The sequence below is a fragment of the Roseibium sp. RP-7 genome (assembly GCF_053005225.1).
The window spans coordinates 1-55832 of record NZ_JBRKQA010000002.1; the positions used below are offsets into that span (position 1 = coordinate 1).

At 58.3% G+C, this 55832-nt stretch carries 56 protein-coding genes (1 of these 56 running past the window's edge); 29 read left to right on the forward strand and 27 right to left on the reverse strand.

Features of this window, described 5'->3' with window-relative positions:
* Positions 1-716, forward strand: a 716-nt coding sequence (locus ACVDG9_RS14585; RefSeq protein WP_447238319.1) for a peptidoglycan-binding domain-containing protein, incomplete at its 5' end; no start/stop codon positions are given.
* Positions 717-878: 162 nt separating this feature from the next.
* Complete coding sequence (locus ACVDG9_RS14590) at positions 879-2633, forward strand: caspase family protein (RefSeq protein ID WP_447238320.1); 1755 nt, start codon at positions 879-881, stop codon at positions 2631-2633.
* A gap of 23 nt (positions 2634-2656) precedes the next feature.
* Here the strand turns inward: ACVDG9_RS14590 and ACVDG9_RS14595 are convergent, their stop codons facing one another.
* The 4 genes from ACVDG9_RS14595 to ACVDG9_RS14610 form a co-directional block, all read right to left on the reverse strand.
* Positions 2657-3811 carry a DUF2336 domain-containing protein gene (locus ACVDG9_RS14595; protein WP_447238321.1) on the reverse strand — a complete coding sequence of 385 codons (1155 nt, stop codon included), beginning with the start codon at positions 3809-3811 and terminating at the stop codon, positions 2657-2659.
* A gap of 164 nt (positions 3812-3975) precedes the next feature.
* The gene (locus ACVDG9_RS14600) at positions 3976-5283 is read right to left on the reverse strand and encodes a transglycosylase SLT domain-containing protein (RefSeq protein ID WP_447238322.1); all 1308 of its coding nucleotides are present in this window, start codon (positions 5281-5283) and stop codon (positions 3976-3978) included.
* 338 nt (positions 5284-5621) lie between these two features.
* A complete protein-coding gene (locus ACVDG9_RS14605) occupies positions 5622-6224 on the reverse strand; it encodes a flavin reductase family protein (protein WP_447238323.1) in 603 nt (200 codons plus the stop codon).
* A gap of 3 nt (positions 6225-6227) precedes the next feature.
* Positions 6228-6824 (reverse strand): nitroreductase family protein, encoded by a 597-nt coding sequence (locus ACVDG9_RS14610; RefSeq protein ID WP_077293589.1) that lies wholly within the window; start codon positions 6822-6824, stop codon positions 6228-6230.
* 413 nt (positions 6825-7237) lie between these two features.
* Between ACVDG9_RS14610 and ACVDG9_RS14615 the strand changes: the two genes are divergently transcribed.
* Entirely contained in the window at positions 7238-8266 is a 1029-nt protein-coding gene (locus tag ACVDG9_RS14615) for an RgsD C-terminal domain-containing protein (RefSeq protein ID WP_447238324.1), read from the forward strand.
* Positions 8267-8314: 48 nt separating this feature from the next.
* On the opposite strand, the gene ACVDG9_RS14620 is transcribed toward ACVDG9_RS14615, so the two are convergent.
* The 5 genes from ACVDG9_RS14620 to ACVDG9_RS14640 all read right to left on the reverse strand — a co-directional run bounded on the left by ACVDG9_RS14620 (position 8315) and on the right by ACVDG9_RS14640 (position 14671).
* Entirely contained in the window at positions 8315-9163 is an 849-nt protein-coding gene (locus tag ACVDG9_RS14620) for a lysophospholipid acyltransferase family protein (protein WP_023001098.1), read from the reverse strand.
* Between the two features lie 143 nt (positions 9164-9306).
* Entirely contained in the window at positions 9307-11277 is a 1971-nt protein-coding gene (thrS, locus tag ACVDG9_RS14625; protein ID WP_447238325.1) for a threonine--tRNA ligase, read from the reverse strand.
* A gap of 138 nt (positions 11278-11415) precedes the next feature.
* A complete protein-coding gene (locus tag ACVDG9_RS14630; protein WP_023001096.1) occupies positions 11416-12882 on the reverse strand; it encodes a RimK family ATP-grasp domain-containing protein in 1467 nt (488 codons plus the stop codon).
* Positions 12883-12886: 4 nt separating this feature from the next.
* Positions 12887-14071, reverse strand: a complete 1185-nt coding sequence (locus ACVDG9_RS14635; protein ID WP_023001095.1) for a GNAT family N-acetyltransferase/peptidase C39 family protein — start codon at positions 14069-14071, stop codon at positions 12887-12889.
* A 147-nt stretch (positions 14072-14218) separates the two neighbouring features.
* The gene (locus tag ACVDG9_RS14640; RefSeq protein ID WP_031269318.1) at positions 14219-14671 is read right to left on the reverse strand and encodes an Lrp/AsnC family transcriptional regulator; all 453 of its coding nucleotides are present in this window, start codon (positions 14669-14671) and stop codon (positions 14219-14221) included.
* A gap of 135 nt (positions 14672-14806) precedes the next feature.
* Between ACVDG9_RS14640 and ACVDG9_RS14645 the strand changes: the two genes are divergently transcribed.
* Positions 14807-15703, forward strand: coding sequence for a DMT family transporter (locus ACVDG9_RS14645; protein ID WP_447238328.1), 897 nt, complete (start codon positions 14807-14809; stop codon positions 15701-15703).
* Here ACVDG9_RS14645 and ACVDG9_RS14650 read toward each other — a convergent pair.
* The 3 genes from ACVDG9_RS14650 to ACVDG9_RS14660 form a co-directional block, all read right to left on the reverse strand.
* Entirely contained in the window at positions 15698-17488 is a 1791-nt protein-coding gene (locus ACVDG9_RS14650) for a B12-binding domain-containing radical SAM protein (RefSeq protein ID WP_447238330.1), read from the reverse strand. The two genes, ACVDG9_RS14645 and ACVDG9_RS14650, sit on opposite strands and share 6 nt — an antisense overlap.
* A 78-nt stretch (positions 17489-17566) precedes the next feature.
* Positions 17567-17917, reverse strand: coding sequence for a membrane protein insertion efficiency factor YidD (gene yidD, locus ACVDG9_RS14655; RefSeq protein ID WP_447239032.1), 351 nt, complete (start codon positions 17915-17917; stop codon positions 17567-17569).
* 17 nt (positions 17918-17934) lie between these two features.
* A complete protein-coding gene (locus ACVDG9_RS14660) occupies positions 17935-18387 on the reverse strand; it encodes an iron-sulfur cluster assembly scaffold protein (protein ID WP_023001091.1) in 453 nt (150 codons plus the stop codon).
* A gap of 288 nt (positions 18388-18675) precedes the next feature.
* Between ACVDG9_RS14660 and folE the strand changes: the two genes are divergently transcribed.
* From folE to ACVDG9_RS14700, 8 genes are all read left to right on the forward strand, one after another.
* Positions 18676-19311: a GTP cyclohydrolase I FolE gene (folE, locus tag ACVDG9_RS14665; RefSeq protein WP_023001090.1), complete on the forward strand. Its 636-nt coding sequence runs from the start codon at positions 18676-18678 to the stop codon at positions 19309-19311.
* Positions 19312-19356: 45 nt separating this feature from the next.
* Positions 19357-19812, forward strand: a complete 456-nt coding sequence (gene hisI / locus ACVDG9_RS14670; protein ID WP_031269315.1) for a phosphoribosyl-AMP cyclohydrolase — start codon at positions 19357-19359, stop codon at positions 19810-19812.
* A 206-nt stretch (positions 19813-20018) separates the two neighbouring features.
* Positions 20019-20174: a periplasmic nitrate reductase, NapE protein gene (napE, locus tag ACVDG9_RS14675; RefSeq protein ID WP_023001088.1), complete on the forward strand. Its 156-nt coding sequence runs from the start codon at positions 20019-20021 to the stop codon at positions 20172-20174.
* Between the two features lie 4 nt (positions 20175-20178).
* Complete coding sequence (gene napF / locus ACVDG9_RS14680) at positions 20179-20694, forward strand: ferredoxin-type protein NapF (RefSeq protein ID WP_447238331.1); 516 nt, start codon at positions 20179-20181, stop codon at positions 20692-20694.
* Positions 20691-20975, forward strand: a complete 285-nt coding sequence (locus ACVDG9_RS14685; RefSeq protein ID WP_228930151.1) for a chaperone NapD — start codon at positions 20691-20693, stop codon at positions 20973-20975. The genes napF and ACVDG9_RS14685 overlap by 4 nt, the downstream gene beginning before the upstream one ends.
* Positions 20972-23467: a periplasmic nitrate reductase subunit alpha gene (napA, locus tag ACVDG9_RS14690; RefSeq protein WP_228867788.1), complete on the forward strand. Its 2496-nt coding sequence runs from the start codon at positions 20972-20974 to the stop codon at positions 23465-23467. The genes ACVDG9_RS14685 and napA overlap by 4 nt, the downstream gene beginning before the upstream one ends.
* A gap of 8 nt (positions 23468-23475) precedes the next feature.
* A complete protein-coding gene (locus ACVDG9_RS14695) occupies positions 23476-23946 on the forward strand; it encodes a nitrate reductase cytochrome c-type subunit (RefSeq protein WP_023001084.1) in 471 nt (156 codons plus the stop codon).
* Positions 23946-24593: a cytochrome c3 family protein gene (locus ACVDG9_RS14700; protein WP_031269311.1), complete on the forward strand. Its 648-nt coding sequence runs from the start codon at positions 23946-23948 to the stop codon at positions 24591-24593. The genes ACVDG9_RS14695 and ACVDG9_RS14700 overlap by 1 nt, the downstream gene beginning before the upstream one ends.
* 54 nt (positions 24594-24647) lie before the next feature.
* On the opposite strand, the gene ACVDG9_RS14705 is transcribed toward ACVDG9_RS14700, so the two are convergent.
* Positions 24648-25079, reverse strand: a complete 432-nt coding sequence (locus tag ACVDG9_RS14705) for a CBS domain-containing protein (RefSeq protein WP_023001082.1) — start codon at positions 25077-25079, stop codon at positions 24648-24650.
* Between the two features lie 280 nt (positions 25080-25359).
* Positions 25360-26148, reverse strand: a complete 789-nt coding sequence (locus tag ACVDG9_RS14710) for a rhomboid family intramembrane serine protease (RefSeq protein ID WP_055654831.1) — start codon at positions 26146-26148, stop codon at positions 25360-25362.
* Between the two features lie 555 nt (positions 26149-26703).
* On the opposite strand from ACVDG9_RS14710, the gene ACVDG9_RS14715 reads away from it, so the two are divergent.
* From ACVDG9_RS14715 to ACVDG9_RS14725, 3 genes are all read left to right on the forward strand, one after another.
* On the forward strand, positions 26704-27351 hold the full coding sequence (locus tag ACVDG9_RS14715; protein ID WP_031269307.1) for a PAS domain-containing protein: 648 nt from the start codon (positions 26704-26706) through the stop codon (positions 27349-27351).
* 368 nt (positions 27352-27719) lie between these two features.
* Entirely contained in the window at positions 27720-28355 is a 636-nt protein-coding gene (locus tag ACVDG9_RS14720; protein WP_055654833.1) for a PilZ domain-containing protein, read from the forward strand.
* 545 nt (positions 28356-28900) lie between these two features.
* Entirely contained in the window at positions 28901-29410 is a 510-nt protein-coding gene (locus ACVDG9_RS14725) for a transglutaminase-like cysteine peptidase (protein WP_208993515.1), read from the forward strand.
* Positions 29411-29585: 175 nt separating this feature from the next.
* Here ACVDG9_RS14725 and ACVDG9_RS14730 read toward each other — a convergent pair whose 3' ends face one another.
* Both ACVDG9_RS14730 and ACVDG9_RS14735 read right to left on the reverse strand, forming a co-directional pair.
* Complete coding sequence (locus tag ACVDG9_RS14730; RefSeq protein WP_023001077.1) at positions 29586-30113, reverse strand: gamma carbonic anhydrase family protein; 528 nt, start codon at positions 30111-30113, stop codon at positions 29586-29588.
* Positions 30114-30119: 6 nt separating this feature from the next.
* Positions 30120-30446 carry a DUF6949 family protein gene (locus ACVDG9_RS14735; RefSeq protein WP_023001076.1) on the reverse strand — a complete coding sequence of 109 codons (327 nt, stop codon included), beginning with the start codon at positions 30444-30446 and terminating at the stop codon, positions 30120-30122.
* Positions 30447-30728: 282 nt separating this feature from the next.
* Here ACVDG9_RS14735 and ACVDG9_RS14740 point away from each other — a divergent pair, with 282 nt between their 5' ends.
* Positions 30729-31358, forward strand: a complete 630-nt coding sequence (locus ACVDG9_RS14740) for a hypothetical protein (RefSeq protein ID WP_139314111.1) — start codon at positions 30729-30731, stop codon at positions 31356-31358.
* Positions 31359-31444: 86 nt separating this feature from the next.
* Here the strand turns inward: ACVDG9_RS14740 and ACVDG9_RS14745 are convergent, their stop codons facing one another.
* Complete coding sequence (locus ACVDG9_RS14745) at positions 31445-31660, reverse strand: DUF3126 family protein (protein ID WP_006940479.1); 216 nt, start codon at positions 31658-31660, stop codon at positions 31445-31447.
* Between the two features lie 112 nt (positions 31661-31772).
* Complete coding sequence (gene cysE / locus ACVDG9_RS14750) at positions 31773-32609, reverse strand: serine O-acetyltransferase (RefSeq protein ID WP_023001074.1); 837 nt, start codon at positions 32607-32609, stop codon at positions 31773-31775.
* 166 nt (positions 32610-32775) lie between these two features.
* Between cysE and ACVDG9_RS14755 the strand changes: the two genes are divergently transcribed.
* The gene (locus tag ACVDG9_RS14755) at positions 32776-33588 is read left to right on the forward strand and encodes an enoyl-CoA hydratase (protein WP_447238332.1); all 813 of its coding nucleotides are present in this window, start codon (positions 32776-32778) and stop codon (positions 33586-33588) included.
* A 131-nt stretch (positions 33589-33719) separates the two neighbouring features.
* On the opposite strand, the gene ACVDG9_RS14760 is transcribed toward ACVDG9_RS14755, so the two are convergent.
* Together ACVDG9_RS14760 and ACVDG9_RS14765 are read right to left on the reverse strand one after the other, a co-directional pair.
* A complete protein-coding gene (locus ACVDG9_RS14760; RefSeq protein WP_055654838.1) occupies positions 33720-34604 on the reverse strand; it encodes an alpha/beta fold hydrolase in 885 nt (294 codons plus the stop codon).
* Positions 34605-34669: 65 nt separating this feature from the next.
* Positions 34670-35425: an alpha/beta fold hydrolase gene (locus ACVDG9_RS14765; RefSeq protein WP_055654839.1), complete on the reverse strand. Its 756-nt coding sequence runs from the start codon at positions 35423-35425 to the stop codon at positions 34670-34672.
* 214 nt (positions 35426-35639) lie between these two features.
* Between ACVDG9_RS14765 and ACVDG9_RS14770 the strand changes: the two genes are divergently transcribed.
* The 5 genes from ACVDG9_RS14770 to ACVDG9_RS14790 all read left to right on the forward strand — a co-directional run bounded on the left by ACVDG9_RS14770 (position 35640) and on the right by ACVDG9_RS14790 (position 39373).
* Entirely contained in the window at positions 35640-35885 is a 246-nt protein-coding gene (locus tag ACVDG9_RS14770) for a zinc-finger domain-containing protein (RefSeq protein WP_023001070.1), read from the forward strand.
* Between the two features lie 15 nt (positions 35886-35900).
* Complete coding sequence (locus ACVDG9_RS14775) at positions 35901-37103, forward strand: FAD-dependent monooxygenase (protein ID WP_447238333.1); 1203 nt, start codon at positions 35901-35903, stop codon at positions 37101-37103.
* A gap of 73 nt (positions 37104-37176) precedes the next feature.
* Positions 37177-37920: a competence/damage-inducible protein A gene (locus ACVDG9_RS14780; protein WP_447238334.1), complete on the forward strand. Its 744-nt coding sequence runs from the start codon at positions 37177-37179 to the stop codon at positions 37918-37920.
* A 15-nt stretch (positions 37921-37935) separates the two neighbouring features.
* A complete protein-coding gene (gene gpt / locus ACVDG9_RS14785) occupies positions 37936-38445 on the forward strand; it encodes a xanthine phosphoribosyltransferase (RefSeq protein WP_023001067.1) in 510 nt (169 codons plus the stop codon).
* Positions 38446-38692: 247 nt separating this feature from the next.
* Positions 38693-39373 (forward strand): L,D-transpeptidase, encoded by a 681-nt coding sequence (locus tag ACVDG9_RS14790; protein ID WP_075282450.1) that lies wholly within the window; start codon positions 38693-38695, stop codon positions 39371-39373.
* Positions 39374-39428: 55 nt separating this feature from the next.
* Here ACVDG9_RS14790 and sfsA read toward each other — a convergent pair whose 3' ends face one another.
* Both sfsA and ACVDG9_RS14800 read right to left on the reverse strand, forming a co-directional pair.
* Positions 39429-40133 (reverse strand): DNA/RNA nuclease SfsA, encoded by a 705-nt coding sequence (gene sfsA / locus ACVDG9_RS14795; protein ID WP_447238336.1) that lies wholly within the window; start codon positions 40131-40133, stop codon positions 39429-39431.
* 62 nt (positions 40134-40195) lie between these two features.
* On the reverse strand, positions 40196-41620 hold the full coding sequence (locus ACVDG9_RS14800) for a TrkH family potassium uptake protein (protein ID WP_023001064.1): 1425 nt from the start codon (positions 41618-41620) through the stop codon (positions 40196-40198).
* 452 nt (positions 41621-42072) lie between these two features.
* Here ACVDG9_RS14800 and ACVDG9_RS14805 point away from each other — a divergent pair, with 452 nt between their 5' ends.
* Positions 42073-44214, forward strand: coding sequence for a bifunctional diguanylate cyclase/phosphodiesterase (locus ACVDG9_RS14805; protein ID WP_447239033.1), 2142 nt, complete (start codon positions 42073-42075; stop codon positions 44212-44214).
* A gap of 15 nt (positions 44215-44229) precedes the next feature.
* On the opposite strand, the gene ACVDG9_RS14810 is transcribed toward ACVDG9_RS14805, so the two are convergent.
* Positions 44230-44706, reverse strand: a complete 477-nt coding sequence (locus tag ACVDG9_RS14810; protein WP_023001062.1) for a MarR family winged helix-turn-helix transcriptional regulator — start codon at positions 44704-44706, stop codon at positions 44230-44232.
* A gap of 84 nt (positions 44707-44790) precedes the next feature.
* Here ACVDG9_RS14810 and ACVDG9_RS14815 point away from each other — a divergent pair, with 84 nt between their 5' ends.
* The 3 genes from ACVDG9_RS14815 to ACVDG9_RS14825 are packed head-to-tail and all read left to right on the forward strand — an operon-like array spanning position 44791 to position 49519.
* On the forward strand, positions 44791-46566 hold the full coding sequence (locus ACVDG9_RS14815; RefSeq protein ID WP_062488487.1) for an N-acetylglutaminylglutamine amidotransferase: 1776 nt from the start codon (positions 44791-44793) through the stop codon (positions 46564-46566).
* 2 nt (positions 46567-46568) lie between these two features.
* A complete protein-coding gene (gene ngg / locus ACVDG9_RS14820) occupies positions 46569-48350 on the forward strand; it encodes an N-acetylglutaminylglutamine synthetase (RefSeq protein WP_075282446.1) in 1782 nt (593 codons plus the stop codon).
* Positions 48347-49519: an osmoprotectant NAGGN system M42 family peptidase gene (locus ACVDG9_RS14825; protein ID WP_447238338.1), complete on the forward strand. Its 1173-nt coding sequence runs from the start codon at positions 48347-48349 to the stop codon at positions 49517-49519. Before ngg ends, ACVDG9_RS14825 begins: the two co-directional genes overlap by 4 nt.
* Positions 49520-49543: 24 nt before the next feature.
* Here ACVDG9_RS14825 and ACVDG9_RS14830 read toward each other — a convergent pair whose 3' ends face one another.
* The 4 genes from ACVDG9_RS14830 to ACVDG9_RS14845 form a co-directional block, all read right to left on the reverse strand.
* The gene (locus ACVDG9_RS14830; protein WP_447238339.1) at positions 49544-50218 is read right to left on the reverse strand and encodes a class I SAM-dependent methyltransferase; all 675 of its coding nucleotides are present in this window, start codon (positions 50216-50218) and stop codon (positions 49544-49546) included.
* Positions 50215-51048: a phosphonate ABC transporter, permease protein PhnE gene (gene phnE / locus ACVDG9_RS14835; RefSeq protein ID WP_289808751.1), complete on the reverse strand. Its 834-nt coding sequence runs from the start codon at positions 51046-51048 to the stop codon at positions 50215-50217. The genes ACVDG9_RS14830 and phnE (ACVDG9_RS14835) overlap by 4 nt, the downstream gene beginning before the upstream one ends.
* Positions 51041-51793 carry a phosphonate ABC transporter ATP-binding protein gene (phnC, locus tag ACVDG9_RS14840; protein ID WP_447238340.1) on the reverse strand — a complete coding sequence of 251 codons (753 nt, stop codon included), beginning with the start codon at positions 51791-51793 and terminating at the stop codon, positions 51041-51043. Before phnC (ACVDG9_RS14840) ends, phnE (ACVDG9_RS14835) begins: the two co-directional genes overlap by 8 nt.
* Positions 51794-51855: 62 nt before the next feature.
* Positions 51856-52728, reverse strand: a complete 873-nt coding sequence (locus ACVDG9_RS14845; protein WP_447238341.1) for a phosphate/phosphite/phosphonate ABC transporter substrate-binding protein — start codon at positions 52726-52728, stop codon at positions 51856-51858.
* A 298-nt stretch (positions 52729-53026) separates the two neighbouring features.
* Between ACVDG9_RS14845 and phnC (ACVDG9_RS14850) the strand changes: the two genes are divergently transcribed.
* From phnC (ACVDG9_RS14850) to phnE (ACVDG9_RS14860), 3 genes are all read left to right on the forward strand, one after another.
* Positions 53027-53848 carry a phosphonate ABC transporter ATP-binding protein gene (gene phnC, locus ACVDG9_RS14850; protein WP_023001054.1) on the forward strand — a complete coding sequence of 274 codons (822 nt, stop codon included), beginning with the start codon at positions 53027-53029 and terminating at the stop codon, positions 53846-53848.
* Between the two features lie 89 nt (positions 53849-53937).
* Positions 53938-54849, forward strand: a complete 912-nt coding sequence (gene phnD / locus ACVDG9_RS14855; RefSeq protein WP_447238342.1) for a phosphonate ABC transporter substrate-binding protein — start codon at positions 53938-53940, stop codon at positions 54847-54849.
* A 168-nt stretch (positions 54850-55017) separates the two neighbouring features.
* Positions 55018-55832, forward strand: the 5' portion of a protein-coding gene (gene phnE, locus ACVDG9_RS14860; protein ID WP_168684005.1) for a phosphonate ABC transporter, permease protein PhnE. The gene runs 100 nt beyond the window's last position; 815 of the gene's 915 nt are visible here — the first part of the coding sequence; it begins with the start codon at positions 55018-55020; the stop codon falls past the right edge of the window.

The following is a 55832-nucleotide window of genomic DNA, read 5'->3' on the forward strand; positions in this document are numbered from 1 at the left end:
ATCTCGGCAGATACCCGAACGGGATCTATGCCGACCTTGCCCAGCTGAAAATCCAGTCGATCAAGAGCCAGGCGGAAGCGGATGCGCGCCGCAAGGCTCAGGCAGAGGCTGAAGCCCAAGCCATCGCCTCGGCAGCAGCGAATGCATCGCCAGAAAGAACGACGGCCAAGCCTGCAGACGAAATCACCGTTGCCGCCCTGACGCCTGATCAGGCGCCGTCAATGACCTCGACATCCCCGGTATCGTTGTTATCGCCTGAAGAGCTTGCAACGGCTCTCCAGACAGAACTCAACCGGGTTGGCTGTTCGGTCGGCCGTGTTGATGGTGACTGGGGCAACAGAAGCCGGCAGGCACTGAGAACCTATGGCCGCGAAGCCGGGATCGATCTTGCCTCACTTGACCCGGATCCTTCCATTTTGGACCAGCTCAAGAAGTCGACCGGACGCGTTTGCCCACTCACCTGTGGACGGAACCAGGAACTGAAGAACGGTCGCTGTGTCGCGACCAGAACGCCTGAACCTTCCGGCAACAGCACAAAACCGAGCACACAGGCGAAGACCGCCGACAGTTGCCCGAATAACCCGAGCTCTTATGGCAACAAGATAATTGGAAAATCTCACGGCCTGGGCCGCCAGACATTAACCCATCCCTGTGGCAGAAAGCTCTCCTGTGTGGGCAACCATTCCAGTTGGGTTCTGACCTGTAACTGGCTTTAAGCACTTGGCTCAGGCCTGAATTTTAGACTTTCGAAGTTGAGATGTTCCGGCGTATCCGTGATCAGAATGATGATCATTGCCCGTCGGAGCGCCCTGCAGCTGAGTACCCGGAACAGTTTTCCCCGGCAGCTCCCGAGGGCCGGTAGGTTTGGAGAACCGCCTGTGAAGCAGATAATCGCATGCCTGTTGCTACTTGTGTTTGCCGCAAGCGCGGCACATGCCGAACGCCGTGTGGCGCTCGTGATCGGTAATTCCGGCTACGCGAATGTCGCGGAGCTGAAGAACCCCTACAATGATGCCAAGGGCATGTCGGACAAGCTGACGGACCTCGGATTCGATGTTGTCACAGGTCTCGACCTGAGCTTGAGGGACATGCGCCAGACCGTGCGCGAGTTCATCAAGAAGCTCGACAACGCAGACCTTGCCCTGTTCTTCTATGCCGGCCATGGCATCCAGGTGAACGGCGAGAATTATCTCGTCCCGGTCGACGCCGAACTCAGCACCCATCTCGACCTTGATTTCGAGGCCCTGCCCGCAAATCTCGTGCTCAATGCCATGGAACAGAGCACGAAGGTCAACCTTGTCTTTCTAGATGCTTGCCGGAACAACCCGTTTACGGAAAACCTTGCCCGGTCCATGGGGACGCGTTCAAGCGCAGTCGGTCGTGGCCTTGCAAAGATCGGCTCCGGTGTCGGCTCCCTGGTTTCCTTCGCCACCCAGCCGGGCAATGTCGCGCTTGACGGCGATGGCGAGAACAGCCCGTTTACAACTGCCCTGATCAAGCATCTCGGCACGCCCGGTCAGGACATCACCCGCGACCTGGTAATGGTGCGCCGGGACGTTCTGGAAGCCACCAAGGGCCAGCAGGTTCCCTGGGACAATTCCTCACTGACTGGCGAAGTCATTCTCAAGCAGCTTGAGATGGTACAGCCCGTCGAACCGGAGAAGCCCGCGATCAACCCGCAAATCGAGCTGGCCTACTGGGATTCGATCAAGTCCGGCGAATCTATTGCCTATTTCGAAACCTACCTGACCCGATATCCCGAGGGCCAGTTCGCGGATATCGCCAAGATCCGGATCGATGAACTCAAGAACCGTAGCGAGGCAGAAGCAGCCCGCAACGCGAAGCCCGACACCTCCGCTGAAATCGCTTTCTGGCAATCAATCCAGAACGCCACCCGGCCGGAAATGTATGAAACCTATCTGGAGCAATATCCGGACGGGATCTACGCCAAGCTGGCAAGGCTGAATATATCTTCACTGCAACAGCAGGCGGAAGCGGCAGCTACTGCCGCCGCTGCGGCAAAGGCAGCCAAGGCTGCGGACGCCTCCAACAGCACGTCCCCCGCGCAGGAGATAACCGTTGCTGCCCTGCCGCAGCAGGAAACAGTATCAACCGAACCTGCTCCAGCAATTGTTCCATCAACAAGCAGCCGGTCACTCTCGCCTGAAGAACTCGCCACTGCAATGCAAACCGAATTGAACCGCCTTGGGTGTTCGGTTGGTCGTGTTGATGGTGATTGGGGCAACCGTAGCCGGCAGGCTTTGAGGACTTTCAGCCGCGAAGCAGGTGTCGATCTTGCCTCGCTCGACCCGGACCCTTCAATTCTAGACCGTCTGAAGCAATCGACAGGCCGAGTGTGCCCGCTGACATGTGGCCGAAATCAGGAACTGAAGAACGGCAAGTGCATCGCCGTTCGGCAGGAGACACCCTCCAAATCGAACGAGAAGTCCAACTCCACTAAGACGGCACAATCTAGCGGCGCTTGCCCGGCTGATCCAACAGCCTCGTCCAGAAGGCTGGTCAGTTTCAACTATAGGCAGATCACCGCTGTTGCGACACATCCGTGCGGTCGGCAGGTGATTTGCAACAAGCCGCAGAGCAACGTTCATCCGTTCAAATGTTTCTGGAAGTAATCCGCTAAGAGGTGGACTGCGGCCTAAGCAGCGGCTGTCACCTGAAGGCCGCTGTTCTTCACCAATAGCCGAGCCTCGAGACGTGCAACGTCGATGGCGAAACGGCGTAGGAACGCAGTCACGTCTTCGTCCGCTCCCAGGGCGCCGTCCTGCATTTCGGAAAGCAGTGTTTCCGTTAGCATGCGGGCTTCATCCAGCGCCAGATCATAGGTGAAGTCGGCATCCGCCTGCCGGGCAATGTCAATGGCCAGCAGAAAGGCCTGGTGAGCCCGTAGCGGCAAACCGGCCTTGCGGAGCATGGACTGCAGCGCCGACCGGCGAACCGTGACCAGAAGCTTGCACAGCCTCGGCAGCGGCACCTGGCCAAGGTTGGCAAGAGCGGCAGCGAAAAACCGCAAGCGTCCACAGCAGACCGCGCGCAGCAGCAACCGGGTGGTCAGCTTGCCATTGACACGTAGATGCTCGACGAATTCCGGCAGATCGTCTGCACCGGCTTCGAGAGCCAGCCGCAGCACGACCTTGTCTTCTGCATCGCTCAGGAAAGTATGACGCTGGTTTTCCGGAACGCGCTCCAGCACGATCGGATGATCGTCAAGGTTCTGCGCGAGCCGCATCAGCAACTGATAGCGCGTGGTCAACGGCAGGTCCCGGGTTTTCAGAAGCTGGTCGCAGAGGTCCGGCCGGTCTTCGAATCTTTGCGCGATACGCAGGAGGGAAGACTGCAGGATGCGGGCGCTTCTGTTTTCCAGAAGCTGTCTGCAGGCCTGCTCGCAGCCAACCTCACAGATGGCAGCGCAGACAGAAGCCGGCAATCCCTCACGCGAGGCGATGGCGCATTGAACGGCATCGCTGCCTTCGGCAAGAAGGTCGACCAGTTCGACATCCGTCAATATGGGAGAGTGCTTGAGAACCGGCAAAGCCACTTCGTCGACATCACTTGCGAGGCAGCGGACAACGTGACCGGGAGCGTAGGCGCTTGGCGCAAGCAGGTTCGCTATCGCCTTGCGAACGGCGCGGCTGGGGTCATCGAGAAGAATCGTCAAGGCTGCAGCCATGCTGGTCTGTTCCTGGCTGCCAGGTTCGGCTGCCAAATAACGTTCCGCGAATTCTTCCGCGGCCCGTATATCCAAGGTGCGCTCGTCAACTTCGTTCAGAGGGTGAAAGTCATGTGCGTTCATGGCGGTAAAACAATCTTCCCAAGAGTCGAGTGTGAGTCTGACATCAAAGGCTTAACGATCGGTTCACCATAATTTTGCCAGGTTCTCTGGCGAATGCCCGCCTTTCCCGATGGTGGCGGACATGAGACATCAGGCTTTCAGACGGGTCTTTCAACTGCCCATGCTCAAGCCGGTGGCAGCAGGTCCTTTTGTTCCTCTTCTGCCTTCAGGCGCAGGAAACGCGTCAGGTCCAGCGGTCCGCCCTGATTCACCAGCGCCAGTTCCTGTGCCTGCACCTGGTTGGAAGCTCCGGACAGGGCGCTGACGAGGGCAGCTTCTTCCACTGCGGCGAAAGCCGACGCAAAGCGCGGGTTGACGCCTGCCTGGTTCGAAGCCGCGTCATTGCGGAACAGAGCCTCGAACGGATTGGCTGTTTCCGTCGCCTGGAAGGCCGACAGAACCCTGTTGCTTGCGTCGAAATCATCACCATCAATGGCTGCTTCGCGTGTGTTTTGCGGCACCGGACGGTCCGGGGTCACAGAGCCGACACTTTCTTCCAGAAAAGCTGCGCTTGCCGTTGTGGTTGCCCCCTGCTCTGCCGTGCGCTCAGGCAGCGGCACATCCGTCTTTGCCAATTGAAACAGTTCGCCCTGAGGCAATTGAGGGCCTGTGTTGTCAGCTCTCGCGATCTGGCCTGGGCCTGCGGGTTTCGTCCGCATTGCGAAGGCGGCTGCCGGATCTCCTGCCAGATGATCGAAGGATTTCTGGTTGATCGTCGCGGCGCCGTCCGCAGGCTTTGCATTCGGCAGCGTCGCGACCTGCGTGAGTTCTCCCGATGTCCGCAGTTCCTTGTTGGTGCTGGCCTGCGCAATCATCGTGACGGCATCGTGCTTGGAGACGATAACCTCGTAAACTTCCTGCATCGAGCGGGCCTTGCCGTTCGAATGATAGAAGATCGGTTTGTTGGCGCGTGCCTGGGCGGAAAAAACCTTGTCGGCTCGCATGTCCGGGCTGGCGCCGGCCGCATCAATCAATCTGCTTGCGCCGTTGGCACCAAGAAAATGAGCCATATAGAGCTCGCCGTCGCTCGGTTCGCGCCCGATTCTGCGTTCCAGGTACTGGGAATTCTTCTGCGTGAGCGCCCCTGCCATCATGGACGAGATTTCCGGATCCTTCCGAAGGTCGAGAATCTCCCGCCGCATTTGCGGGTCGCTTACATAGAACTTTCCGCTCTTGGAGCGTTGAATCTGATCGGAGTATTTTTCAAGACCGTGTTTCGGACCAGCTTCCTTCATTGTCTCCAGCCAGGTGGATTCAATGAATTGGAACAACCCGGTGGCGCTGGATGTTCTGGCCTTTGCCGTTGGGTTGAATGACGATTCCCGCGCAGCTGTCTTCACCAGGTAGTCGAATGACGTCCCCGTTGAAGTACTCGCAGACTGAAACGCAAGCTCGATCCTAGACGCGATCGAGGCGGTGTCAGCAACTCGCATGACCCTGTCTCCTCGACGGAACCAAATTATCACTTCGTTAACTTTCAGCGTTAACTTTCACGCCCAAAAGGTTAACAAAACCTTAACAACACACAGGTGGGGATCTAAGCAACTACAGGCGAGTCTTTTTTCTTTTGTGCCTGGTCAGAACTACTTATGTCGAAAGCCGGTTATGTGGACAGACAAGAGGCTACCGGCCATTTCCTTTGGAAAAACGCACCAGGAAAAACATCGACTACTGCATTCGAATAACGCCGTTTTCCATGAGTCGGCAAGTCACAATAAAAAGGCGCCGACTTTGCCGGCGCCCTTTTCGGTCATGATCGTTCGGATAATCGTTAAACTTTGGGCCGGCCCATCTGGAACACCTCGTTCACCACGGCGTAGTCCATGTAGCCAAGCCGGGATAGCGGCTTGTAGAGCGTTACATCCACCTTGCCGTCGACAATGACGCTTTCATCGATGTGGACACCGACAACCTGACCGAAAACGACGTAGCTGTCGGTGTCGTCTCCTGTCAGCGTCTTCAATCGCAGGGTTTGAAGGTGCTTGCACTCCAGCGCAGTGACGGCCTTTGCAACGCGAGGCGCTTTCACCAGTCTTGAGGCAGTCATCTCCAACCCTGCCAGATCGAACTCGGAGATCTCATGTGCGACGGAGGCGGAGGTCTGGTTCATCTCGTCCTTGAGGCCGAGGTTCGCCATGTTGCAGACGAACTCCCCTGTCGCGTCGATGTTGGAGACGCTGTCCTTGTAGCCGGTGGAAGAGAACATCACGATCGGCGGTGTATCGCAGACCGCGTTGAAGAAACTGTAGGGTGCAAGGTTGGCCTTGCCGTCCTTGTCGAGTGTGGAGATCCAGCCAATCGGCCGGGGTGCGACAATAGCCTTGAACGGGTTATGCGGCAGGCCGTGGTCGTTTTTTTCCGTTTCGTAGAACATGGGTCAGTCAGTCTCTGTCCAGGTGGATACAATATCGGCAAGGTCGGGGCGCGGACGCTCGAAAGGTGGCTGTGTCGGAGTTCCGATATGTACGAACCCCGCAAACCGCTCTCCGTCTCGCGCGCCAAGGTAACGGGCAGCATCTTCATCAAAGGCAAACCATTCGGACAGCCACTGCGACGCGAAACCTGATGCGGCCGCGGCTGTCAGCAGGTTCATGCAGACGGCACCTGCGGAAAGCTCCTGTTCCCAGACCGGGATTTTCGGATGCTCGGCTGCCTGGCTTAGAACACCGATCACCAATGGTGCACGGGTGAAGCGGGTCAGTTCCTTCTGGCGTTGCTCGCCGTCGAGCGGTCCGTTGAGTGCTTCATACCGGTCCGCCAGCCAGGAACCGATCGTGCGTCCCTGTTCCGGCCTGTAGAGAACGAAACGCCAGGGCGCCAGTTTGCCATGGTCGGGCACGCGCGCTGCAATGGTCAGAATGTCGTTGATCTGTTCTTCGCTCGGCCCCGGGGCTGTCATGGTAACAGAGGGGTGGGAGCGCCGCTGTCGCAGAAAGTCCAGAGTTGCCGGCGATCCGGCGCTGTTACTCGGCATGAAAAGATCCTGTCGGCCTGTTGCAATCGTACGATCCACCTAATTCATTGACCGTAATTGTCAACTTTGATCGCGGCGTCTTGAATTTGCCCAATTTCCGGGCGCATTAAGGGACAACGCTGCAGTGCGGTGAATCTCGGGAAAATCGTCCTTGGCCCGTGATCGGTCAGATTGCACCGAGAATTCCAAAAAACGCACTGGAAACAGAAACATAGTCGTTACCCTGCATCCGGTGCATTTGCACCAGGCAAACCGGACCGGATCTCCAAGGTCAGTTTCGGGTGACGAATGCCTCAAAAGACTGGTAAAAGTCTGCGAGTCAAAATGATAACGACGTAGGCATGGTGAATTCAGCCCCCCTCTCCGGCCAATCGGCTTTGAAGCGTGCAGTCAGATGCACTGCATTTTCGATAATGCTGAGCGCCGTCCTTTCGATGGGCCTTGCTCCTGCGACCTTGGCGCAGACATCTGACGTACCGCCGGCCCCTGCAGAAAAACCGGACCCGAACGCACCGTCTGCTGCTCCTGAAGAACCCATCATCAACCTGCTCGACCGCGAGCCGGAACCCCTCTTTTCCGATACGCTTGTCCCCTACGCGCCGGCCAGGGCATCATCCCCCGGTATCAAGGGCGGCTTGCGGCAGGGCGCTCTCTACCTGATGGCAAAGCTGACGCCTGACAGCCCTCCGCTGAACGAAGGTCTCATCTGGCGGATCTATTCGGAAACGACCAATGCCGACGGGCGCCTGCAACTTGTTGCAACGTCTCAAGGCGGTGATGCCGAATTCCGGCTCGACCCGGGCACCTACCTGATTCACACCGCCTACGGGTTCTCCCAAGCGACCAACCGCATCATCATCGGCAAGGAAGTCCAGTCGAAGATGGTGACGCTCAATGCGGGCGGCATCAAATTCGGTGCGGCACTCAAGGATGGTGAAGACCTCGACGGGCGTGCCGTGGCCTTCGATCTTTATGGCATGGAGTTCAATCAGCGCGGTGAACGCAACCTGATTGCCAGCAACGTCAAGCCGGGCTCCATTCTCCGTCTCAGCGCCAACACCTATCATGTTGTCAGCAAATACGGCGATGTGAACGCGGTCGTCCGGGCGGATATCCAGGTGCTGCCGGGCAAGCTCACTGAAGCGACAATCTTCCACAAGGCCGCCGGTATCACGCTCAAACTGGTCAACGAACGTGGCGGCGAAGCAATTGCCAACACGACGTGGTCCGTCCTGAGCCCGGGGGGGGACGTCGTGGTCGAAGCGACAGGTGCCTTCCCTGATTTCGTGCTGGCAGAAGGCGAATATGAAGCCCTCGCCCGCAACAATGGCCGCACCTACCTGCACACATTCCAGGTGGAACCGGGTGAAGATCGCGAAGTTGAAGTGGTCACTTCCATCAGCGAACTGGCCAGCCAGCAGCAGTCCAGCATCAACAACTGACCTGCGCCGTGTTCCCGGCGACTTTACGATCTGACCAGGTAGCGACGTCTAACGCCGCCGGCCGAGCAAACGCCGGGTCCGTGTGGGTGGCGCCATCTCCATGACCTTGGTCTGCAGGAAATCCATGATCTCCTTCTGATCGCCAAATCCCGAAAGCGTTTCGAACGGGATTGCCCTGCCCGCGCGTGCGGTCATCACAGACCCGAGGATACGGCGGAACTCGCGCACAAGCAGCGCGAGACGAAGGGTCAGCGAGTATTTGCTGACCAGGTGGAACAGCCAGGAATTCTGCCCGTCGAAATAAAGCGGGAGAACAGTTGCCCGTGAGGAGCGGATCATTTTTGCCGTGAAAGTCTTCCAGGGCAGTTCTTCCGCACGGCCGAATGGCTTGGCAGCCGTTGCCACGCCACCACCTGGAAAAACGATAATGGTCGTGCCTTCCTGCAGCAGGCGCAGCGCCTCCTTGCGAGTGGCCATATTGGTCTTGAGCGCTTCCTTGGTTTCCTCGAAATCGACCGGCAGCGAAAACGGCCGGACTTCCGGCACCTTCAGCAACTCGTTGTTGATCAGGATCTTGAACGGGCGGCCAAGCTGTTCCGCGAGTGCCAGGATCGCAAGACCATCGCCAATGCCGTAGGGATGATTGGCGATAAGCACCAGTGGACCTTCCGGCAGATCTTTCGGCGGCCATTCGCCATCTGCAACCGAAACGTTGAGGTTGATCAGGCCGAGAAGGTCATTCCAGATATAGTCGGACGTGCCGACCATCGTTTCCTTCCACACCTCGTAGATGTTGACCAGCTTTCGCCGGCCGGAGAGACCTTCAATGGTGCGGATGGTCCAGCGCTTCAGCGGTGGATGCTCAGGATTGGCATAACTGAATTCAGCGTAGTTCACGGCAGTCGTCTTGACCCTGATGAAACGGTGGCAAATCCGGAACCCAATACCAGACACCCTGTTTCATGATTGTGACAGCACATTGCCCTGATGCCAGGGCAATGTGCAAGCTGTCAGATTTTCCCTTAATGCCAGGGAAAACCTTACTTCAGGTCTGGCGGCGTCGCTTCTTCAACGAACGCTGCAATCGCCTCGTCGAGGCCCATCGGGGTCTGGTCCTTGGAACCGAGACGGCGAACGTTCACGGTCCGCTCCTCGGCTTCACGCATGCCGCACACGATGATCACCGGCACCTTGGCCAGCGAGTGTTCGCGGACCTTGTAGTTGATCTTCTCATTGCGGAAATCGGTCTCGACCTTGAGGCCTTTCGCCTTGAGCAGATCCGCCACTTCCTGGCCGTAATCGTCGGCTTCCGAAGTGATCGTTGCCACCACGATCTGCAGCGGCGCAAACCACAGCGGGAAGTGACCGGCGAAGTTCTCGATCAGGATACCCAGGAACCGTTCCATGGACCCGCAGATCGCCCGGTGGATCATCACCGGTGTCTTCTTCTCGCCGTCCTTGTCGACGTAGAAGGCACCAAAGCGTTCCGGCAGGTTGAAGTCGACCTGCGTCGTGCCGCACTGCCATTCACGGCCGATGGCATCGCGCAGGGTGTACTCGAACTTCGGACCGTAGAAAGCACCCTCGCCCGGCAGGATGTCGGTCTTCACCCGGCCGCCCGACTGGGCTTCGATCTGCTTCAGCACATCGGACATGATCGCTTCGGCATGATCCCATGCCTCGTCGGTGCCGACGCGCTTTTCCGGACGGGTGGACAGTTTCACCACGATCTCGTTGAAGCCGAAGTCTTCATACACAGACAGGATCAGGTCGTTGATCTTGAGACACTCATCCGCCATCTGCTCTTCGGTACAGAACACATGGGCATCGTCCTGGGTGAAGCCACGCACGCGCATCAGACCATGAAGTGCACCCGACGGTTCGTAGCGGTGCACCGCACCGAACTCGGCAAGGCGCATCGGCAGATCGCGGTAGCTCTTCAGCCCGTGCTTGAAAATCTGTACGTGACCGGGGCAGTTCATCGGCTTCAGCGCGAAGACACGCTCGTCCTCGGCTTCCGGATCGGCACACTGCACGGAGAACATGTTCTCCTTGTACCAGGTCCAGTGGCCGGAAGTTTCCCAAAGCGACGTGTGCAGCACCTGAGGTGCGTTCACTTCCTTGTAGGTGTCCTTCAGAACCCGGCGCTTGTAGGCGATCAGGCTCTGGAACATGTCCCAGCCCTTCGGGTGCCAGAAGACTACACCCGGGCCTTCTTCCTGGAAGTGGAACAGGTCCATTTCCCGGCCCAGCTTGCGGTGGTCGCGCTTTTCGGCTTCTTCCAGCATATGAAGGTAGGCTTTGAGCTCCTTCTCGCTGTGCCACGCTGTTGCGTAGATGCGCGTCAGCATTTCGTTGTTGCTGTCGCCGCGCCAGTAGGCGCCAGCCACCTTCATCAGCTTGAAGGCATCGCCGATCTGCCGGGTGGAGACCATATGCGGACCCCGGCACAGGTCCAGCCACTGGCCCTGCTTGTAGATCTTGAGTTCCTGATCTTCCGGAATCGCATCAACGAGCTCGACCTTGTAGTCCTCGCCCTTGGCTGCGAAATAGCGCTTCGCTTCGTCGCGGCTCCACACTTCCTTGGTGAACTGCGCACCGCGGCCGATGATCTCGCGCATCTTCTTTTCGATAACCGGCAGCTCTTCCGGCGTGAACGGCCAGTCGGCGCCCGTGTCCGGGTGAACGCGCTTGAAGTCGTAGTAAAAGCCGTTTTCGATCACCGGACCGATGGTCACCTGGGTACCGGGCCAAAGTTCCTGCACGGCTTCGGCCATGACGTGGGCCGCATCGTGGCGGATCAGTTCAAGGGCGCGCGGGTCGTCGCGGGTAACAATCTCGATCTGGTGATTGCCGCTGATCGGGTCGGTGAGATCTTTCAGTTCCCCGTCGAGAGCCATTGCCACGGCCTTTTTGGCCAGCGACTTGGAAATGCCTTCGGCGACGGCGAGACCGGTGGTGCCTGCCGCGTATTCGCGCACGGAATTGTCGGGGAAAGTAAGTTCAATCATCGGTTTTCTCCTGCTCACTCCTGCAGACAAGGCAGGTAAGCTGTTCAAAGGAAATGGAACGGGCCGGGCATACGGGATTCAAACTAATCCGGCAACCTTTTCCGAAGCATTTCCCTTGATTTGGCCGGCGGTGTTGCCCTAGCGCGCCTCCAGTCGGCGTACGAACCAGCGGATAAGCTGATCCCAGACAGCGTCCTTTTCGGCAAGATCCTCAACCCCGTGATCAAGATTGGGATTGTCATTGATCTCGATGACCACCACCCGCTCGCCGATCACTTTCAGATCGACGCCGTAAAGACCATCACCGATAAGTCGCGCAGCCCGAACCGCGATATCGATCACTGCTGGCGGTGTTTCGGCCATGGAAACTGTCTTGAACCCGCCTTCGACGGCCTTCTTGCCGGTCTCGTGCCGCACGATCTGCCAGTGTTTTTTGGCCATCAGATACTGGCAGGCGAACAGCGGTTCTCCGTCCAGCACACCGATGCGCCAGTCGAAGTCCGTCGGGCAGTATTCCTGCGCAAGCAGGATGGCACTTTCCTGGAAAAGCTCTTTCAGCTTCTCCTTGATGGGTTCGGCGCCCGTCACCCGGAACACGCCACGGCTGAAGGAACCGTCAGGGATCTTCAGAACGATCGGAGAGCCGAGTTTGGCTTCCAGGTCACCCGCCTCCTTCAGGGAGGACAGGACGATGGTCTTGGGCGTCGCGATGCCATGACTTGCCAGAAGCTCGGTCAGATAGACCTTGTTGGTACAGCGGATCATCGACACCGGATCGTCGATCACCGGCATGCCTTCCTGCACGGCGCGCCGGGCAAAACGGTAAGTGTGATTGTCGATGTTGGTGGTCTCGCGAATGAACAGCGCATCATACTGCGCCAGCTTGTCGAGATCACCCTTGCCGATCGGCACGACTTCAACCCCGTGGCGCGCCGCCACCTTGGCCATGTGCTTCAGAGAGGCGATGGAGGATGGCGGCAACTCTTCCTTGGGATCGGACAGAACAGCCATGGCGTACTTCATCAGGGCGCGCTGTTTCGGCGCCCGCCAGGGACGTGTCGTATAGCTTTCCACCGCTGCCAGAAATTGCGCGCGCTCTTCCGCTTCGAGGTCATTTACCGCCAGCACGCGGATGCGCTTGATGCTGCGCCATTCGCCCTCTTCCAGCAGAACCTCCAGCACGGGTGCCCGGAACCAGTCGAACAAGAGCCGCGCGAACGGTTCAAGTGCAGGGTCGCCAACCTGGCCGAGATAGATCAGCAGCCGAGAGACCGCACCAGCAGCCTCCGGTGCCATCTTGCGAAGGCAGCGGTTCAACCGGTCTTCAAGCTCCGGCAAAGCATGCTGATAAAGTTGCTTGCGGGACAGTTCGATCATCGTCTCGACAACCGGCACCACGCGGTGCTGGCGTGCTTCAGCCAGAAGCGACGCGTAATAGCCTGCCCCCTGATAAGCGTAGGAGCGTGACAGATTGAGAATAGTCGGCTTGGCACCGGTAAACAGTTTCGGGTGCGTCAGATACTCCCGCACGGTCATGACCTTGTGCGGCGTTTCCGTGTTGGAGAGGTCTTTGAGGTTGTCGACCAGAATGACCCAGGAAGACATTGGATCAGGCGTCCTTTCGTATCAGGATTTGGGCACGTACCGCGCTGCGGCCCCAGCGGGCCATGCGGTCGAATTCGGCAAAGGGAATGGGAAGATTTGCAGCATCTGCCGGACTTTCATGGCGCTCGCGCTCAAGCCACGGGTCATGAATGATGAGGTGGCGATCGTCCGCGTCATGCACAAGCACCCAATGCGGAACTTTCTGGCCGAACATGCGGTAGCCGGAAATGAGCACGATCGCGAGCGTACCGGCTGAAATCTCGGTCGCCAGTGCTGTTGCTTCCAAGGGGGTTTCCGAACGGGCAACACCAAGCTGCGCGGCTTCCGAGCGGTAGCCTTCCTGTACCAGGGTCAGAACCTTGCGCTTTTCCGGGTTCCGAACCGAATTGAGAAACAGGAGTTCGTCGGGAAACAGCCTGACCTCGACCGAAAGCCCGCGCCGCGCAAGCGCATTGGCCAGGCCGAAGGGACCGCAGCCGCCATGACCAGAGGCGAGATAGATTGTCGTTGCCTCCCGCCAGAGGGTAAGTTCCGTCAAGGGCTCTGCCGGAACCGACCGGTCGAAATGCCGGGCCGCCATCAGTGCACAGGCCGGGCCGCAGGTGAATTCGGTTGTCTGCGAGTAATACGGCGCGTTGCCGGTGCCCAGCACCGGACCATGGAGCAGCTTTTCCATGCGCAACGCTGCGCAGCCATCCTCGTAATAGGCCTCTACCCTGCCCAGCATCCGGTAGCCGCTGCGTTGATAGAGTGCGATGGCCGCCTCATTGTCCGCACGCACTTCAAGCCGCAGCACAATGCGATCGCTGTCGAAAGCGGCAACTTCGGACGCTTCCAGCAGCTTTGCGCCAAGCCCCTGCCCCCGGCAGGCCGGATCCACAGCAAGCGAATAGAGCCGCGCCAGCGCGGTTGCCTGGCGCAAGAGCAGCAGCGCGTACCCAACCAGTCCGTCTGGACCGATTGCGACCAAAAGGCGTGCGCGAGGGCTCTCCAGAAATCGCCTGAAGCTTCGCCGGGAAATGCGATCGCCGGCAAAGGCGGCGTTTTCAATGCGAAACAGCTCGGCGAGATCGCCGGGCTCGGCAGTGCGAATGAGAATATCCCCGGTTTCGGCCTGGGGCGAAGCCTTGTCCATGGTGCCTTGAAAGACCCAAAGGCCGGTGCGCCGCACCCGGTCTCCATCCAACATTGGCGACGGCCCTGAGGCAGTTTAGAGACTGCACGGACCGGTCGGCGGCCTTTGCGGAATACACCGATTTGCAGGTGCTGTCTTTGAGAATTTTCGTTGCGGCAACACATTTTGCATTCAGGCCTTAACGGCCCGGAAACACAGGCCTCAAGAGGCCTTCTCAGCCACAGCCAAGGGCGGCGGACGGCGGCGGATCGGCTGGGATTTGACAATCGAGGTGCTGGTTTCCGCCTTGTCCGAAATCCGGTCCAGAATTCCGTCGAGCTGATCGATGGAAGGAATGGCAAGTCGGGCGACGAAACAGTCTTCTCCCGTGACCTTGTCGCACTCGCAAAACTCTGGAATTTCCTGAATGAGTTGCTGCACGATATGCAGCTTTCCAGGCAGCGGTCGAATGCGCACGATCGCCTGCAGACTGTATCCAAGCACCTTCGGATCAATATCCACGGTAAAGCCGCGAATGACGCCGCGCTCCTGCAGACGGCGGATTCGCTCCGAAACACCGGGCGACGACAATCCCACGTGAGCGGCCAGGTCTTTCAACGACATGCGCGCGTCGTCAATCAAGGCTTCAACGATCTTGATATCCGTCTCATCCATCTTCATTTCGAAACACCAATCGGCAGATAAGCTTACATTTCACAAAACAATATCAGCTTCTGCTGATTTATCAAAAGTACGCGCATCCATCTCCTTGGCAGAATGAAGACCATCCTGAAACGCTTGGAGGCAACAATGGACAAGACATTGCGCGGCGCCACCGAAATGACCGCCGCCATGACCATTCTGGGAACGATAGGACTTTTCGTGGTCCTTTCCGGCCAGGGCGCCATCGACGTTGTGTTCTGGCGCTGCGCCTTCGGTGCGTTGGCGCTACTTGTCATCTGTTCTGCCCAGGGCCTACTCCGCCGGCACCTGACCCGGAAGAAACTGGCCGTTGCCGCCATAGGGGGCGTTGCCATCGTCGTGAACTGGGCAATGCTCTTCACTGCCTATTCCGAGGCATCCATCGGCGTGGCAACGGCTGTCTACAATACCCAGCCGTTCATCCTGGTCGGCTTCGGCATTCTGTTTCTGGGAGAAAGGATCACCGTCAACAAGCTCGGCTGGCTGGTCATTGCCTTTGCCGGTGTCCTGCTGATCGTCCAGGCAAAACCCGGCGCTGTCGAATATGCCGGTTCAAATTATGCACTCGGCATAGCACTCTCGCTCGGCGCTGCCTTTTTCTGGGCTGTCGCAGCCCTGCTGACCAAGAAGCTGACGGGAACGCCTCCACAGCTGATCGCTCTGGTACAGGTCTGTGTCGGCATCCTGATGCTTGCCCCCTTCGTCAGCTGGAACGCCCTGCCGGAAGGTACAATGGCCTGGGGTTCGCTTGTCACGCTTGGCGCCGTTCACACGGGGTTGATGTATATCCTCATGTATGGCGCCGTGCAGAAGCTGCCGACCTATCTGCAAGGTGCCTTTTCCTTCATTTATCCGGTGGTGGCGATCCTTGTCGACTATGTAGCCTTCGGCCATCAGCTGAAACCGCTGCAGCTTGTCGGAGCGGCTGCGATCATCATTGCCGCGATGGGCATGACCTTCGGCTGGCGGCTGCTTCGGCGCAAGGCTACGGCCTCTCCATCATAGGGCCGAAGCAGCCTTCGCCCTGTCTTTTCCGGCCTTCGAAAGCGCGGCATCGCGAAGCTGTTTGGCAACCGCTTCCGCGCCGCCGCGTGTTTCCCGGATCATCGCCAGATCCTCTTCTTCGCTCCGGTTCATGGGGGCAATGGCAAGATCGGAATACGTCCGCCTGCCAGGCGATGCCTTAACCCTGCGGTAGATCCGGTAAACCCGCCAGACGGCAGATAGATAGACCCAATGTTTGGCGACGATTTCGGCAAGATACTGCGGATAGAACACCAGCGGATTTTCAAGCGGCAGCCCACCGCGTCGGTCTGTGCGGAATTTCAGGCGAAAATAACCGCCCTCCAGCGGATGAACACCTTCGCGTTCGACCATCAGCTTGAACCACATCATCAGGAACAATTTGTTGCCCGGTCGCCCCTTGCGGTGCGCCGCGGCTCTGCGCAGCACCGTTTCGATGTGACCATCCGAATAGTAGCTTGCCCAGGCCTGCCGGTAGGCCTCCTCCCAATCCTCATCGCTCATTTTCGGGTGATGGCTCACCCGGTGATTGAGATCGTACTTGTTGAGGTCTGGATCCATCCAGATGCCTTTGCTTAAAAGCACCTTGTGATCTTCGGATCCCGGAAGCGGCGTCAGATAAAAGAACTCGAGCAGATCGAGCGGAAGCTCCTTTTTGATGATCTCGACATCATGCAGGACCGACTCCTTGGTATCCCCCGGAAAACCGATGATGTAACCGGCATAGGTGGTTGCCCCGTGGGTCCGCCATTTCTGCAGCATCTCCCGGTATTCGGTAATCTTGTTCTGCCGCTTCTTTGCGGCCATGAGATTGTCCGGATTGATGTTTTCCAGCCCGATGAAGACCCGGTTGACCCCTGCCCGCGTCGCTTTCTCGATGAAACCGTCAATTCGGTGACAGAGCGTGTCCACCTGGATGATGAACTTGATGTCGAAACTCTCCTGCTCCCTAAGCTGAATCAGCCGGTCGAACAGCGGCTCCCATTCCCGGTTGCGGGCGAAATTGTCGTCGGTGATGAAAAAACGGTCGATCCCCTGTGCAACGTTATCGCGAATGATCTGCTCCAGATCGTCGGCGGAACGAAACCGGCTTTTGCGACCTTGCACGTTGATGATGGTGCAGAAGGAACACTGGAACGGGCAACCGCGGCCAAGATCGAAGCTGGAATGCGATCCGGCCGTGAAGCGAATGTGCCGGGTGGGCAGGATCGGGGTCGGCTCGCCCTCCAGCGACGGCAAGTCCGCCATGAAATTGTAAAGCGGCTTCAGATCGTCGGAAAAGGCATCGCGGAAGACAGCGTCCAACCGCCCGTCCTCGGCCTCACCAGCAAAATAGACGACACCTTCCTTTTGCAACCGAACCATCTCTTCCGGCATTTCATCCAGCATGGATATGCAGCCGGAGACATGAAATCCGCCGATGGCAACCGGCAGACCAAGACCGAGAAACCTGCGGGCAAGGTCGGTCGCCCGGGGAAACTGGTTTGACTGAACCCCGACCAGCGCGATCAGGGCCTTTCCGCCTGCTTTTCGGATATCCCGGGCGATCTTTTCCGGACGAACCCGCTTGTTGGTTTCATCGTAAGTGTGAAGATGGATGCGGACATCCTTCCCAAGAACCTGACGGTTGCGGGCCGCTTCTGCGAGCCCGTTCAGGCTGGCGAGCGTGTTGGAAGGAATTGCAGAGCGAAGCCACTGGATCGGATAACCGTCGTCGTCGTAATGGGTCGGCTTGATCATCACGAAATGGAAGTCGCGTCCGCTCATTCTTCCCTCCGCCTTCTGGCATGAGAGGCAAGCGTTGCACCAACCTGACGTTGGGTCAATAACAGATCGGATGAGCGATTAGTCCAGACGATGTTCCGGCGGTATGTGCTTGCCGGTCCAATGACCGTAACGCCAGGGCAAAAACCAGTGCGCATCTGGCGGCAAGGTATCGGGAACCGGGTCAAAACCGGAGGAGCCCCAGGGATTACACCGAAGAACCCGGGACAAGCCAACCCACCCCCCGGCCCAAAAGCCGAAGCGGCGAATGGATTGCTCGGTGTAATCGGAGCAAGTCGGCGCGTAGCGGCAGGTGCGCCCCATGAAGAGCGACAGGGAATGGCGGTAAAGCCAGATAAGCCCAATCGCTGCATATCCGATTGGTGACAATCGGCCATCCGGCTTTCGCGGTTCGTTTTGGCAAGAACACATGGAACGCAGAACTGCGGTCACGCGACCGCACTGTCTTCCTTGGCTTTTGCCTCGATCTGGTCGAGCGCGTCGACAACGGCATCAAATGTCAGAAGCGTAGAGGCATGGCGCGCCTTGTATTCGCGGACCGGTTCCAGAAACTTCAGGTCTTCGAAGCGGCCTGTGGGGGCCTCGCCGCCTTCCTTCAACATGGCGCGCATGGTCTGTTGCACTTCGCGCAACTCATCTGCGCGCGCGCCGATGATATTTCGAGCCATGATTGACGAAGACGCCTGGCCAAGCGCGCAGGCTTTGACGTCGTGAGCAAAATCCGTGACGACGCCGTCCTTCATGGAAAGGTCGACAATGACGGTGGAGCCACACAATTTGGAATGAGCTTTTGCGCTTGCGTCCGGATGCTCGAGACGGCCGATCCGCGGGATATTTCCGGCGAATTCAAGGATCTTCGCGTTATAAATGTCGTCGAGCATAACTCGCCTCTTCGTGAATGCCTGTGATGCGCGACACATTGATGGCGCACTGCTTTCATATATATACATCAGACGCCACGGCAAATTCGCAAGGGGCAGAGTGGTCGCAGTTGGTCTTTCGCATGACGTTTGCACGCTAGAAACCGGCTCCTCCCGCTCAGAAACTGTGCGTTCGCTTTTTGCCTGGAGTATGATAAGGGTCCGCGGCTTGAAAAGCCCGAACCTTCTGATCTGTGCACCAGCGGGCGCCGTATGACGAGTGACAAGGGTAAAATTGCGAGGATCCCCATGGACGCTGTCCTCAAGCCGGTAGAAAAAACCTTCGAAAGAAAGTCGCCGGATCAGTTGCATCGGCCAAGCCGTGAAGAAGCGGAAGCTGCAGTGCGCACGCTTCTGGCCTGGACCGGCGACGACCCGGACCGCGAAGGTCTGGTGGAAACACCGAAGCGCGTGGTCAAGGCACTGAGCCAGCTTTACAGTGGCTACTTCGAAGATCCGGCAGAGCATCTTGCAAGGACGTTCGAAGATGTTGGCGGCTACAAGGATATCGTCCTTGTGCGCGGCATCCCGTTCCATTCCCATTGCGAACACCACATGCTGCCTTTCATCGGCGAAGCTCATATCGCCTATTACCCGGCAGAAGGCGTCGTTGGTCTTTCCAAACTGGCACGCGTTGTCGACATCTACGCCAAGCGTCTGCAAACGCAGGAAAACTTGACTGCGCAGATCGCATCGGTCATTGACGACGCTCTGGCCCCGCGTGGCCTGGCCGTGATGCTGGAAGCCGAACACCAGTGCATGACCATGCGCGGTGTCCAGAAACCCGGTGTTTCCACGATCACCACCCAGTTCACCGGCGTATTCCAGGACGATCCAGCCGAACAGGCGAAATTCATGTCTCTGGTACGCGGCAAGGGTCTTTGAGTTTTCAGCCCTTGCGTTATCAATGACGACAAGGGCTTTCCTCCCATGTGCAATACCCACCTGACTGAGCGCGGCGACAAGGCAACGGTCGAAAACGGCGATCTGATGATGCCGAAGTTTGACCGGGACGGCCTGATTGTGGCTGTCGTCACCGATGTGGCGTCAGGCGAAGTGCTCATGGTTGGCTACATGAACGCCGAGGCCCTGAAGCGGACGATCGAGACCGGCGAGGCCTGGTACTGGAGCCGTTCGCGCCAGAGCTTCTGGAAGAAGGGCGAAACCTCCGGCCAGATCCAGACCGTGCATGAAATCCTGACCGATTGCGACCAGGACGCCCTGGTCCTGAAGGTTTCGGTTGCCGGCAATGGCGCAACCTGCCATGTGGGATATCGCTCTTGTTTTTATCGTAAAACCATCAAAGGTGACGATGGGTCTGTGCGTCTGGAGCGGGTGGAAACCGAGAGGGTCTATGATCCCGATGAAGTTTACGGCAAGGGTTGAGCCCGGCAGTAGAGCCACCAGCCTTGAGCGAGGCTTATCCGCAAGCCATTGAAACATATTAACTTTCGAATTCTTGAAACAAAATTTTAAGTAGTATCCCGTATATCTCCACCCTCTCTCTTGTGCCTAAGTTTCCACTAGGCGCGAACAACAAGATCAAAATCCCGTGCCTGATTCCCTATCGACCGCAAGCTGAGGGAGAGGCTATGGCGGACAACACTGTTCCAAGCAAACGGGACGAACGGATTGCGTTCATCCTGTTGGCCGTTTTGCTTGCCCCGGCGCTTTCCGTCGCAATTGTTGGCGGCTACGGCTTTATCATCTGGATGTCACAGCTGGTCCTTGGGCCGCCGACGGGCTGATGCCATGTCTCCCGACCCTCATTTTTCGGCCAGCCGCAGAGCATTCCTGAAACTGCCCAGCCAACCGGAGATCCAGAGACTTCGCCCACCCTGGACGGACGAAGCCCTGGTTGCCGCACGTTGCACAAGCTGTAACGCCTGCAGCGAAGCTTGCCCCGAGTCCATCTTGAGGCCGGACGACACCGGGAAGCCGGAAGTTGTCTTCGACGGCGGCGAATGTACTTTCTGCGGCAAATGCGCAGATGCCTGCGCACAGGACGTCTTTGACACGAAACGCACGCCAGCCTGGCCGATGAAGGCTGAATTTCAGCCGGGATGCCTGCAGGATCATGGCATTGCCTGCCAGGTGTGCCGGGATATCTGCCCCACTTCGGCAATTCGAATAGATCTCACCAAACGCCCCTTTGGCCGGCTTCGCATCGAAACAGATGCCTGCACGGGCTGCGGAGCCTGTCTCCCAGTCTGTCCGCAGGATGCACTGGCCATTGTCCATCCCAAAGAGGATGCCCAGACAGCATGAGCACAACAGTCCACATAGCCAGTCTTCTCGTTCATGCGCGGACAGAGGCGATATCCGATGTCGAGCGGGACATTCTTACGCTCGGCGGCGCCGAGATCGCCCATTCCGATGATCAGGGACGCCTGATCGTGACACTGGAAACCGCGAACGAAGCGGAAATCGTACAGGCCCTCACGGATATCCAGCTGCTCACCGGCGTTGTGAGCGCATCCCTTGTTTACCACCAGACAGACGGTGCGCCCGAGGCGGCACCGACCTCCCTTCAAGGAGACACACAATGAGCGGAATAAGCAGACGTGATGTCATCAAGGCGCAGGCTGTGGCGGCCGCCGCCGCGGCAGCGGGACTACCCGTGCCTGCAGCCGCACAGAACCTTGTTACCCATGCGCATCTGACCGACCTGAAGTGGTCCAAGGCTGCCTGCCGATTCTGCGGCACCGGCTGCTCCATCATGGTCGCGACCAAGGCAGGACGCGTGGTGGCGACCCACGGCGACGCTGAAGCGGAGGTGAACCGTGGTCTCAACTGCGTCAAGGGCTACTTCCTGTCGAAGATCATGTACGGCAAGGACAGGCTGACGACACCGCTCCTGCGCAAGAAGAACGGCAAGTTCGACAAGGACGGCGACTTCGAACCGGTGTCCTGGGACGAAGCGTTCGACATCATGGCCGAGAAATGGAAGGCGACACTGAAGGCCAAGGGCCCGAAGGCTGTCGGCATGTTCGGCTCGGGCCAATGGACGGTCTGGGAGGGGTATGCGGCTTCCAAGCTGATGAAGGCTGGCTTCCGCTCCAACAATATCGACCCCAATGCTCGCCACTGCATGGCGTCTGCGGTCGTCGGGTTCATCCGTGCCTTCGGCATTGACGAGCCCATGGGCTGCTACGACGACTTTGAAAACGCCGACGCCTTTGTGCTCTGGGGCTCCAACATGGCCGAGATGCACCCGATCCTGTGGACCAGGATCGCCGACCGGCGCCTCAGCCATCCCCATGTCAAGGTTGCCGTGCTTTCCACCTTCGAACATCGCAGCTTCGATCTGGCGGACATTCCCGGCGTATTCGTTCCCCAGACGGACCTGATCATCGCCAACTATATTGCGAACCACATCATCCAGTCCGGCGCGGTCAACGAGGAGTTCGTGTCAAACCACGTCAATTTCCGGAAGGGCGCACAGGACATCGGCTATGGCTTGCGACCGGAAAATCCGCTTGAAGCTGCTGCAGCGAATGCCGGCAGTGGCGATTCCGAGCCGATGTCTCTCGAGGAATTCGCCGAATTCGTGAAACCCTATACTCTGGATTTTGCAGCGGAGAAGTCCGGAGTTTCAAAGGAGCGGCTTCAGCAGATCGCTGAGCTTTACGCAGATCCGGACACCAAGGTGATGTCCCTTTGGACCATGGGCGTCAACCAGCATACCCGCGGTGTGTGGATGAACAACCTCATCTACAATATCCACCTGTTGACCGGTAAAATTGCCCAGCCCGGCAATTCCCCCTTCTCCCTGACCGGCCAGCCGTCTGCCTGCGGCACCGCCCGCGAAGTCGGCACCTTCGCTCACCGTCTACCTGCGGACCTCGTGGTTTCAAATCCGGAGCACCGGGCAACAGCCGAAAAGATCTGGAAACTGCCGGCAGGAACCGTTCCTGAATGGATTGGTGCACATGCCGTTCTGCAGAACCGGAAACTCAAGGACGGCGAAATCAACTGCTACTGGGTGCAGGTCAACAACAACATGCAGGCCGCCCCGAACATGATGGAAGAAGGCCTGCCCGGATATCGCAATCCGGAAAACTTCATCGTCGTTTCCGATGCCTACCCGACTGTGACGGCAGAAGCCGCCGACCTTGTGCTGCCAACCGCAATGTGGGTGGAAAAGGAAGGTGCCTACGGCAACGCCGAGCGCCGCACCCAGTTCTGGCACCAGCTCGTCGACGCACCGGAAGGGGCGATGTCCGACCTGTGGCAGCTGGTTGAGTTTTCCAAACGTTTCACAACAGACGAGGTCTGGCCGCCCGAGCTTCTGGCCGACAATCCCGATTACAAGGGAAAGACGCTGTACGAGGTTCTGTTCGAAAACGGCAACGTCAACGCCTTCCCCAACAGCGAGCGGGCGGAAGACTACGAAAACCGCGAATCCGACGAGTTCGGCTTCTACATCCAGAAAGGCCTGTTTGAGGAATACGCCCAGTTCGGCCGCGGACACGGCCACGACCTGGCGGATTTCGACACTTACCACCAGGTGCGCGGGCTCCGTTGGCCCGTGGTGGACGGCAAGGAAACCCGCTGGCGCTACAACGGCAAATACGACCCATATGTGAAAGAGGGAGCCGCGTTCGACTTTTACGGAAAACCGGACGGCAAGGCGGTCGCCTTCGCCCTGCCCTTTGAACCGCCCGCGGAAAGCCCGGATGAGGAGTATCCCTTCTGGCTGTCCACCGGCCGGGTTCTGGAGCACTGGCACTCCGGATCGATGACGCAGCGCGTGCCTGAACTCTACAAGGCCGTGCCCGATGCCCTCTGCTACATGCATCCGGACGATGCCGAGGCTCTAGGTTTGAGGCGCGGTGCGGAAGTGCGCATCAAATCCAGACGTGGGGAAATTCTTACCCGCGTCGAAACCAGAGGCCGCAACAAACCGCCCAAGGGGCTGATTTTCGTGCCCTGGTTCGATGCCCGCCAGTTGATCAACAAGGTCACGCTGGACGCGACCGATCCGCTGTCGAAGCAGACCGATTTCAAGAAATGCGCCGTGCGCGTAGAAGCAGTGTGAGGTGAGCCATGAAACGCTTTGCAATCGGCCTTGCCTGCGCCGCCCTGTTGGTTGCCGCAGCTGCCGCAGCCGCCCAGGAACACATCGCCACCATGCGCCCCGCAACGCCGTTGGCGGAAAACGGGACGCCTGCCCCCATGCCAAAGCCGGTGAACTCCGACATTCGCCAGGTGCGGAACTATCCCGAGCAGCCACCGCTGATCCCTCACACGATCGAGGGCTATCAGATCGACAAGAACTCCAACAAGTGCCTGAGCTGTCATTCCCGTACAGCCATTGAAGTCAGCCAGGCGCCAATGGTGTCGATCACGCATTTCATGAACCGGGACAACCAGTTCCTGGCGTCCGTCACACCCCGGCGGTACTTCTGCAATCAGTGCCACGTGCCGCAGACCGACGCCCGGCCTCTGGTCGAGAACGACTTTGTCGATGTCGATGAAGTGCTCGAATATGTGAAATCCAAAGAGGGGGCCAAATGATGCTGGCCTTCCTCAAAAGGCTCTGGACCACCATCCGCCGCCCGAGCGTGCACTACAGCCTCGGCTTTCTGACCCTCGGCGGCTTCATCATGGGCATAATTTTCTGGGGTGGTTTCAACACCGCGCTGGAGTTAACCAATACCGAGAAGTTCTGCACGGGCTGTCACGAGATGCGCGACAACGTCTTTGCCGAGCTTAAAACGACAATCCACTACTCCAACCGCTCGGGCGTGAGAGCCACGTGCCCGGATTGTCATGTCCCCCATGAATGGACAGACAAGATCGCCCGCAAGATGCAGGCCTCAAAAGAGGTATGGGGCAAGATTTTCGGGACGATCAATACGCGGGAAAAGTTTCTGGAACACCGGCTTGAACTGGCCCAGCACGAATGGGCCCGGCTCAAAGCGAACAATTCGCTGGAATGCCGCAACTGCCATTCCGCCGATTCCATGGACATAACCCGTCAGAGCGGAAGGGCCTCGGAGGCGCACCAACGGTTCCTGTTCACGGGTGAAAAGACCTGCATCGATTGCCACAAGGGCATTGCACATCGCTTGCCGGACATGTCCCAGTCGGCATGGCACGGGGAAAAACCCGAAAAGATGCTGAAGGAAGCCACCGCGTTTCTGGCAACACGGCAAGATTGATAAATCACACGTCGAAACAAAAAGGCTGGCTGACAAGCCAGCCTTTTTTTCACGTCAGGCCATCGTAATGTAGCTGCGCATCTGCTCGGCTTCGAGTTCAACCTGCGCAATCTTGAACTTCACGACGTCGCCGATGGAGATCACACCGGTCAGTTTGCCGTCCTTCACGACCGGCATATGGCGGAACCTGCCCTGTGTCATGCGAGCCATGACTTCGTTGATGTTGTTCTCTTCGGAGCAGGTAACCACGTTCTTGGTCATGACACCGGAAACCGGTGTTTTCAGCGCCGACACGCCTTGCGTACCGACCACGCGAACGATGTCCCGCTCTGACACAATGCCGTCAACGGCACCTTCCTTGTCGGAAACGACCACGGCACCGATCTTGTGTTTTGCCAGGGTTTCACAAATTTCGCTGAGCAACGCGTCGCTGCGCGCTGTGATAATATCGTGGCCTTTCCCACTCAGGATAGCGGCTACGGTCATTCAATCACCTCCCATGGCATCAATCGGTCCGTTTTACCGGACCAGATCAACCGACGCTCAATCGGAAGCGATCAAACGTCAATAGTTGATCGACCTTAATGTAGTCTGCCAGCCGGTCTCCGGAAGGAGATGTTCCAGCTGCTCGACCACTTTCGCACCGACTGGGGCCGGACGTCCATTCGAATCCGACAGGACGACCTCCAGTCGTCAGGTATCATGGCAAAAAAATCAGATCGCGCAAACTGTTGACCTTGCGTCTTGAACGCACTTTCGCTCCGCGTCAGGAATTCCGCCGCTGCGGCACGGGGTCAAACAGCGGGAACAGGGCAAGTCCGGCGACAAATCCACCAATATGAGCTTGCCAGGCAACACTTGCCGGCTGTCCCGCAACGGGACCGCTCATCAGACCGAAGAACAGATTGAGCCCGAACCATACCGCGACAAAAACCAGAACCTGTTGATTGCGAAGGCATTCCGCAAGCGGCTGCGCCGGTACGAAATAGGCTGTCGGATCGTTGCTGCGGATCGCACCCAGCGGGCCACCACGCTCGAAAACGAAGCGAATGGCCGCAGCCATCTGGCCGGAAATGGCGGCGGATGCACCGATCATCGGCGCCCCTTCCCCCCAGTGGGTGGCAAGATGAGCCAGCGCCCCGCCAACGGAACAGGCCGCCGAGAACAGCAGAAACCGGCCCACACCAAACCGCCTGGCAACTGCACTGCCGAAAATCGCCATCCAGAGCAGGTTGAAGATGATGTGCATGGCGCCACCATGCAGCAGGCTGTAAGTGACGAAGGCCCAGAGGCTGGAGAGAAGATCAAAAGGCGGCAGACTGCCGAGATAGGCATATTTTACCGGCCAGAATGCAAAAAGTTCGATGATCAGATTGTCCAGGTTTGCCGGAAGGACCATCACACGCAGAACATGGATCGCAATCAGGATACCGCCAAGCCAGACGATGATCCCGGGCAGATTGAACACGGGCGGACCGGACGGCCGTTGGGGAGGTTGTTCCTTCTGGGCTTTTTCGCGCCGGGCGCGTTCTTCATCAATGCGGTAAACGTTCATGGACCCTCTGCCTTTCCTGTCTTTCTTCTAAGCCAGATCGAAGACAAAACAAGAGTGGTTCGACCGCCAGAACATGCGAAACCGGGAAATAGTGACTTCGACTTCACCGGTCACAATCCCCAAAAAGCCTGAAAATACAAAGCGCCGGCCACCTAAAGGTGACCAGCGCTTTGCGATGCCCCCCAAAACCGGTCGCGTCCCCACGACGCCCGTTCAGGACAGTTGTTCACTCTGGCCGGCGCTTGTTTTACCGAGGCAGCTCTTGGCGGCTGTACCTATCGGCCCGCGGCCTGACCTGCAACAACAGGTTCCTCCCACCCGCTGTCTATGTGAACTGAGTGTTAAGCTGACAGGCAACCGCCCCCAATACAAGCTTTACCGAAAATTAACCTTAATTTCTGACCGCCTCTCAAGCTTTCGCGCCAACAAGCACTTGGCACGCGCCCTGCTTTGTAAAGGTCAAAAACCAACAGGGAAGCATTTTCGTCCCGTTTTGAAACAAGAACTGTCTTGAGACGAAACACCGGGCGCAAGAATGGCAAAGAGGCGAACCAGATGAAACACGGCGTAACGCAAACTCTTTACAACTACTGGGACAATCTTCGCGGCGCCCGTCCTGCACCGAACCGCAGTGAAGTCGATCCGGGTGAGATCCGCGGCCTTCTTGGTGACACCTTCATTCTGGAGACGAACGGTTCGAGGGATGTGCGCTACCGCCTCGCCGGTACACGTCTGTGTTCCGCACATTGCCGGGAACTCAAGGGCCGCAACTTCCTGCGCGGCTGGAGCGTGAAAGACCGTGAAGCCCTGGAAAGCCTGATCGCCGCCATCACCGAAGATGCGGCTGCGGCCGTGATCGGCATCAACGGCCATACGGAACGCGGACAGATCCTGCAGATGGAAATGCTGCTGGTACCGCTGAATGTTCCAGGTGAAGGCAGGATCCGTGTCCTGGGAAGCTGTACTCCGATGGAAAAACCCTATTGGATCGGCCTGCATCCTATTTTGAGCCAGTCGATCAGCAGCCTGCGCCTGGTCTGGCCGGACGAGCGCCCCTATTTCGTGGATTCCCCTGCTTCCACGCTCAACCCGATCCTGCCGCGGTTTACCGCTGAGGGCATCGCCATGCCGACACCGCCCCTGCCGAGCGGTGCGGAGCGCAAGGTCGGACATCTGACCGTCTATTCCGGCGGCAAGTCCTGACCCGCACAACATAGCAAGTCTGGTAACATCCCTGTTCACCTGCGAAATCGGGCCGGCCGAGAATCAGCTGGCCCGAATTCATGTTCGGCACCGGCTGATTTGCGGCCTCTATTCAGCTGAAAAGAAGTCCTTCCTTCCGGATTTTTACTCTCGCGTTATTGTGCTTTCTCGCCAGAGAGCGTTCGAATTCCGAACATCACGCCCGTACCCGCATTTTTATCGATCACAAGTCTGGACCTGTGCGCCTTCTGAGCTACACTCTTACACATCGTTAACCCCAGCTACCTAAAGTGCTTTGAAAGACGTCTTTTGAATCGCATCTCAGCCGGGGACAATGCGATTTGCGCACCGTTTTGGATAGAACAGGCATGAGCGCCGGAGTGGCAACAGCAACCGAAGGAAGCAGATCGCTTCAAGTCACTGACCGCCGGCGCCATCAACGGGTCCAGGTCAATATACTGGGCCGCTTCATGCTTGAAGATCGGCGCGAATATCCTTGTCAGGTTATCGACATGTCGCCGGGCGGCATGGCCATGATTACACCGGTCACCGGCAGGGTCGGCGAACGCGTGATTGCCTATCTTGACCACCTGAGCCGCGTCGAAGGCAGGATTTCCCGCCTGATCGATGGTGGCTTTGCGGTTGAACTGCGCAATACGGTCCGCAAACGCGACAAGATCGCCAATGTTTTGACGTGGCTTGCGAACCGGGACGAACTCAATCTTCCCGAAGACCGCCGCCACGACCGCTTCGTGCCCAAAAACCCGATGACGAAGATGATCCTGCCGGACGGCTCGGAACATGTCTGCCGCATCATAGACGTATCCCTGTCCGGCGCGGCCATCGCCACGGACATCGTGCCGGAGATGGGCGACGCCATCACGCTCGGCAAGATGCATGCACGTGTCATTCGCCGCATCGAAGGTGGCATAGCCGTCGAATTTGCTGCTGTTCAAAGCCGCGAATTGCTGGAACATCACATATCGGCACCAGAGGAAAGCTGACTTTAGCTTTCTCATCAATCGCAAGTGCTTAGAACCATTCAGACAGGCCCGGCTTTTTGCCGGGTCTTTTCGTTTCTGCGCAATTTTCCGGGTAGTCGCGTTTCTTTTCTGGTGGCCAGAACCAAAAAAATCAAAAAACTTTCGTGCCCTTTTCTCACCCTCGAGGACGGGCACAAGACCCGCTCCAGACCGAAAACCAGGCGATTGAAAACCGATTTCGCACCACTCGAAAAACACCAATTTCTCGCTAATTCAATGACTTCTGGAGGATGCATCAAATTTTACGAAAATTTTCCTCCAACTTGAATTAAAGTAAATTCAAATAACGATAAAAAGAAACTCAAACACTCATAAAATACAAATACAGTTTTACTTTGGAGATTTTCTCCAAGTAAAAATCATTGAGTCATCGTTGCGTCAGCCTTGGGGAGGGCGTTACGATGAAATTACTTCACAGAACTCTACTCGCATCTGCAATGTTGCTGTCTTGCACCGTCATGGGATCGGTTGCACAGGCAGAACCCGGTCGCTTCATGGACATGCAAATGGTTGTCAAGGCACCCGTCGGCTATGACCAGTTCTGCCGTGACAACGTCTCGGCTTGTCCGAAGGAAACATACAAGCCGGTTGTCGTGAAGCTGGACGAAGCCCGCTGGAACGAACTCATTGCAATCAACAAGGAAGTCAATCGCCGGATTCATCCTATGACCGACCAGGACCTGTTCGGCCAGGAAGAATACTGGACCTATCCGGTAAACGGATACGGTGACTGCGAAGAATACGTCCTTGAAAAGCAGCGCGTCCTGATCGAAGCCGGCTGGCCGAAAAGCGCCCTTCTGATCACTGTTGCAAAAGACACCCAGAACTCGGGTCATGCCGTTCTGACGGTACGTACGGACCATGGCGACATGATCCTCGACAACCAGATCGAGGCGGTGCTGCCCTGGTATTCGACACCCTACCGTTACATCAAACGCCAGTCCGCCAGCTCGCCCGTGCAGTGGACAGGTATTGCAGACACGCGCGTGACGACTGTCAGTAGCGTGTCCAACTAGGATTGGGATTGGTCCGGCTTCAGCCGGCCTCTAGGACGATCCGGTCGCGTCCCCACCCTCCCCATCCCTACCACGACCGGATCCAGGGAACCGGCCCGCCCCCCGCAGGCCGGTTCCCGCCTTTTCAGGCCCAGCTCATTCGGGATCAGGTCGAAGGGGTCAAGATCAAAGCGGGTCAGAGTTCCCGCAGGCCGGCCTTGAAGCGGCGCCAGTTGCGCACATATCCGTCGGCCGAGTTCGCAATCCCGTTCGCCGCTTCCAGCGGCAACGTTTTCACGACCTTTCCGGGCACGCCCACGACAAGAGAATTGTCCGGAATTTCCTTGCCTTCGGCAATAAGGGCATTGGCACCAATGATACAGTTGGAGCCGATGACAGCGCCGTTCAGAATTGTCGCGCCCATCCCGACCAGCGAATTGTCCTTGATCGTACAGCCATGCAGGATTGCCTTGTGGCCGATCGTGCAGTTGGCGCCGATGGTCAGCGGGTAGCCCATGTCCGTATGAAAGACGCAGCCGTCCTGGACGTTGGAGCGCATGCCGACGGTGATCGGCTCGTTATCGCCACGCAGAACCGCGTTGAACCAGACGCTTGCGGCTTCCTGCAGAATGATATCGCCAATCAGCGTCGCATTCGGTGCGATCCAATATTCCCCGTTTTCCGGAAAAACAGGCGTACGTCCATCAAGAGCAAAGACCGGCATGAGACCTCAGGTGTAACCAATCATGATCAGGGCAACGTTGATCACCATAACACCGGAACACATGCTCCACATGCCGGCAATCGTCGAAGACGCGACCAGCCAGCCCAACGGCCGCTTTTCGATCCTGCGTCCGCGAATGGCATTGCGCATGATGATGAAGGGTCCAGCGAACACGCAGACAAAAACGCCGGCGATAAACGACAGGATGCCCTCTCCGTCAAAGGCGAACTTCGGCGGCTGCTTCGTGATCAGCTGATAAAGGCTGCCCAGCACACCGGACGCAACAAATCCGGCGCATGCGATATATCCAACGATTAGAAGATTGAACAGCACGCCCGTTAACCCCTTGTTAACTCTTTCGCACGGAAAGTGATTAAGAATTCGTAAAGGGTCAAGAGCAAAGACTGTGCCGGAACGGCAAATGAGCGAAATCCCCTCAATTGAGCCACTTCGAGCAGTGTCAACGCCTTCCCCAAGCGGGACACCTGTGCCGTTTCAGGACAACCTGTCCCATATATGTGCACAGCCAATCAAGGGACTGAAGTCGTGATACCTGTCTCCTTGCCAGGCCCGATCAGAACCGATCCCCGCCACTTCACCTGGCTGGCGTTGGCAATGTGTGTATTGGGCACGGCTCATGTTGGCGGGAAGATCTACTCCTGGTCATCCGGCTGGCCGATGGAGGCAGGCATCAGACAGGACCAGCCCGTCCGCTTTGCGGTTGGCACGACCCGCTTTGAGCTTCCCCTGAACCTGATCGCGACGGCTTCGCAGAAACGGCAGGCCCTTGGTTCCGAAGCCGCGTTTGAAACACTTCGCCTGAACCTGCACTGGTCTTCCAGCGCCACCAAGAACAACGATACGGGATGGGACACCCCTGCGACGATCCAGGTTGACCTTGAGAGCAATCCCGGCCGGGAGAGCCTGCGGGCAAGGCTTGATCCGTTCTACAGGCGTCTTGCACGCGGCGGCGAGATGAAGGGGCCTTCTGGACTGAAGGTGCTGAAATTGTCGGCGCGTGGCGCGCCTGCGACGGATCTCATCGTCTACGATCCAACCGTTCAAAACGGCTTCATCGCACGATGCCGCAAAGACAGCACTTCCGGAAAAGCCGGTTGTCACCGCGCCATCGTGTTCGCCTCGGGTCTGGAGCTGCGCTACAGCTTTGATCAATCGCTTCTGCCGGACTGGCGCCGTCTCGACGGCGACATCGTTGCCAGCATCGAAGGTTACCGGATGCAATGACCTGACTTGAGTGGATGGCGGAGAAATGAAAAAGGCGGCTCACCAGAGGAGCCGCCTTTTCACTTTACGATCGAAAAGTCAGAAACTCAGACTTCGTCCAGATCAATTTCAAGGATTGCCATCTGGAAGTTCCAGCTCAGATCTTCATCCTCATCGTCCCGGAAGATGACACCGATGAATTCATCACCGATGTAAACTTCAGCAGAGTCGTCCTTGCGCGGGCGGGCCTGCACCTTGATGGTCTTGTTCTCGAACTTCGAACGCAGATAGGCTTCGATCTTTCGGATTTCATCGGGTTTCACGGCGCTCTCCTGTTCTTTGCCTTCAGCATCAATCTGGCGCGGACCCTACAGGAGCCAACGGAAATGCCAAAGCCTTTCCGCAAGCTTTCCCCGTCTTCCTGAAACCGGAATTTCAATTCGTCTGGCCGGCGTCTTCACCGAGCAGCTGATTCATGCTGCGGGCCGGTTCTGCGCACCCTGCCTTGCCGACGATCTTGGCCGGAACCCCGGCAACCGTCGTGTTTGCTGGCACGTCCTGAAGCACCACGGACCCCGAGGCAATGCGCGAGCAATGTCCGATTTCCAGGTTGCCGAGCACCTTGGCTCCCGCCCCCAGCAAGACACCGCGGCGGATCTTCGGATGGCGGTCGCCATCTTCCTTGCCGGTGCCGCCAAGGGTGACGCCCTGCAGGATCGAGACATCGTCCTCGATCACCGCGGTTCCGCCAACCACAATGCCGGTACCGTGGTCGATAAAGATACCGCGCCCGACGGGAACCGCCGGATGGATGTCGATCTGAAAAACTTCAGAGCTGCGGCTTTGCAGATAAAGGGCAAAATCCTTCCGGCCACGACGCCACAGCCAGTTTGCCAGCCGGTGCGTCTGCAGGCCATGGAAGCCCTTGAAGTAAAGGACCGGCTCCAGGAAACGGAAGCATGCCGGATCGCGGTCGAAGACGGCAACGATGTCGACCCGGAAAATCTTTGCCAGCTCCGGCTCGTCTGCCAGGGCTTCAAGATAGGTTTGTCGGATCAATGATGCGGAAACTATGTCCCGGCCCAGCCGGTCGCCAAGGCGATGAACGACGGCCTCTTCCAGGCTGTCATGGTTCAGAACCGTTTCGTAGACGAAGGACGACAGGGCCGGCTCTGCCGCGACCATCGCTTGTGCTTCATCCCTCAGTTGATGCCAGACCGGATCATGGGTCGGAACTTCTTTCAAACCGGTCTTGCTGATCGGTGCCGACATGGCCTGTCTCCTTTTCAAGCCGTCACGAGTGGTCCTTAAAATAGGACTGTCGTCTGATATTCCCAAATCAAACTTCCTGATATCAGATATGACCGTTTCGAATGAACCCCGATACCTGAAGATTTTCAGCATCTTGCTAACTGAAATCGCAATTTGAGGTTAAATCATGCCAACACAAACGTCCCAATCAGCCCCTTCCGGCAACCCGATGGTGATCCGCAACGGTCAGATTGCAGAACTTGTGTTGAATGCGCCTGACAGAAAAAACGCGCTGCCTCTTGCCGCATGGCAGGCAATTCCCGGTCTTCTGGCAGAGCTCGCACGGGATCAGGATCTGCGCGTCTGCATCGTGCGCGGTGCCGGTGGCAAGAGCTTTTGCGCGGGCGCTGACATATCGGAATTCGAAGCCATCCGCTCGACGCCGGAAGCCGCCAAGAGATACGACGACATAAATGTTGCCGCCTTCAAGGCGCTTAAGGCGCTGCCCGTCCCGGTCATTGCGGCGATCGAAGGCCCCTGCCTTGGCGGCGGCCTGGGCCTCGCGCTCGCCTGCGATCTGCGCATTGCAGCTCGTTCGGCCTTTTTCGCCATTCCTGCAGCGAGGCTCGGTCTTGCCTATCCGCCCGAAGCGCTCGGGGACCTGCTGGAGGCCGTTTCACCTTCCAACGCCAAGAGATTGCTGTTTTCGGCCGAGCGCCTGACGGCCGAAAAGGCGCTGGACATGGGTCTTGTCAATGAAGTGGTGGATGACATGGATCTGAACCAGCACATCAACGCGCTGAGCAAGGCACTCTGCGCCAATGCGCCTTTGTCACTGAAGGCAGCCAAGCAAGCCATCAATCGCCTCGCCCAGCCCGGCAGTCAGGCGGACGCAACGGCTGACCTTGCAAATGCGCAGGTCTGTATCGACAGTGCCGACTACCGCGAAGGCTGCAGGGCCTTTCTGGAAAAGAGATCGCCGGTGTTCACTGGCGTCTGACAGGATCGCAAGCCAAGCCCCGAAGCTGAATCAACCTCTCAACCACTTCTGCCAGCAAGTTGAAACGACTCCCGTTTTCACTTCACAGCGAACACCCGAACGCGTCACAACGACTTGTCGGCAAACCTGCCTCAGGCCATTGCGGCATCGGTTTTGAGTGCGATCAGGAAGTCCTCTACCGCCCCGGCAAAAACGTCATTGCGATCGCCGGCAACCATGTGTCCGGCATCACGGATATCGGTGAATTTCGAGTGAGGCACCAGCGCCTGGAACTCGCGAACATGGTCCATGGACACCAATTCGGAGTTCTGCCCCCGGATCAGGAGAACAGGCACGGAAAGATTGCCCGCCGCAGCCAGCATGCGCTCTTGCGACTCCACCGCCCTGTCTTCGTCCTGATGATGCTTTGACTTCAGGAAAGCCGGGTCCCAATGCCAGCGGTAGCGGCCATCTGCATGGAGGCGAAGGTTCTTTGAGAGGCCGGACAGATCCTTGGGCCGCGAGCGGTTGGGCAGATAGCGGGCGATCGCATCAGCGGCCTCCTCCACATCGGCAAAGCCGTCATCGACCCTGTCTCCCATGAAGCCCAGGATCTTGGCGACACCACCCATGTCAATCCGCGGCGTGATGTCCACCAGAACCAGCGCGGAAAGACCGCCCCTGTTTTCCTGTCCCTCCGCCAGCATACCGGCAAAGCCGCCAAGCGACGCACCAACGACAACCGGGTTCGCCTTGTGCAAGGCCTCAACCTGACTGGTGACAGCCACGAGATCCCTGGCGAAATCGTCGAATGCATAGTTTCCTGAGGCAACCCAGTCGCTTTCGCCATGTCCGCGCTGATCCAGTGAATAGACCGGGTGCCCGAGATCCGCGATCCTTCGTGCAGCACCGTCCCAGGAATGCCGGGTCTGGCCGCCGCCGTGGAGCATGATCACAGGCAAGTCCCCTACCCCGTAGCGATCTGCCACCAGACCGTTCTTTTCCGCGCCCTGGAATTCAACACGCTTCGGACCCATGCAACCTCCCTCGATACCCGATCAGCACACCACAGCGCGGCTTGCGCCTCCGGTGGCGTCAGACCTTACGCTTCAATGTTGTTCAGGAACGCCAGAACGCCCTGCTTGTGCACCTTGTCGCCCACCGCAACCATGTGATCTCGGCCAGGGATCTCCAGAACTTCCGCATGCGGAATCAAGGCCGCCAGCTTGTGCGGGGACCCGGCGATATCGTCCTTCGTACCGACGGCAATCAACACCGGGCGTTCGATGCGCGCGACGTCTTCCTCGCTGATTTTCTGCCGCGAGGAGCGCATACAGGCCGCCAGCGCCCGGCGATCGGACCCTGTCTGCTCCGCAAAGGCCCTGAAGGCACGTCCAGTGCGATCGGAAATGTCCTGGATGCGGTCGGTCTCAAGGGCTGTCGCAATCGGCTCCGGATCTCCGATGCCGGAAATCATGCCGTAGCCCAGACCGCTGAAGATCGCGCGGCGCACCCTGCCCGGGTGATTGAGGGTCAGGAATGCCGAGATTCTTGCGCCCATCGAGTAGCCCATGACATCGGCACGTTCGATATCAAGATGGTCGAGCAGGCGTTTGGCATCTTCCGCCATCACCGGTGCACCATAAGCTGCCGGGTCGTAGAACTTCTGACTGTCGCCGTGGCCGCGATTGTCGATGGTAATCACGCGCCTGCCGTCGCCGACCAGCAAATCGACCCAACCGGGATACTGCCAGTTCACCTGCTTGTTGGACGCGAACCCGTGGATCAGCAGGATCGGGTCCCCCTCACCTTTATCCTCATAGGCGATCCTAACACCATCGAACTCGAACTGAGGCATCTAAGACATTAACCCTTACGTAAACGGAAAACACAATTTCACGGTAGAGTAAGGGGTTTGGGCAGCGAAGGTAAAGCCCATTTCCGGCTCCAGGTGGAGCCTTGCTGCGGTTGTGGATCGCACATTCCGGGTCTACCCATATATTTTACAAATGGATATGGTCCGGAAAATTTGCTATCGGGGTCCAACCCTTTAGAGACAGAGGAATTTCAACATGGCGGATCATGTCGTCCCGCATTTCCAGAACTCCAGCGGACACGATTCGGTGGCGATCGGCGCACGGGAATTCATGTGCATCGGCGCAAATCCTCCGTTTGATCATCCCCATGTCTTCCTCGACATGGGTAGTGAGAACGAAGTGGTCTGCCCCTATTGCTCCACGCTCTACAAGTTCGACAAGACACTGCAGGCAACCGAATCCTCGCCTTCAGACTGCACCTGGACGCCTGTAGCGGCGTAATTTATTGGTCTGTCCATGAGCACGAATGGTGAGACCGGTCTTCCGATCATTATTGCCGGCGCAGGGATTGGCGGTCTAACGGCCGCCCTTTGCCTGCATGCTCAAGGGCATGAAATTGTCCTCATGGACAGGGCTCGGCAACTTTCGGAAGTTGGCGCCGGCCTTCAGCTCTCTCCCAACGCCTGCTCGGTACTCGATCAGCTTGGCTTGCTGGAAGACCTCACCCCACATGCCTATGCCCCGGATTTTGTGAAAATCTGCTCGGCAAAATCCGGCGAAGAGCTCGCCAGGGTGACCATGGGCACTTTCCTGAAGGAGCGACACGGCTATCCTTTCTGGGAAATCCACCGGGCAGATCTCCAGCGCGTGCTTCTGGAGAAGGTCCAGGCCAGTGACGGTATTTCCCTCCGCCTTTCAAGCGAAGTTATCGATCTGGAATCCTCGCCCTACGAGCACCTGACCTGCGTGTTCCAGGACAATGAGATCTCGGGAAAACTTCGTTGCAGGGCTCTCATTGGCGCTGATGGGGTCTGGTCCAGGACCAGGCGGCTCATTCCCGGACATGAAGACGCTCATTACAGTGGCCAGGTTGCCTACAGGACCACGGTCCCGATCGATGCGGTGCCCGAGCGCTGGCGCCGCGATGCCGGCCTCTGGTTCCACAAGAGCGCCCATCTGGTGCATTACCCGGTTCGTGGCGGTCAGGAACTGAACATCGTCGGGCTGGTCGAAGAGGCCTGGGAGGACGAGACCTGGTCTGCAAAGGCCAACAAGGAAACCCTTCTGAAGATTTTCCGGGATTGGCCAACGGAAGTTCGCAATCTTCTCACGATCCCTGACGCCTGGTTGAAATGGGCCCTGTGCAGCGTGGACGCTGGAGGCCCCTGGACCCATGGCAATATTGCGCTGATCGGTGATGCCGCCCATGCGATGCTGCCGTTCATGGCGCAGGGAGCGGCAATGTCCATCGAGGACGCGGCGATCCTGGCTGAGCATATGCCTCAGGATGTCGAAAACATCCCCGCTGCCTTCAGGGCGTTTGAGCGGCAACGCAAACAACGGGTACAGCACATTCAGGGTATTTCTTTCAGAAATGCCCGCACATTCCACTATGGTGGCGCGATGGCCTTCGCCCGCGACACCGTTTTGCGCCTGTCGAAACCAACCAGTCTGGCTGCCAGGTTTGACGATATTTATGGCTGGACTCCCGGGCAATAGACCCGCTTTCGCTTGAGCCAGGCGTCAAGCTGGGATAAAGCCAATCCCCATCCATGTGTCAGGGAGTGTGAAGATGACCGGTCAGAGGGCAGATGACGTTGTAACCGCTGCGTTTCTGGTCATCGGGGATGAGATCCTGTCCGGCCGCACGAAGGACAAGAACATCGGCTTCCTCGCCGACTACCTGACTGCGCTTGGCATTGACCTGAAGGAAGTGCGCATTGTTCCGGACGAAAAGCCGGAAATCATCGGTGCCGTCAATGCGCTGCGGGCGCGCTACGACTACGTGTTCACGTCCGGCGGCATTGGCCCGACACACGACGACATCACGGCCGAAAGCATCGCCGACGCCTTTGGGGTTGCGCTGAACCTTGATCCGCGCGCTGTCGCAATCATGGAACCCCACTACCCGCCGGGACAATTCACCCCGGCTCGCCAGAGGATGGCACGAATCCCCGAAGGCGCGGACCTGATCGAAAACAAGGTTTCGAAGGCACCGGGCTTCCGGATCGAGAACGTCCACGTGATGGCAGGCGTGCCGTCGATCATGCAGGCGATGATGGACGCGCTTGCGCCTTCGCTGAAGACTGGCAAGAAGATGCTGTCGGAAACCGTTGCCGCAGACATGCCTGAAAGCCGCATCGCCGAGCGCCTCGCTGCCATTCAGGACGCGCATCCGCAAACCTTGATTGGCTCTTATCCGAGAGCGACGGACGGCAAGTTCACCACACAAATCGTGATCCGCTCGCGGGACGAGACGATACTGATGGCCGCGGTCAGGGATGTCGCGGAAGCTGTCGCCGACCTGTCGGGATAATCTGAAGGACTAGAAATGGAAAACCCAGCCCAAGACAAAGCATTCCCCGTTTCCTGGGACATGTTTCACAGAGATTCCCGCGCACTTGCCTGGCGCCTTTCTAGCGAAGGCGAATGGAAGGCGATCGTCTGCATCACCCGTGGCGGACTGGTACCGGCCGGGATCGTTGCGCGTGAGCTTGGCATCCGCACCATCGAAACCGTCTGCATTGCGTCATATCACGACTACGACAGTCAGGGTTCGCTCAAGGTCATCAAGCCGATCGACCCGAAGGTCATCGACCTGGAAGACGGTGAAGGCAGCGGTGTTCTGGTGATCGACGATCTGGTCGACACCGGCAAGACCCTGAAAGTGGTTCGTGAAATGCTGCCGAAGGCACACTACGCGACTGTTTACGCAAAGCCGGTCGGCGTGCCCATGGTCGATACCTTCATCACCGAAGTATCCCAGGACACCTGGATCTATTTTCCCTGGGACATGGGCTGGCAGTTCCAGCCGCCGCTTTCGAAAGAAACCGCGGGCTGATCCAGACGTCGCGAACTTTTGAAGGTCCTGCCACGTTTCGGCTGGAACCCTGTTTGTAAATCGACAATCGACCGGTCAGACATGGCGTTTGGCCGGTCTTTCTGCGTGTGCCTTCAAGTCATTCCGGCCAGATCTCTCGGCTCGCCGAAACAAAAATTCGGCAAATCAGAACTTTGTCGCCTGTCATGCGTTTCCTTTCCGAAAACATAGTCGTTACACGCTACGAAAGCCTATTTCGGAAAACCGAATGCTCAACAGACGTTTGTTCCTCGCCTCCGCTGCTGCCGCTCTTGTGACCGGTTGCGCATCCAGCCAAAGAACCGGACAACTTGCAGGACCTGGTTACCCAGCCGATGGTCTGGGAAGAGCTGTGCGCATCTCGCCCGAGTACCTTCAGATGTACCGGGCAATGCCGGAAGAGCCCTACCCTATTCCGGCCGTGGATCTGTCGAAGATCGATCCGGTCTACTACCGCCAGCTGGTCACCTATGCTGCTCCCGAACCAGCGGGCACGATTATCGTCGATACGCCCAACCGGTTTCTCTACCTGACCATGGAGGGCGGCCAGGCAATGCGGTATGGCGTCGGCATCGGTCGGGAAGGATTCGCCTGGGGTGGCCGTGCACGCATCGCACGAAAGGCGGCCTGGCCCAAGTGGACGCCGCCGGCTGAAATGATCGACCGTCAGCCAGAACTGGAGAAATACAGGAACGGCATGCCGCCGGGTCTCGACAACCCGCTGGGTGCGCGAGCACTTTATATTTTTGAAGGCAATCGCGACACGCTCTACCGCCTGCACGGCACGTCGGAAACCTTGTCCATTGGCAAGGCCGTGTCGTCCGGCTGCGTGCGCCTGCTCCAGCAGGACATTATCGATCTTTATAACCGTGTGCCAAACGGCACGCCGATTGTCGTGCGGCAGGCGTAACAGCTGCCGCCCAATTTGGCTTGGCTTGGCTTGGTTTGGTTTGGCTTGGCTTCGCTCAGGCGATGATTTCGACCGGCTTGACTGCATCAATGCCGTCCAGCCGGACATCGCAGCCGATTGCAAAGGCTTCCACTCCGGCGCGTCTGGCCTCGGAAAAGGCGGCTGCATAGGCAGGGTCGATGTCGTCCGCAAGGCTCATCCGGCTGCAATCGGGCCGCTGGACCAGAAACACCATTGCCGCACGGTGACCCTCGGCCACCATGTCCCCCAGTTCCACAAGATGCTTGGCGCCGCGGGCAGTGACACTGTCCGGAAACTCAGCAAGTCCTGCTTCACGCATCAGGTGGACGTTCTTCACTTCCACGTAGGTCTTCGCGCCGTCTGCACCTTCCAGCAGAATGTCGATACGTGAGTTCTTGCCGTATTTCACTTCACGGCGCAGCGTCTGGTAGCCTGTAAGTCCGGCAATACGCCCTGCCTCCAACGCTTCTTCCACCAGCTTGTTGGGGTGCGCCGTGTTGATGCCGACCAGAGCCCCGTCAGCCTCGATCACTTCCCAGGAATACTTTAGCTTGCGTTTCGGGTTGTCCGACGCAGACAGCCAGACACGAGATCCCGGCTCCTTCAAGCCGAGCATCGAGCCCGGGTTGGCGCAATGGGCCGTGATCGCACCGCCATTGTCGTCCAGAAGAACATCGGCAAGGAAACGCTTGTAGCGCTTGACCAGACGGCCACTGACAAGGGGCGCGGAAAACTTCATGGCAGATCTCTCTCGTGCAGATCAGGACCGGACGGCCCCGTTCGTTCAGGTGAGCTTAAAGGTCACTTTGACCAGAAATCCGGATCAAGAAGAACCAGGATTGTGAACAGCTCAAGGCGGCCGACCAGCATGGCAAAGGACAACAGCCACTTGGCGCCATCCGGCAGCGGAGCAAAATGCCCTGCCGGGCCGATAACCGGCCCCAGGCCCGGACCGACGTTGCCCACGGATGTTGCCGCGGCGGAAATGGCGGTAACCAGATCCAGATCGAAGAAGGACAAGGCAACGGTTATGATGCCCACCGACCCCATGTAGACAACAAGGAAGGCCAGAACCGAGAAGGACAGTTCAGGCGTCAGTCTTGTTCCGCCGTACTCTTCCGACATGATCCGGTGCGGACGCACCATGCGGCGCAGATGCGCGCGGACGGTACCGAAGAAGACCAGGAAGCGGAAAATCTTGATGCCGCCGGTCGTTGAACCGGTACACCCCCCAACGAACATCAGCAGCAACGCGATCCCGACGACCGGCGCGCCCCATTGCGAATAGTCGCCCAGCGCATATCCGGTTCCAGTCACGATGGAAACCACGTTGAAGGTGGCCCTCAACAGCGCTTCATCGAAGGGAAAGTGCATGTTGAGGCCGAGATAGACGGTCAGCGTCAAAGCCACCACAGCCAGAAACCCCAGCAACGCCCTCACCTGCGGATCTCGCCAGAGCTGCAGCGGATGACCGCGCAAGGCCTGGACGATCAGCACGAACGGCAAGGCACCGATGATCATGAAAACGATAGCAACCCAACCCGAGGCCGGATTGGTGAAATAGCCGAAGGATTGATCATGGGTGGAAAAACCGCCCGTCGCGATCGTGGTCAGGGCGTGATTGAAGGCATCGAACAGCTCAATCCCCGTGACCAGATAGGCGACGATGCACAGGAATGTCAGGAACAGGTAGGCAAGGCCGATCAGCCGGATCAGTTCAACCGACCGGCTGACAATCTTCTCGGACCGATCGGAGTTCTCGCTCTGGAAAAGCTGCATACCGCCGATCCTCAGGAACGGCAGCAGCACGATGGCCATAACGATGATACCGACGCCGCCCATCCACTGCATCAGCGACCGCCAGACCAGAAGGCCCGGCGGCAGACTGTCGATACCGGTCAGAACGGTGGACCCCGTGGTGGTGAAACCGGAAACCGCCTCGAACACCGCATCCGCGTAGCCGATGCCAAGCCACAGGAACGGAAGCGCGCCGAAGGCCGGCAACGTCGTCCAGGCAAGCGTCGTGAGAACGAAGGTCTGCCGTGTGTCCAGTCCCTCGCGCAGCGATCCGCCGACGGCAAGAGACAACAGCATGCCGATCATGCCGGTCAGAAGCGCGGAAAAGACAAAGGCCTGCCAATCGGCATTTTTCTGGGCAACGTCCACGATAGCGGGAATGAGCATGGCAGTTGCCAGGCCGACATACAGAAATCCGAGAACATTCAAAACTGGTCTGAGAGAAATCAAGTATCAGTCTTCCCGAAAAACGCTGTGTCGGTCGGCCGATCCGCGAATTGCCGCACCAACCACTCGTCCTAACGCCTTTCTGCCGATTTTCCAATGGCTTTGGCGCGCGTTCCCCGGAAGATGACGGGGATGACCATCCGGGTCTCGGTCAACAAAAGGCATGTCTCACACCGTCAATAGAGCTTGTCCTTCCATTTTGGAACCGCCTGGCGAAGTTGATTGGCATCTGTGCACGGGCACGTTACGCAGGAACAGCGCGGGAAACTGCCAATTTTTTTAGCCCTGTTCAGGATTTCGTAGCGAATAAGAATTACTTTTACGTGCTAATTGCCAATCCAGCTCCCTATACGTGAAATTGACAAGGATTTGGTGCAATAGAACGGCTCGGACTACATTCGCTTGTATTCAGGATCAGCCTCACCCTGGTGGTGATGGTGCTTTGCAGCATCGGGCTGGTTTCAGGGCTTGCCTATCTCGATTTGTCCAGAAGCACTCAGGAAAATGCGACCATCAGGCTGGACCGGGCCGCACGTGCCGCTGCTTCAATGCTGCATTACGGCACGAATGAAAGCTTCAATCCGGTTTTCGCTGATAGTGGTGAGCCGATCGTCATTCGCGTTTCCGAAGCTTCTGCCAAAGAATTGCTCCAGCCAAGCGAAAAACTGGACGGCTTGATCGAAACCATAGGCAAGACCAATCAGGGCGCGGCGAATTTGTTCAGCTGGTCGAGCGAGACCAGATCCTTCGACCGCTTCGCCACCACTTTCAGCCACCCCAAGGGCGAGCGCCCGCCGGCTTTTTCCATCAGTGAAGGCCATCCCGCATTTGCCAGTCTTTCGGCAGGCCAGCCATATGCGGGCAATGTTCCGGTTCAGGGCAGGTTCCGCCTCGCCTATCTGACGCCGATTGTCACCGATGGCGGTAAGCTTGTCGGTGCAATCGCAGTTGATGTCGGCTGGGCAGACGACCTGACATTGGCAGAAAACCGACTGAAGACACGCATGGCCTCTGCAGCCATTGTCATCCTGTTTGCTGTCATCCTTGTGGGTGGATTGTTCCTGCGTTTCGAATTGCGGCCATTGCGCCGCCTGGCAAAGACAGCGGATGAACTGGCCGCCGGCACCCAGCCAAAACGCATTCCCTTCACGGACCGGCGGGACGAGATCGGTGATCTGGCTCATGGTCTGGAGAAGGTCACCGACCTGCAGGACAAACTTCACAAGCTTGCCTATACGGACCCCGTAACAACCGCAGGCAACCGTGCCAGATACTTCTCGGATCTGAGCGAAGCCTTGCAACGGGCAAGGTCCGGCACCTATTCGGCCTCACTGATCCATCTGGATTTCAATGGCTTTGCCAAGGTGAACGACACCTTCGGCCAGCAGGCAGGTAACCGGGTCCTGTTACAGGCCTACGCACGTCTTTCAAATATCTTCGGTCCGAGCGCGCAGATTGCTCGAATTTCGGCGGACGATTTCTGCATTCTCCTGCCCTTTGACAGCAAGGGCGCGATTGCAGAAGACTACGCGGTGCAGGCAATCGACATGCTTTCCGTTCCCTTCCAGCTGGAAGAAGGCGAAATACGTGTGGAACCAAGCATCGGCATAGCCCTTTTGCCGCAAGATGCAGAGGACGCAGAAACGGCTCACCGTATGGCAGGACTTGCCTTGCGGGCAGCAAAGCGGAACGCAGGCGCACGATACGAATTCTTCTCTCCGCCCCTGAACGACCGCGTCCAGAGTGAAATGCTCACGGAGACGCTGCTGCGGGCCGCACTTCAGACCCGCCAGCTTGTCTTGCATTATCAGCCCCAGGTTTGCCCTGCCGACGGCCGTCTCATTGGCCTGGAAGCCCTGCTCCGCTGGCCACATGAGAAACGTGGCCTCATCCCGCCGGGAGAGTTCATTCCGATTGCGGAAAAGACCGGCCTTATCCTGGACCTTGGCCAATATGTTCTGGAATCGGCGTGCAAGCAGGCCGCAGAGTGGCGGCAGGCCGGTTTCGAATTCGGCCAGGTTTCCATCAACGTATCACCGCTTCAATTCCGCCAGTCCAATTTTGCCGACACAGTTCGCCAGACCCTGAACGACTATGGCCTGCCTGCAAGCTACCTGTGTCTTGAAGTGACGGAAAACGTCTTTGTCGACACCAGGGAACAGCTGGTTCTGAACATCCTTTCAGAACTTCAGCAGATTGGTGTCCAGCTTTCCCTGGACGATTTCGGTTCGGGTTACTCTTCCCTGAATTATCTGCACCGGCTGCCATTCCAGGAGCTGAAGATCGACCGAGCCTTCATTTCCGGGGCGGATACGCACCCGCAACGCGAACAGCTGTTTGAGGCGATCGTTCGGCTTGGACGCAGCCTGGGCTTGCGTGTGATAGCGGAAGGTGCCGAGACTTCAGGAGAATTCGCGCTGACAGTGACCCATCACTGCGACGGCCTTCAGGGTTATTATTGCTCCCCGGCCGTACCGGCAAACCTCATTCAATCGCAGCTGCAGAGCTTCAGGGCGACCTTGAAAGCGTCCGGCATCATGAACGACTCCGACCGGTCATCCAAGAAACGAGCCTGATCTTGCCCGGGTGTCTTACCCCGAGAGCTTTCCCGTCATCAGGATGGGTGCCGCATCCAGCTTGTGCGCGTTCATCATTTCGGCAATCTGCTCGATTGAAGAAACGAGGTGCGTCCGGTCCTCGGCATTCAGATCATCGAACTTTCGCACGAACTCTTCATGCAGAAGGCCAGGCAGGTTTGAGGCAACCTCTTTTCCACTTTTCGTCAGCTTGGCATGGACGATTCGCCGGTCCGAGACGGATCTGTACCGCTCGACAAGACCCTTTTCTTCCAGCTTGTCGAGAATGGTTACCACGGTCGCCGAGCTCAGGTCAGCGTTGTCCGAAAGGGCTTTGGTCGTCACCTCACCCAGATCCCGAATCCCTTGCAAAACAACGATTTGCGGGATCGTGAGCCCGGTCAGTCTGGACACTTCTCTGGAGCGCAAGTCAATGGCCCGGACGATCTTCCGGATAGCCTTGACCACTTGCGATGCCTGCATCGCCTGCATTATTACACCTCTATTAATTTGAACTCTAATGATTAGACCTCTATATAGTGCACGTCCAGTTACAAAACGGAGATTTTTTTCAATATGTGCGGCATTTGCGGCGAAGTGGTTTTCAATGGCAGTCAGGCAGACGTTGTCCGGGTTAGCCGGATGGCGGACGCCATGGCGGCGCGCGGCCCCGACGGTATGGGTGTAACGCAGCGCGGCCGGGTCGCCTTTGGCCACAGGCGCCTGAAGATTATTGACCTAAGCGAACGTGGTACGCAGCCAATGACCGACATGGCGCTTGGCCTGTCCCTGGTCTTCAACGGCTGCATCTACAATTATCAGGAGCTGCGATCCGACCTGATTGGCCGCGGCTATTCGTTCTTCTCCACCAGCGACACCGAGGTCATCCTCAAGGCCTGGGCCGAGTGGGGCAAGGATTGCTTTTCCAGGTTCCACGGCATGTTCGCCATCGCCATTCACGAGCACGACAGCGGCCGCATTCACCTTGCCCGCGACAGGTTCGGCATCAAGCCGCTTTACCTGAGCGAAGCGAATGGGCGTCTTGCCTTTGCCTCCTCCCTGCCTGCACTTCTGGCAGGCGGTGGCATCGACAAGTCGATCGACCGGGTGGCGCTGCATCACTACATGAGCTGGCACGCTGTCGTTCCCGCGCCGCGCACGATCCTGAACGGCGTGCGCAAGCTGCCCGCGGCCACGGTGCGGACGCTTGAAGCTGATGGCACCTCTTCCGAGTACACCTATTGGGAACCGCGTTTTGAAAAGACGGCGGAAGACCTTGCCCGCAGCGCCGACGACTGGCGCGATGAAGTCCTGGAAAGCCTGCGCACAGCCGTTCGCCGCCGCATGGTGGCCGACGTACCTGTCGGCGTTCTCCTGTCCGGCGGTGTCGATTCCAGCCTGATCGTCGGTCTGCTGGCCGAAGAAGGCCAGAAGGGTCTTGCAACCTTCTCCATCGGCTTTGAAGAAGCACATGGCGAAAAGGGCGACGAATTCCAGTATTCGGACCTGATTGCCGAACACTACGGAACAAATCACCAGCAGATCTTCATCCCCTCCTCCGAGCTTCAGGAAAACCTGCCCGGAGCGATCAAGGCGATGTCCGAGCCGATGGTCTCCTATGACAATATCGGCTTCTATCTGCTGTCGCGTGAGGTCTCCAAGCACATCACCGTGGTCCAGTCCGGCCAGGGTGCCGACGAAGTCTTTGCCGGTTACCACTGGTATCCGAAGCTCAGCGGCTCAAACAGTCCGGTTTCCGATTATGCCACGGCCTTTTTCGACCGGACTGAAGCACAGATGACAGAGGCTGTTTCCCCCGCCTACCACTGTGCCAGGGATGAAAGCCTTGCCTTCGTCGAAGAACATTTCGCCCGCTCCGGCGCTGCCGATCCGGTCGACAAGGCCCTGCGGCTCGATACCAACGTCATGTTGGTGGATGACCCGGTCAAGCGTGTCGACAACCACTCCATGGCTTGGGGCCTTGAGGCGCGCGTTCCGTTCCTCGATCACGAACTGGTCGAGCTCGCCGGACGCATTCCTGCCGAGTTCAAACTCGCACAGGAAGGCAAGGGCGTCCTGAAGGAAGCTGCGCGCAAGGTCATTCCGAGTGCCGTCATCGACCGTCCGAAGGGCTATTTCCCGGTGCCTGCGCTGAAATACATCCAGGGTGACTATCTCGACATGGTGCGCGACACGCTTTCCAGTCAGGCCGCCAGGGAACGAGGCCTCTTCAACGAGGTTTACCTGCAGAAACTGTATGCCGACCCGACCAAATACATCACGCCTTTGCGTGGTTCCGAGCTTTGGCAGGTCGCGCTTCTGGAAATGTGGCTGCAGGCACAGGAGGTCTGAACATGGCCGAGAATGAACCTTCGCGACCGAAAGGTGCGTTTGACCACCGCCTGAAGCGCATGCGCCAGCATGGGCTCAAACCGGAATACCGGCTGGACGAGACGGAAGCCCAGAAGAACCGGTTCATCGATTGTGGCTGGGGACGGCTGGTGTTTGCCAACACCTATGGCGAAACCGAGAAACTGGTCGAGGTCCTGCGCAACGAGCGACCGGACAGACGCGACATCGCGTTCTATGTGCGTGATCCGCATGTACTTGTCGGCTCGGCCCCGCAGGAGCTGTTCCTTGACCCCTCGCACACATTCCGCCTGGATCTCGCGACCTACCGGCCGGCGCGCAATCGTCGCAAGGGCTTCACGGTACGGCGTTTGTCTTCCCGCAGTGATGCGGAGGCGATCAACGAACTTTATCTCACCCGTGGCATGGTGCCGGTGCCGCCGGAGTTCTTCTGGTCGCAACTCGATCCGCGTACCATCACGGTACTCGTGGCGGAAGAAGACGAGACCGGTGTCATCGTCGGCACGGCAATGGGCGTCGATCACAGCCGGGCCACCAATGATGCTGATCTCGGCAGTTCGCTCTGGTGCCTTGCGGTTTCCCCACAGGCCCGGTTTCCGGGCATAGGGGAAGCCCTGGTCCGGCGCATGGCGGAGGTCTTCAAGGGCAAGGGCGCACCGCACATGGACCTGTCGGTGCTTCACGATAACGAACTTGCCATTGGCCTTTACGACAAACTCGGCTTCGAGCGGGTTCCCTATTTCACCATCAAGCGCAAGAACACCATCAACGAGGCTCTGTTCGCCGGCCCTGCCGTTGAAGACAAGCTCAACCCTTACGCCACCATTGTCGTGAACGAGGCACGGCGGCGCGGTATCCAGGCGGAGATCATCGACGCGGAAGGCGGCTTCTTCCGCCTGTCCTATGGTGGCCGCTCGGTCGCCTGCCGGGAATCCTTGAGCGAATTCACCAGCGCCGTCGCCATGTCCATCTGCGACGACAAGGCCACCACGCGCCGGATCGTCGAAAGGGCCGGTGTAAACGTGCCTGACCAGATCCTGGCAGGATCCGCTGATGAGATCGCCGCGTTTCTGGACCAGCACGGTTCGGTTGTGGTCAAGCCTGCGCGCGGTGAACAGGGCAAGGGCATCGCCATCGGGCTGACAACGACCGAAGACGTCATGGCTGCAGTGGAAGTTGCCCGTACCTACTCCAACGATGTTCTGGTGGAGGAATTCGTGACCGGTCAGGATCTGCGGCTTGTAGTGATCGACTACAAGGTAGTGGCGACCGCCCTGCGCAAACCGGCCGAGGTCACCGGAAACGGCAAGGCCACGATTGGAGAACTGATCGAAATCCAGTCCCGCCGCCGGTCTGCGGCAACAGGCGGGGAATCCAGGATCGAAGTGGACGACGAGGTTCTGCGCTGCCTCACAGCAAACGGCTTTCAGCTGGAAGATATCCTGCCCGAAGGCAAGACCTTGCCGGTCCGCCGTACGGCCAACCTTCATACCGGCGGCACCATTCATGATGTGACTGGCGAAACCCATCACACCCTGATCGAAGCCGCGATCAAGGCAGCGCGCGCAATTGAAATTCCGGTGACAGGCATTGACTTGATGGTCAAAGACCCGCGACAACCGGAGTACCGCTTTATCGAGGCGAACGAGCGGCCGGGGCTCGCCAACCACGAACCTCAGCCAACCGCAGAGCGCTTCGTGGATTTCCTGTTTCCCCTGTCGGTGCCTCAACCCGTCAGGACGACCTTGAACCGGGCCGGAACATGACCTTGCTGAATATCGATATTTCCTATTTGAGCGATCGACTGAAGGAACTTCTGAAAATCCCCAGCCCGACGGGCTATACGGACGAAATTGTCCGTCACGTTTCCAAGGAACTGGAGGCGCTGGGGGTATTTTACGAAATTACCCGCCGTGGCGGTGTTCGGGCGAGAGTGTCCGGCAAGTCGCGCCGTCCCGCGCGGGCCTTCGTATCGCATCTCGATACGCTTGGCGCCCAGGTAAAATCGCTGAAAGACAACGGCCGACTGGAGCTGGTGTCTATCGGCCACTGGTCCGCCCGCTTCGCGGAAGGCGCCCGCACGACGATCTTTTCCGAAAGCGGCGCCTACACCGGCACCATCTTGCCGCTGAAGGCGTCGGGGCACACCTACAACACCGGCGTGGATGAACTTCCGGTCGGCTGGCCCTATGTCGAACTTCGCGTAGACGCCTATTCCAAGTCGGTAGACGACCTGCACCGGCTTGGTATCGACGTCGGCGATTTTGTTTCCATAGACCCGGCGCCGGAGTTCCTGGAAAACGGCTTCATCGTTTCCCGCCACCTCGACAACAAGGCAGGTGTTGCGGTGATGCTGGCGGCGATCAAGGCGCTGGTGGAATCCGACATCGAACCGACGGTCGACGTGTTCTGGCTGTTCACGATTGCAGAGGAAACCGGCCATGGCGCCCAGTCCATCCTGACGCCAGACATCGCGTCGCTGGTTGCCATCGACAACGGCACCACTGCCCCAGGACAGAATTCGGACGAATTCGGCGTCACGATCGCCATAGCGGACCAGACCGGACCGTTCGACTATCATCTCACCCGCAAGATGGTCCAACTCTGCCGGGACAACGACATCAAGTTCCAGAAGGATGTCTTCCGCTTCTATCGCTCGGATGCGGCAACCGCCATCGAGGCGGGTGCGGACGTGCGCACGGCGCTGATCACATTTGGTGTTGATGCCAGCCACGGCTATGAGCGCATCCACATGCACGCGCTGCGCTCGCTCGCCGAACTGGCGACCGGCTATGCCCTCAGCCCGGTGGAAATCCAGCGGGACGCCCGCGAATTTGCGGACCTCAAGGGCTTTACCCGTCAGCCGACCGCCGATGCCGACCAGACACTCAATCCGGAGACGGACGAACCGCTGCCGGAACCGGCGGGCGAGTAACGCCCGCCGCCGAGACCGGCTCGTTCAGCGGTTGAGTTCCGCGATCATGTGCCAGTGCCACGACCCGGGCTTCGAGTGCACCTTGTCTTCCAGGTAGCTCAGCTCAAACTGGTCGAAAAGCGACACCAGTTCACCCGCATTGCAATAGAAATGCGGGTGATCCTTGTCGTCGTCCCCTTCACGAACCCACGTGTCCGCGGCAATTTCCGTCCCGATCCCGAAGTTCGCGTTGCGCTTTGACAGCATGGTTCCCTGGTAGATCCCGCCAGGTTTCAACACCCGGGCAATCTCCGAAATGGCTGTACGGACGATCGACGGATCACCGTGATAGATCACGTTGAAGGACAGAACATAGTCGAAACTGTCGTCCTCAAAGGGCAGCGACGTCATCGGCGCCAGATGCGTCGCGATGTGCATGCTTTCCAGTGCCGCGCTCTTTTTCAGCTCGGCCAGCCCGGCTTCGGAAAGATCCATCGCGTGAGTCTCGAACCCGGCGCGGGCAAAGGAAAGCGCATGTCGGCCAACCCCGCAGCCCAGATCCAGGGCCTTCACCGGCCCCTGCTTCTGAAGTCTTTCGATCAGACCGGCAACGTCAGCCTCCGGACGCAGCCAATCCGCTCGGCCTTCTTCTGTCTGCCAGCGCTTGTCCCACGCGAGATGGGCGGTATCGGTTTTTTCCAGAGTGTGTGTGTCGCTCATTGAGACGATCCTTCCAGTATCCGGCTGCGGGCGATTGTGCCAAGCCGCTCAACACAAAGAACCAGCACGAAGATCATCAGGATGATGGTCATCGCGAGCTGGTAGTCGAAAAAGTCCATGGCCACCTTGAGTTCGATGCCGATACCCCCTGCCCCGACAAGACCAAGCACGACTGAGGACCGTGTCGCCTTTTCAAGCGCGAACAGCGAGGTGGTGATAAAGGAGGGCATCGCGGCAGGTACCACTGCACAGAAGATCGTGTCGAAACGCCCTGCACCGGCCGCTGTCAGCGCCTCGGTTGGTCCTTTCTCCACATCCTCCATGGCTTCTGCGAAGAAGCGTCCGCAAAAACCGATGGTGTCGACGGCAATCGCAAGCGTGCCCGCGAATGGGCCAAGTCCAACCGAAATGACAAAGACCAATGCCCAGACCAGATCCGGCACCGTCCTGAAGAGGGCAACCAGCAAACGGGCACAGGTATAGACAGCCCGGGACAACATCGACGGCCGCGTCAGGCCTTTTGCGGCCAGGATCGCCAACGGCAGGCTGAGGACGATGCCGATAAGTGTGCCCGCGAGCGCCATCTGAAACGTTTCCAGCAACGCCTTTGACAGTTGCGGCAACCTTTCCAGCGAAGGCGGCCAGGCCCTCGACAGGAAGTCGACCAGCGCCGGACCGCCAGAAACCAGCGCGGAAAACGACCAGCCTGCCCCCTGAAACGACCAGACAACGAAGGCCAGCAGCGCGACATAGGCGACAAAATGAAATGCACCCGGGCGTTCGAACCGACCCGGCATGCGGGAGCGTTTCAATGTCAGGAGATCAGCCATAATGCTTCCCCAGATCCGCAACACTCAGGTTGCTGCTCTTCTCGTCCAGAACGACTTCCCCTTGCCGGATTGCAAGGACCCGATCGGAGTAGGCGAGCGCCTGCTGCACGTTGTGCGAGGTGAACAGGAGCGTGATCCCCTCCTCCCGGGTGAGTTGGCGGAAAAGGTCCATCACTTCCTGGCCGGCAACCGGGTCAAGGCTGGCAACGGGTTCATCCGCGACGATCATTCTGGGCTGCTGCATCAAGGCTCTGGCGATCGCAACCCGCTGGGACTGACCGCCCGAGAGCTGGTCCGCCCTTTTCAGTGCATGGTCCGCGAGCCCTACCCTTTCGAGGCACGCCATAGCCCGGTCTCGCAAGGCCGTTTTGGCCAGAAACTGCGACCAGCCGCGCATGCCACCGGTGCGGCCCAGGTTGCCATGGATTACGTTGGTCAACGCCGAAACACGAGGCACCAGGTTGTGCTTTTGAAAGACAAAGCCGACCTCGGCGCGAACCCGCCTGAGCTGGCGCTGTCGCGCAGTCGATATGTCTTCACCGAACAACACAACCGAACCGGCTTCCGGCTCGATCAGACGCAGCGCGCAGCGCAATGCGGTCGATTTTCCAGCACCGTTTGAACCGATCAAGGCAACCGCTTCCTCACGGCCCACGGAGAAGGAAACTTCGCGCAGCACACTCCGGTCCTTGCCGAAAGTCTTGCAAAGGCCTTCGACCTTCAGGTCACACGGCGTCTCCGTCACGGGCTGTCGGGCTGGGACCGCCGGCGCAATTGCGCCGGCGGACTGGAGCAGAGGTTGCGCCATTATTCGCCGATGAACTTGTCGTATTGCGGGAAACCGGCGGTGGTGTACATGGACCGCACCAGGTCATAGGCACCATCTTCGATCGCCACCAGATCCATGCCCGAATACTTGTCGTTTTCCTCGTGCTGCAGGATCGCGGCGATGATCGACTTCTTGTTGTCGAGGATCGCCTGACGCAGTCTCTGCGCTGTCGCAGGATCGACATGGGCTCCGGCCATGATCATGTCGTTCGGCAGATCGCCGGAACGGGCGATTACCCGGAAAAAGCCGTTCGGGACGCTGTCATCCTTGTTGCGAGTGCCAATCCACGAATTGTGATTGATCCCGATGGCGGCAACATCACCCTTCTTCAAGGCTTCATGCGCAATGTTGCGCGAAGTATGCAGCTTCTCGATGTCCTTGACCGGATCGACGCCATAATCGGCCATCAGCTGCATCGGGCACAGCATGTTCGAGGTGGAACCGATATCACCGAAGGCCACCTTCTTGCCCTTGAGATCGGCCGGCCGCGTGAAACCACTGTCGGCTCGTACGACGACGGCACAGAAGTAATCCGGACGGCCAAGACCTATGAGGGGACGGGCTTCGGTCAGTTTGTTGATCACGATGTACTCGGCAGGACCGGTTACGACAAAGTCGACGCGTTTGGCGCGCAAGGCTTCAGCCGCCGCGGTCCGGCTGGTAACCGGGAAAAACTCGAAGGTGTGGTCTGTTGCATTTTCAAGGGCGTTCTTGAACGGCCCCCATTCAACCTGCAGCCGCTCCAGGCCCTCAACATCGGTAACGGCCAGTTTGAACGTGTCGGCCAGGGAAGAAGACAGGGAAACGGCAAGAACGGCAGCCGCGAGTGCGGCGGATTTCAAAAAGCGCATGACAAGAACTCCTCAGACAGCCGAAACAAAGCCGGCAAGGCAACAGGAGCGTAACGACAAGCGCGCCGCGGAACGTGACTGTATTATGTAAATTTTACGAAATTTACATCAGAGAAAGATGGATCTACGAAGCAGAAAATTTCTTTAACTTCGAACTTCCAGACAAAACTTGATCTTATTTGTTTTCCGGCAAATTTTCTCGATGCCCCTGTCGTAAAACTTCATAAAAGTATAATCGTATAGACATCTGTTCTCGGCACATGTCTGCTAGTTCGCTCTCCGTTTTTCGGAGGGCCCGATGCTGGTCATTGAGCAATTATCTAAAGTCTTTGGAGACCTGACCGCGGTGGACAGTGTCTCCCTTGCCATTCCCAAGGGACAGATGGTCGGCGTGATCGGTCGGTCCGGTGCCGGCAAGTCCACGTTCCTGCGCATGATCAACCGGCTGGCCGACCCCAGCCGGGGGACGATCCTCAACGAGGGAAAGAACATCACGGCCCTGAAGGGTCGCGATCTGCGGCTTTGGCGCGCGTCCTGCGCCATGATCTTTCAGCAGTTCAATCTCGTCGAGCGCATGGATGTGCTGACCAATGTCATGGTTGGCCGCATCGCCCACACTGGGTTCCTGCGCTCCATGACGCGATCCTTTACTGACGAAGACCGCGCCCGCGCCATCGAAGCCCTGGACCGGCTGGACCTTGTACCCCAGGCGCTGCAACGCGCGGGAACCCTTTCCGGCGGGCAGCAGCAGCGCGTCGCCATCGCCAAGGCGCTGGTGCAGAACCCGCGCATCATGCTGGCCGACGAACCGATTGCTTCACTTGATCCGGCCAACGCCAGCCGTGTGATGGACGCCTTGCGCGAAATCAACCGGACGGACGGTCTTACGGTGCTGGTCAACCTGCACACGCTCGACACCGCCCGTGCCTACTGCGATCGGATCATCGCAATGAAGGACGGGCGGGTTCAGTTCGACGGCACGCCGGACGCCCTGACCAGTGAAAGGGTTCGGCAAATCTATGGAACCGACGATCTTTCCGATGACATCAACGAAGCAGTCACCTCCACCTCCCTTTCGACAACCACTTCCCGGCCGCCGATGAAGGCTGTCGGGGCCTGACCTTCGCGAAGCGGATCATCCGCTCTCGCTCTTGAAGCGGCCTTTGCCGCGCAAATCGCCGGATCTGCCGGCACCAAAGGAGACTTGAGATGAAGGCCATTTTTGCAGCAGCCGTTTCCGCTGCCGTTCTTGCAGCCTCCCCGGCCCTGGCGGACAGCTGGAAGGACCAGTACAAGACAGTCAAGTTCGGCATTCTTTCCGGTGAAAACGAAAAGGACCGGATTGCCCGTTACACGCCTTTCGAAAAGTACCTGGAGAACGAACTCGGCGTCGATGTCGAAATCTTCACCGCCGGATCCTATGACGGCGTGATCCAGGCCATGGCGGCCGACCAGATCGAATTCGCCTTCTTCGGTTCGTCTTCCTATGCCGCTGCCTACACCGAAATCAACGGCGGTGTCGTTCCACTTGTCTCCCGCCTGCAGAAGGACGGTTCCACCGGTTATTTCTCGGTCGTCGCCGTGCGTTGCGACAGCGGCTACAAGACCCTTGACGACCTGAAGGGCAAGACACTGGCATTTGCCGACCCGGACAGCACGTCCGGTTATGCCGTGCCTTACTTCAACCTCAGCAAACAGGGCTACGAGCCGAAAACCTATTTCGGTGCCATTCCCTTCTCCGGGGCCCATGAAACCGGTGTGCTTGGTGTCTACAACAAGCAGTATGACGCTGCCGCTACCTACATCACCAACGAGGAAGACGGCATTCCACAGCGCATGGTCACCAAGGGCATGATCGAGAAAGACGCGATCTGCACCATCTGGAAGTCACCGGAAATCACTTCCGGTCCGCTGGCTGCCCGCAGCAACCTGCCTAAGGGCCTGATCGATGCCATGCGCACCGCGGTCATGGAAATCCCGGAAAAGGATACGCTGGCATTCATCGAAATGACCGGCGGCGAAGACAGCACCCAGGAAGCGTGGATCGAGGTTGATCACGACCGTTACCAGTGGATCGTCGAAATGCGCGACTGGCTGAAGAAACAGCGCCGCGGCGGCTGACTTTTCAGAGCGAGGGAGGAAACCGGCTGATCCGGGTTTCTCCCGACGACCCGACCATCGTCATCCCGGGCGGCACTTCGCGTCTCCCGGGATGACGCCTGGAAAAACTTGTGGCGCAGAAAGCTGCGGCGTCAGCGCCTCCTGCCCAAAATTATTGGAACTAGAGGCATGACAGCGCTCTCCCCTGCCATTGACCGGTTCGAAATCGATTATGCTGCCACTCGCCGGTCAGCCCTACGGGTAAACCTCGTCTCGACTGCGGTCTTCGCACTCTGCTTCTTCGCAACGGCGTGGTTAGGCGGTTTCTTCGACATGACCGACGTCACCCTGCCCGATGGCGACCGTGTGTCCATGTGGAAGATCTGGGCAGGATTGCCGCGGCTTGGAGAGTATCTCTACAAGACCTTGCCAGAGCTTCACCGCGAGACACTCGGGGCGGATCTTGCCGGTTGGTTCTGGCGCTGGAAGGTCTGGCTCTGGCTGCTCCTGGAAACGATCCTGATTGCCTATATGGCAACATTGCTTGGCATCATCGGTGCGTTTCTCCTCAGTTTCCCGGCGTCACGGAACCTCTCCCCCAACAGACTGGTCCTGAATGTCACCCGCCGGTTCCTGGAAATCATCCGGACGGTTCCGGATCTCGTCTGGGCCCTCATTTTCGTTTTCTGTTTTGGCGTCGGCCCGCTGGCCGGTGTTCTCGCCATCGGTCTTCATGCCACCGGCGCTCTCGGCAAGCTCTATTCCGAAGCCAACGAAAATGCCGACATGCGCCCGCTCGAAGGCATCAAGGCGTCGGGCGGCACCTGGTTCGACCAGATCCGCTACGGCATCGTGCCCCAGGTTGTCCCGAACATCATCAGCTACACGCTGCTGCGGTTCGAGATCAACGTACGGTCCTCCTCCATCATCGGCTTCGTCGGCGCAGGTGGCCTGGGCCAAGAGATCCGCGTGGCAATGTCCCTGCAGGAATACACCGATCTTTC

Bases quoted from the DNA above. Each gene is read 5' to 3' on its own strand.
- ACVDG9_RS14595 (WP_447238321.1), bottom strand. From the start codon at position 3,811: ATGAACGCACATGACTTTCACCCTCTGAACGAAGTTGACGAGCGCACC.
- ACVDG9_RS14600 (WP_447238322.1), bottom strand. From the start codon at position 5,283: ATGCGAGTTGCTGACACCGCCTCGATCGCGTCTAGGATCGAGCTTGCG.
- ACVDG9_RS14605 (WP_447238323.1), bottom strand. From the start codon at position 6,224: ATGTTCTACGAAACGGAAAAAAACGACCACGGCCTGCCGCATAACCCG.
- ACVDG9_RS14610 (WP_077293589.1), bottom strand. From the start codon at position 6,824: ATGCCGAGTAACAGCGCCGGATCGCCGGCAACTCTGGACTTTCTGCGA.
- ACVDG9_RS14615 (WP_447238324.1), top strand. From the start codon at position 7,238: ATGCTGAGCGCCGTCCTTTCGATGGGCCTTGCTCCTGCGACCTTGGCG.
- thrS (WP_447238325.1), bottom strand. From the start codon at position 11,277: ATGATTGAACTTACTTTCCCCGACAATTCCGTGCGCGAATACGCGGCA.
- ACVDG9_RS14630 (WP_023001096.1), bottom strand. From the start codon at position 12,882: ATGTCTTCCTGGGTCATTCTGGTCGACAACCTCAAAGACCTCTCCAAC.
- ACVDG9_RS14635 (WP_023001095.1), bottom strand. From the start codon at position 14,071: ATGTTGGATGGAGACCGGGTGCGGCGCACCGGCCTTTGGGTCTTTCAA.
- ACVDG9_RS14640 (WP_031269318.1), bottom strand. From the start codon at position 14,671: ATGGATGAGACGGATATCAAGATCGTTGAAGCCTTGATTGACGACGCG.
- ACVDG9_RS14645 (WP_447238328.1), top strand. From the start codon at position 14,807: ATGGACAAGACATTGCGCGGCGCCACCGAAATGACCGCCGCCATGACC.
- ACVDG9_RS14650 (WP_447238330.1), bottom strand. From the start codon at position 17,488: ATGAGCGGACGCGACTTCCATTTCGTGATGATCAAGCCGACCCATTAC.
- yidD (WP_447239032.1), bottom strand. From the start codon at position 17,917: ATGTGTTCTTGCCAAAACGAACCGCGAAAGCCGGATGGCCGATTGTCA.
- ACVDG9_RS14660 (WP_023001091.1), bottom strand. From the start codon at position 18,387: ATGCTCGACGACATTTATAACGCGAAGATCCTTGAATTCGCCGGAAAT.
- folE (WP_023001090.1), top strand. From the start codon at position 18,676: ATGGACGCTGTCCTCAAGCCGGTAGAAAAAACCTTCGAAAGAAAGTCG.
- hisI (WP_031269315.1), top strand. From the start codon at position 19,357: ATGTGCAATACCCACCTGACTGAGCGCGGCGACAAGGCAACGGTCGAA.
- napE (WP_023001088.1), top strand. From the start codon at position 20,019: ATGGCGGACAACACTGTTCCAAGCAAACGGGACGAACGGATTGCGTTC.
- napF (WP_447238331.1), top strand. From the start codon at position 20,179: ATGTCTCCCGACCCTCATTTTTCGGCCAGCCGCAGAGCATTCCTGAAA.
- ACVDG9_RS14685 (WP_228930151.1), top strand. From the start codon at position 20,691: ATGAGCACAACAGTCCACATAGCCAGTCTTCTCGTTCATGCGCGGACA.
- napA (WP_228867788.1), top strand. From the start codon at position 20,972: ATGAGCGGAATAAGCAGACGTGATGTCATCAAGGCGCAGGCTGTGGCG.
- ACVDG9_RS14695 (WP_023001084.1), top strand. From the start codon at position 23,476: ATGAAACGCTTTGCAATCGGCCTTGCCTGCGCCGCCCTGTTGGTTGCC.
- ACVDG9_RS14700 (WP_031269311.1), top strand. From the start codon at position 23,946: ATGCTGGCCTTCCTCAAAAGGCTCTGGACCACCATCCGCCGCCCGAGC.
- ACVDG9_RS14705 (WP_023001082.1), bottom strand. From the start codon at position 25,079: ATGACCGTAGCCGCTATCCTGAGTGGGAAAGGCCACGATATTATCACA.
- ACVDG9_RS14710 (WP_055654831.1), bottom strand. From the start codon at position 26,148: ATGAACGTTTACCGCATTGATGAAGAACGCGCCCGGCGCGAAAAAGCC.
- ACVDG9_RS14715 (WP_031269307.1), top strand. From the start codon at position 26,704: ATGAAACACGGCGTAACGCAAACTCTTTACAACTACTGGGACAATCTT.
- ACVDG9_RS14720 (WP_055654833.1), top strand. From the start codon at position 27,720: ATGAGCGCCGGAGTGGCAACAGCAACCGAAGGAAGCAGATCGCTTCAA.
- ACVDG9_RS14725 (WP_208993515.1), top strand. From the start codon at position 28,901: ATGGTTGTCAAGGCACCCGTCGGCTATGACCAGTTCTGCCGTGACAAC.
- ACVDG9_RS14730 (WP_023001077.1), bottom strand. From the start codon at position 30,113: ATGCCGGTCTTTGCTCTTGATGGACGTACGCCTGTTTTTCCGGAAAAC.
- ACVDG9_RS14740 (WP_139314111.1), top strand. From the start codon at position 30,729: ATGTGTGTATTGGGCACGGCTCATGTTGGCGGGAAGATCTACTCCTGG.
- cysE (WP_023001074.1), bottom strand. From the start codon at position 32,609: ATGTCGGCACCGATCAGCAAGACCGGTTTGAAAGAAGTTCCGACCCAT.
- ACVDG9_RS14755 (WP_447238332.1), top strand. From the start codon at position 32,776: ATGCCAACACAAACGTCCCAATCAGCCCCTTCCGGCAACCCGATGGTG.
- ACVDG9_RS14760 (WP_055654838.1), bottom strand. From the start codon at position 34,604: ATGGGTCCGAAGCGTGTTGAATTCCAGGGCGCGGAAAAGAACGGTCTG.
- ACVDG9_RS14765 (WP_055654839.1), bottom strand. From the start codon at position 35,425: ATGCCTCAGTTCGAGTTCGATGGTGTTAGGATCGCCTATGAGGATAAA.
- ACVDG9_RS14770 (WP_023001070.1), top strand. From the start codon at position 35,640: ATGGCGGATCATGTCGTCCCGCATTTCCAGAACTCCAGCGGACACGAT.
- ACVDG9_RS14775 (WP_447238333.1), top strand. From the start codon at position 35,901: ATGAGCACGAATGGTGAGACCGGTCTTCCGATCATTATTGCCGGCGCA.
- ACVDG9_RS14780 (WP_447238334.1), top strand. From the start codon at position 37,177: ATGACCGGTCAGAGGGCAGATGACGTTGTAACCGCTGCGTTTCTGGTC.
- gpt (WP_023001067.1), top strand. From the start codon at position 37,936: ATGGAAAACCCAGCCCAAGACAAAGCATTCCCCGTTTCCTGGGACATG.
- ACVDG9_RS14790 (WP_075282450.1), top strand. From the start codon at position 38,693: ATGCTCAACAGACGTTTGTTCCTCGCCTCCGCTGCTGCCGCTCTTGTG.
- sfsA (WP_447238336.1), bottom strand. From the start codon at position 40,133: ATGAAGTTTTCCGCGCCCCTTGTCAGTGGCCGTCTGGTCAAGCGCTAC.
- ACVDG9_RS14805 (WP_447239033.1), top strand. From the start codon at position 42,073: ATGGTGCTTTGCAGCATCGGGCTGGTTTCAGGGCTTGCCTATCTCGAT.
- ACVDG9_RS14810 (WP_023001062.1), bottom strand. From the start codon at position 44,706: ATGCAGGCGATGCAGGCATCGCAAGTGGTCAAGGCTATCCGGAAGATC.
- ACVDG9_RS14815 (WP_062488487.1), top strand. From the start codon at position 44,791: ATGTGCGGCATTTGCGGCGAAGTGGTTTTCAATGGCAGTCAGGCAGAC.
- ngg (WP_075282446.1), top strand. From the start codon at position 46,569: ATGGCCGAGAATGAACCTTCGCGACCGAAAGGTGCGTTTGACCACCGC.
- ACVDG9_RS14825 (WP_447238338.1), top strand. From the start codon at position 48,347: ATGACCTTGCTGAATATCGATATTTCCTATTTGAGCGATCGACTGAAG.
- ACVDG9_RS14830 (WP_447238339.1), bottom strand. From the start codon at position 50,218: ATGAGCGACACACACACTCTGGAAAAAACCGATACCGCCCATCTCGCG.
- phnE (WP_289808751.1), bottom strand. From the start codon at position 51,048: ATGGCTGATCTCCTGACATTGAAACGCTCCCGCATGCCGGGTCGGTTC.
- ACVDG9_RS14845 (WP_447238341.1), bottom strand. From the start codon at position 52,728: ATGCGCTTTTTGAAATCCGCCGCACTCGCGGCTGCCGTTCTTGCCGTT.
- phnC (WP_023001054.1), top strand. From the start codon at position 53,027: ATGCTGGTCATTGAGCAATTATCTAAAGTCTTTGGAGACCTGACCGCG.
- phnD (WP_447238342.1), top strand. From the start codon at position 53,938: ATGAAGGCCATTTTTGCAGCAGCCGTTTCCGCTGCCGTTCTTGCAGCC.